Origin of the sequence: Bacillus sp. PSXD-155 (assembly GCF_049310765.1) — a bacterium.
GTDB lineage: Bacteria > Bacillota > Bacilli > Bacillales > Bacillaceae_G > Bacillus_A > Bacillus_A cereus.
The window spans coordinates 1-47,396 of record NZ_JBMOWC010000034.1; the positions used below are offsets into that span (position 1 = coordinate 1).

Genomic DNA, 47,396 nt, shown 5'->3' on the forward strand with positions numbered 1-47,396 from the left:
ACGATGTATCAATTCATTATATTCTAATATATTCCAAATGGGTATTCCACTCACTTTTACATCTATAAAAATCCCAAAAGTAATTTAACCTTGTTAAAATAACTCATAAAAAAAGCATCCTAATTAATAGAATAGGATGCTTTTTCGTAATCATAGTGTTATAGAAGATTTGTATACTTATGCTACGCTGCGATACTCTTCTTCTTGTTCTTTTTTCTGTTTAGGTGCTTGAATTAAAATTGCGATAATGAATGACACGACACATAATACACCGATCACCATGAACGTTGGTTTGAATCCACCTAGAAGTGCACCGATAAAGGAACCTGCAAGCGCCCCAAACCCAAATCCTTGATACACAATTCCGTAGTTCTTACTATGGTTTTTCATACCGAAGAAATCACCAACAATAGCTGGGAAAATAGTGATATTTCCACCAAAGCAAAACGCTACACTTGCTACACATACGAAGTAAATACCATAATTTAAATCTACAAAACTTAGAACTAAGACTGAACTCGCCATAACAACAAAAGTACCAGTAACGATTTTTAAACGTCCAATTTTATCCGATAACGGTCCTAAAATGATACGACCTAATGTATTGAAGATTGCAACCATAGCCACCGCATTAGCTGCTGTTGCTGCGCTAAGCCCTACAAGTTGAACACCAATGTCTTTTACCATACCAATTAAGTATAAGCCACTCATACATGATGTAAATAACATGATAAATAATAAGTATACTTGTTTTGTGCCTAACATTTCTTTCGTTGTGTATTCCTTAGTTTTTGTTTCATGAACTGCTCCTTGATCTGCAGCTTGATGGATTAAACAAGCACCAATTACAATCATAGTTGTAACAATTAAACCCCAGTATATAAATGCTTGCGATACACCAACTGATTCAATCAACTTTGCGTTAACGTATTTAAAGATTAAGCTACCTGAACCATATGCAGAGACAGAAATACCAGCAATTAAACCTTTACGCTCTGGAAACCACTTTATTAAATTTGATAGTGAAGTGATATATGCTGTACCATCTGCATAACCTACAACAACTCCTGCTAGTACATAAAGTAATATTAATGAGGACGCTTGTGAGCTAAGTATTAACCCTAGTCCTAATGCTAATCCAGCTATCATAATAAGTTTACGAAGTCCCCATTTTTCTTGCAATTTACTCGCAAATAAAGTTGAAAATGCTAAAGAAAGACTAGTAATTGAGAAAGTTATCGCAACAGCGTTAAGACTCCAACCGTATTTACTAACTAAAGGCTGATTGAATAAACTCCATGTATATATCGTCCCAAGCCCCATTTGTACTATAACTGTGCCAAGGACAACAAGCCATGGATTAACAGTTGATTTTTTCATACCTTTCCGCCTCCTCTTTCTATTTCAATGCTATTCGCTAAATTTACTTTTTTTATGTTCATTTTGGTCACCTCTTTTGATTTGACACCTTCATTGTATAAGATGTTTTCGCTTATGTAAGCACTTACAAGATAGAGCGTCAAAAACATGGAATCAGTTACAAAAAACGAAGGATGAAATACAAAAAACTACTGATTAAATACAATAGAAAAATTTTTTATACTTCGATTCACCTTATTTTTTATAAAATCACAAATTTTTTTCCAATAAATAAAACTAAATATTCACTAATATATCTATCCGTGGTTTAATATATATAATAAAAAAATATTTCTGTCTTTAATGAGGAGGTACTATGAAAGCAAACGTAGGGGATACTATACTTTTTCAACGAAATAATTTAAAGATTACAGGATCTGTATTAAAACTTTATACTGAATCGGTCTTAGTTGAAATTACAAATGTAAGCGGTGGTACTTTTGAATTTGATCGAACAATTGTAAATCATAAAAACTATAAAGTTTTAAATACAAATACATAAAACAACACAAAATAGCCCCTGCTCAACAGCAGGGGCTATTTTATATAAAAATATTTCACTAGTTTATATACCCTAAAACATTAACAATCTTACTCGCTTTTAAATTGTTAATATGATAATAAATTTCTAAACCTCTTCTCTCTGCTCGTAACACTTTACCCTTCATTTTTGATAAATGTTGTGAAACAGTAGATTGCGGAATATTCAGTAACTCTGTTAATTGTGTTACATTACAAGTTTTTCTCGTACTTAATTCATTTACAATTTGCAGTCTGATTGGATGCGCCATAATTTTTAAAATATCTACATCTTCTTCTGAAACTAAAGTTTTTCTCATTTCACTCGTATATGTTGTCATAAGACATTCCCCTTTTATATGAATTCCATATTCATAAGATCTATTTCCAAATTTTTTAAAACCCTTGATTAAAACTTTCATATAGAAATAAAAGGATTTTAAATTTTTGAAAACAGAACTTACATTCACTTTATTTATTTATTTATTTGGTACATATACATAATACAATGTTAATATGTGCTCTATGTGAAGTTCACATAAATTTGTGATGAAGATTTACTTAGCCACTCGCATCCTACTCATCTAATTACCCACTGCATAAAATCATCAGTTATTTTAACACATTTTAGGCGTTTGTATATACTATTTATAAAACAACTTTTATAAAGGGAGGATTCATATGCCTACAGCGTTACAAGAAGAAGTCGAAGAAGCACGGGAAACATATGTCAGTCGTATCATCTTAGTTGGAGGATCGACTTTATTTTTAGTAGGCGGGGTTATTTCAGCAATTTCAGCTTTTAAAGCTTATAATCGTTTGGAGAATACGCCGCCTTCTACAGATAATTCATAGATATTTTATAAAATAAAACGTCGCCTCCAATATGAAGAGACGACGTTTTATTATTCATACATATGACACTAAAAGTATCGGTAGATTCCCTACTCCATTTTTTAAGCTTACTTCACCACAAACCGCGTCTGACTACACCCATCCTTCTGCTTCGTTACTTCTAATACAGCTGGCATTGCGTTTTTCAGCTCTTGAACGTGTGAAATGACACCGATAAATCGGCCTGATTTTTGTAAGTCAATTAAAGCATCTACTGCTTTCGTTAATGATTCTTCATCTAATGAACCGAACCCTTCATCGATGAACATCGTTTCGATGGAAATACCACCTTCATACGCTTGAATGACGTCTGCCATTCCAAGAGCTAAGCAAAGTGATGCATTAAATTTCTCTCCGCCGGATAGTGTTTTTACATCGCGTGTTTGGCCAGTGTATGCATCGTACACGGAAACCGCTATACAAAAGGCTTTGTGGAGGGCGCTTGATAAGGATTTTTACACAAAGTGTGACCGCTAGTGTGACCGCTAGCACAGTAAAATTTATATAATAAATTGTTACAAGACAAGAGTTTATATCTTCCTTTAACTAGCGTAGGGATTCCTGCGCTTTTTATTTTGATCAACGAAGTTAGCCTACTGTCTCTATCTCTTACACTTCCAACATAAGATTTGAGAATTTTACGTAATAGATTACGATTAACCGTATCATAACATAATTAATCGACCTAATATGTACCGTTCGTTTTAACGAGAGTATTATCAGTAAAATTTAGACTTATAACATATTTCTACCATCCTATTGTGTCAATATCTATCCTATTTTCCGATTATACTTACGCATACGCTCTCTCGCTTGTCTCTTACGCACCCCGTCACGACATCCGTCACAGTATTTAGCTCGATTGCCTTTAGCGATAAAATAATCGTTACACACCTCGCATACCTTACCGCTCCGACCTTCGTTAAAGTACAATGCGTATAATTCTTTATCAGCCGGTAATACGTACGTTTCAAAGTATTCACAGCGTTTGCTTTCGAATTTTACTTCTTTATCGCGATAATACATCGATTGTAGGAACGGGCATTTCGCCTGGTAAACACAATTACCTTCTTTCGGAGTGTAACAAGCGCACGTTTCCCTTACTAATCGTTTGACTTTAGTTTCTGCTCTCATAATATCGCTTCCTTTCATTTGTACCCAAATAAAAAACGACGTGCCCTTCCGTAATGGAAAGACACGCCTTAATAATTACTTAAAGTATTCTTCTAAATTAATTCCATTAAAAACTAGCAATCTACCGCCCTCCTTTAAATACCTCTCTACGTCTTTTAACTGCTTCTTGTTCGCCAGTAATATCGTCAACGAATCTCGCAAATTCTTGCTTACCGAGTTGGACGTTAATATACGCTGGCTGCTTATCTCTAGACGTTTGATTATCGTATTGACTCGGCTTATACATGCTTGGCATTGGTTTAGCTGATTGATACGCACCTAACCCGCTTACTCCTCTCGGTATTGTTGCGCCAGTATCCACCGCTAACATTTCCGGCTTCATCCAGTCAGCCATCTGTTGCGTCGTACGTTGCACCGAACTTTTCATTCCGTCAACACCGTTAATCCAACCCTGCATCATGTTTACGCCGATCATGTCGCGCATCCAACGTGAAGGAGAGTGAATCGAAAATATTCCGGTAAGCTTGTCCTTAATACCGTTACCTATCTCGGTTACCTTGTCCCAAATACGAGATGCCATCGAAGTTATACCATTTAGCATACCTTCCATGATGTTCTTACCGATATCCATTAGGTTAATCCCTTTTAAGAACGAGATTATGTTATCCCATATGTTCGAGATTGTATTAGACATCGCATCTAAGATACTGGAAGTCGCGGAACTAGCTGCATTCCAACCCGCAGAAATGATATTTCCAACCGCTGAAATTACTGATGAAATCACATTACGTATTCCATCGAATATAGATTTGACTACATTCCATACTGCATTTAATACGCTAGAGAAAATTGATTGAACTAAATTCAATCCGTTACGTACGATTACACCTATTAAAGAAATCGCCCCATCAATAATGCTTTTAATCAACGACATTACATTTGACGTAATTCCCTTAACCGCGTCCCACGCACCACTCCAATCGCCTTTCAAAATGGACGTAAATAGTTTGATAATATTCGTGATGATACCGATAACAGATTTAATAACACCCATTACCGCTGGGAATACGGTCTGCACAATTTGTAAAATGAATTGGATTGCTGGAATTAATACACCTTTAATAATCTCGGCTGCACCTTGTAACAATGCTGAAATGATAGGAATTACAGCCTGAATAATTGCTTGAATTACCGGAAAGACTTCTTGCACCGCTTGTAAAATAAGCGGAACTACAGTCGTAGCAACTATCGTTATAATTTCCCCGAACAACTTAATAATTTCTATGATTATAGGAATAGCCGTCTCAATAATCGATTGAATGATAGGAAATACCTCTTGAACAACCGTAAGTATGACCGGTATCATCTCTTGCGCCACAATTACAAGAATTTCACCGAAAGTCTTTATAAGCATTACCCATACACCAACCGATGTTTGAATAACGTTTAATATTGTCGGGAACACTTCTTGTGCCACCTGCGAAAGCATCGGCATTACTTCAGCTGCCAATTCTGCAAACATCTGAGATAACTCCTGAACTACTTGCGTAATTGCAGGCATAATTTCAATCGTTGTATCAGCGAATAGCTTCATTAAATCCGTAACCATAGGCATCATTAGTTGAAGATTTTCACCGAATAACTTAAATAAATCCGTCGCAATTGGTACAACTTGTTTTACGACGTCTCCAAAAAGACTCATAATAGTCGTTCCTAATTCACCAAACGCTGCGCCTAACTCTGCAAATGCTGGCTGTAGCGATGCGAAACTTTCCATGATGACTTGACCGGTCTTTTGAAACTCCGGTGCTAACGGCGCAAATGCATCAATAAAACCTTTCGCTAGCGAAGTAATTATCGGCATGATGACGGAAGCGACCGTGCTAAACACACTTTGAATCGATTCCCACGCTGACATTAACGCTGCTTTTGCCTGATCATTCGTATTCACAAGTTTAAAAATCGTAGCGCCTAATGAAGCGACAATAGCGATAACCCAACCGATAGGACCAGATACACCTAAAAACGATAATCCCAAACGTACGATTAGCGGTGTTAATGTAGCGATTGTGTTACCGATTGATGAGAACGATGCTTTTATAAAATCTACAACTGGTGAAATCGCTGCTCCTATACCTGAAAACTTAGCGATTAATCCTTCAATAGCTGAACCGAAAGCCCCACTTATACTCTGACCGATACCGCTTAACGTAGCGGTTACAGAACTAAAAAAGGCACCTATCGCAACGCCCATCGCTGTAAATTTAGCGGGGATTGTTGCAAGATACGCACCAAATGAGTCAAATGCCGCTTTCATAGATTCTACGGCTGATATAGTTGTAGTTTTAATCGATTCCCAAGCGCTATTTACTGCGTTACGGAACGCTTCGTTGTGTTTGTATAGTTGGACAAGTGCTGTTCCTAGTAGAGAAAGAGCTGCGATTACAATACCAACTGGCCCTAAAAGCGCACCGATTATAGTCCCTAAGATAGTTATTCCTTCAACTAATACGCTGATAAGTGAACCTAACTTACCTATCACTAGAAATAACTTTCCAAATACTAGTAAGGTGGCTCCTATAGCATTTATCATTATCCCAACAACAGTAGCTATTGCTAAAAACGCGGTCATTGCTACCGCTGTTGTTGCAACGACTGTTTTCATCGGTTTAGAGAGGTTTGTAAACCAATTCGCTAAGTCTCTTACCGTGTTTGCGACAAAAATAATTGCGGGTCCCAATGCGTCTACAAAAGCTTTTGATGCAGTATCGACTACTGACAGCATTTCTTTTATTGCGCCCGCCCAACCTTCGTTCATTTTTTTAGCTGCAGCGGCTGCCGCCCCATCACTTTTTACTAAGGCGTCTGTCATCTTATTGATAGCGTCAGGACCTGCAGAAACTAGTGCCATCATACCGGAAACAGCTTCAGTCCCGAAGATGGTAGCTAACGCCGCTCCTTTTTGGGCTTTTGTCATACCTTCCATGCCTTTTTGTAAATCACCTATAATTTGACTTAGGGGACGCATGTTTCCTTGCTGATCTGTAACGGTTACCCCTAGTCGCTTCAACTCGTTTGCAGCGGCTTTTGGTGGCTTAACTAAACGGAGCAATGATGCCCGAAGCGCTGTACCGGCCGTCTCTCCACGAATACCATTATCAGACATAATACCAACAGATGCTGCAAGTTCTTCCATTCCAATCCCCAACTGTGCTGCCGGACCTGCTGCGTACTTAAATGCGTATTGCATATCTAATACGCCCGCTGCCGACTGATTGGCCGCTTGAGCTAAAACGTCAGCTACATGTCCACTCCTATCTGCTTCTAACCCGAATGCGTTAAGCGCACTCGTAACTGTATCTGCTACAAGTCCGAGGTCTTCACCCGATGCAGCAGCTGCAACAAGTACTCCTGGTAATGCTGCTGTTGCTTTTGCTGCGTCAAACCCTTTCGCTCCTAATTCGGCATATGCTTGGGCTACTTGCCCAGTTGAGTACACCGAAGTGGTCGCCATCTCTAAAATATCTTTCTTAACTTTGTTATAACTACCACCCGTTAACATCGCAGCTCTACGAGTCTCAGATTCAAAATTCATAGCATCTTTCACCATACGACCTAGGAAAAATCCTGATGCAGTGGCGGCTGGTGCAAAAGCCGTCGTCATGCTTTGACCGACTGATTGAACTCTGTGCCCCATATTCTGTACTCCGTTACTTACATTTTGAAACGTCCGTTGCCACCCCGACATATCAGGCGGTGGCGGAGGTGCAGGTCTAGGTATCGGTGGTATTGTCGGCATAGTTGGTGCCGGTATGTTTATCGGTTGACGTACAGTTTGATGAAAGTCGCGTACCGCTTGTGTAGCTTGTTGCATTCCACGCTGGAGGTTAGATATATCTGCTAAAAGTTGTACCTCAATTCTGTTCGTGGCCATTTTTATCTACGTCCAACCTTCCGGAACGCTTCAAAGTTCTCTGATAGTCCCTGAGATTCGATAAATTTCCGTAACACTTCTAATTCAGCTAGTTCACTGCTTAACAATTGATTTAATTCTCCAAATCGTTCAGCCTCTTTTCCAAACAATTGTAATAAAAGTCCTAAGCGGTATCGTGTTTCCGGTGACTCAACTGTTTTCATTAAAGTCCTTGCTAGTCTTTCCATTTCTTTCAAATTCTCTATTGTGTTCATATAATCCACTCCTTAATTTTGGATAAAAAAAGAAACCACAGCAAAGTGACTTCTTTTATATTGGCTTTACCAATGTTTCCTTTAAGTTAATAAGACTCGAAACTAAATATCATTATTTATTCCTAACCTTTTATGTTTTGTGCAACACATTACATCCTTCCTCTTCCTTAATCAGAATAGTTTCTTCAGAAGGTAAAATTTCAAAACTACCATCACTATTGTAAATTATAGTTTCTGTTTCCTCCTGAAATTGGTTCCCTATTATTATGTTAGATTTTTCACGATAGATTTCACGTTTCATATAATTCCCTCCGTTTCATTTGAATGTCTATCAGTCGTAGCTCATATTCATTACACACACCAATGATTTCTTGAATCACCTCATTCATTGTTGAGATAATCTCGAAATTATATCGGGCAAAAGCATAATCCCTGATTACTTCTCCACTATCTATATCGATAATTTGCCAAGACACCGTGAGCCCTATTACCGGATGCGTTTTTACATTTACATTTGCCATTACCTCTTTCATTTAATCTCTCCTATCACACTGTTTTTACGGATTAATGCATCGTTTGCTAATAACCGAATCTCGTTTCGTTTGTTACCCAACATAGGGACATGTTTAATAAAAACCTCAGCGCCAGTTAAACTCTCGATTTCTTTTCGGTAATATCTATTGCGAATAAGATGAGGTAAGTCAGAACGAAATATAATTTGTGTAACGCCTTCCGGAACTTCTTTTGACAATCGTTTTAATAACCACTTGATACACTTCCTCATTGAATTCACTTCCGTATCATTGATGTAAAGACTCGCTACCTTGTACGGAATGTAAATACGTTTTGCTTCATCATCGAAGTTTAAAAAGTCTATCGCTGCGCCTGCGATGTATGCTCCGTTTTGAATACGTAAAGCTGCAAAATCTACAATTACGGTATTTGAAATTTTACCAATCACGTGTAAATCACCTTCTCCATCAATTTCAGTTCCTCGATTTTTTCTTCCGTTAAATTGAACGCCTTAATTAGCTTTACTTTCAACGAATCGCTCACTTTTCGATATCCTGTCTCAGCATTTGAAATAGTAGTAACCGCACCTATACCTAGTCGTTCTGCTAGTTGCTCCTGGGTCAGTTCTTCTGATAAACGTAATAAGCGAATCATTTTTCCATCGATCTTCAATTTTCTAATCACCCCTTTTAACAAAACCTATTAATAAATATGATAACTTCACCTAAAAATAAAAAAGAGACTATCAAAACGATAGACTTGAAAATTAAACATACGTATTAAATTAGAAGATAAAGAGAAAAACAATACTTAATAATTAAACCCTTGCGACTTCGTTTCGCTACGCTTCACTCGTCGCCACCCTCATAATTAATTTACCGATAATGTATATATCAGCGATAATAATGATAGATGCAACGACTTTGGAGCGAAGCGGAAAAGTCGATTGCCAGGTCTTATTATTTAGCGATAAGTTAGTGTAATAAAAAAACGACAGTTAAACGAATAACCGTCGTTGAAATACTGCTTAAGTATTAGCGCTAGATACTCAAGCCCACTGCCCCTTCACTATTAGTCCGTTTTCTAACGAATACAGAGGGGGTTACGCAAAAATTTTTTATTTTTTTACAAATTTCTTTTTGGTGGTAAATTCTTTTCTGCTTTAATCGGCAACATCTTTCCTTTAAACGTAAAATTCAAGTTTTCTTCTTTCTTACCTTCGATTAAATTAACTCTAAATATAGAAGTACCTCCGGAATCTCTCATCTCTTCCTTTCGAATCTCTCGTGATAACTCTAATAGTAATTTGCGTTTATGTTTTCCTTCTTTTCCATTCATAAACTGAAGCGGATAATTCCCCTTACTACGCTTACGATAAATTACATGCGTTCTTTTCGTACCACAAACAATATCTTGTGGATCGTTACTAAATTCCGATTTATTATGAATGAGTGCTTCCAGTGTTTCTAAGGTTGGTTCGAATAGTTTTTCGTACTTATAGATACTTATTATTTTGTGATAATCGTGGGTAGAGACCCCGAATCGCTCACGGTTGTAACATGCTCTTGCACGTCTATTACTTACTTCCCTTTCACAACTTGTTACTCTACCTTTCTTAACGATAGACATTCTTGAGCAATATGTTTTCTTACCCCCAGGCATAGCATCGTAAAAAACCTTCCCACAAATGATACATTCTTTAATCTTGTTCGGTTTAATATTCGAAGCAATATGTCGTATTTCTACCGCTCCGTATGTTTCCTGTAATACCGAATCGGGAATATTCGAAGATGCTAATTCAATTAGATATAGCCATTCCTTACGATGAAAACGACGTAGATTTTTTACGCCCTCTTGTAACTCATTGGCTCGATACTGGAAATCGTCGTCAAAATACGCCTGTAAAACGTTTATAATTTGATCTCCGAAAAACGTTAAAAATAGCTGATTCGCTTCCTGTTGCTTTAAAAACTTTGCATCTCTTTCCTCATTTCGTACAACAATTCCTTTTTCTTCTGCGGTAATAATTTCATACATACACATTTACCTCCGATTAAAATAATCGGGCATGTCGAATCGCCCTAGGCACCGACTTTTCAACTTGAAATGTGTATATACATGTTTTTTGTTACAAAATAAACACTACATATTACCTTTCGTTTCAAGGCATAGTACAAGATGCGTGCATAAACTCTCTCTTAACTAATATTCCCATCGACTTAGACAACTACCTATTTACGAAAAGACAATCATCTAATTGGCGCGGAATTCAATAGACTATAAAATAATTAATTTAAACCAAGGAGTGATATACATGTTCCGTCGTCCAACTTGCATGGAGTCTTGTCAATCAAAGGGTCATGATTATGATTATTGCCTTATATCATGTTACCCACCCACTTCAGCTCCTACCTATCCCTACTTAATACCCACCGCTTACCAAACACCTATAGTACCTTATGGCTTAAGTCAAGCAACACCTTACAGTTCAAACCTATATCCGTTTCATACCTATGGTGGTGGAATGAATGACGGTTGGGAATGTTATCGTCGATGTAGAAGAAACGGAGGAAGTGCTGCAAGCTGTTGCTATTACTGCGGAATCTGTTAACAGCTACACCTCCTAATTATGGTGGATACCTTTTGGCACAAATTCTATAACTGACTTCAAATCGCTAAAGGCATCCTCCATAATCTCCTTATTACTAACCCGATAGCTCATTATTTCCTCGAAGCGCCTTGGACTTTCTACGACGAATTTCCAAAGTTCTTCAGTCAATAAATTTTACATATCGAACCTTTATATCAAAATTTCCGAATATGAATTTCTTTGATTTCTGCCGTAACCTTGCTCCTATTTGACTTGATTGATGTAGTAGCGAATACATCACTTCATCAATTGTTTGCTCTCCCTCTGTATACTTGACGATCGCTTCCTTTAGTTGATGTTCCATCTTTTCACGCCCTGTTTCTTCTTGAATTTCTTCCCTTATTTGTTTAGATGCGTTTCTATCCAATTTAGCCGCTCCTTTCAAAAGTAAAAAAATCCCCGCTTTTCCGTAAATTTTTTTGTGACGTTTACCCCTTACACTTTGTATGACGCGAGTGGGTCCCTCACTGCGCACATAAACGTGATAAAATTTCCGATTATGCTTACTAAGTCGCGTAACGTGTTCTTTTCGCACACTTTCCAATTAAATAAACGCAAAAAAAAGAACACCGTTTGCCGTTCGATGTTCTTTCTCGTTAACTATTTTTAACTTACGCAATATAAGATTAAATCGATGACGCTTTTGTTTTTAAACTGACTAATGTCCTTAATAGATAGCGGTCTTTTACTATAAATATGGATTCCGAGAAAGTTATCACTCAAATCCTTCGTATCCAAAAATGTTTGAAAGTCATATACGCCTATATGGTACTCATCTGCCGTTAAAAATAGTTCCTCATTTAACATCATGTCTTCTAACATGCAAGTTTCATAATGATCATCAATTGGAAATTGTCTTTCCATACAAAATACATCGCCTGCTTTTAATTCCACTCTCTTTTTCCCCTTTAATAAATAAGTAGGCCGATGAGCTTGTGCCGAAATGGTACACAATCGTAAGAGGTGCCAGCTACAAACAACTCCATACCATCTCGTGTCATCATTTAAGAGCGCTTGCTCATAACATCCTGCCAACCGACGTATGAACCTCACGCTACACCTGTTCGATTTTTATAAAATATACGCAATTGCCATGTCGATTAAAAATAACGTACCGCCTACACCAAAGACTCCATAGAACCATAATCCGTCTGACTGAGTCTCTATCCCAAAATAATCACTCACTTTTTTAAACATTTTCCACGCCTCCATTAATGCAAATCCTTTGTTAATATTGCAATTTTCAACAAGAATTCGATAGCGTTCATGTTACTAATCTCTTCTAAGTTAAGTCCGTAGTCATCGACTGCACCTTGCAAATCGAGTATCTCTTCATCTAGAACTATGTCGCCTGTTTGATCGTAGTGAAACTTGTTGATAGATACGCCAGCTTCATAAACACTAAGAATTAATGTATCACTGATTTTCAGCCCCTTTTCGGTGAATATAGCGGTACTGCCGTCGTAATTTTCGATAGTTACCTTTACTGATACTTGTTTCATGTTTGATACGTCCATTTTACATTCCCCCTCGTTTTATTCGGTTTACCCGAATGATTTAATTACATTTTATATTCGGTTTAACCGAATGTCAATATTTATTTTACAGTTTAACCGAATACTTTTATAATTAATAGTAACAAACAATAGGGGGCTTTTTATTAATGAGGAAAATCAAAATAAAGTTACAAGAGGTATTAACAGAAAAGAAAACAAGCCAAAACAAACTTGCAGATATATTAGGGGTAAGTCCTTCAACAGTAAATGAACTGTGTAAGGGAGAAATTAAGAGAGTAAATATTGAGACACTCGCTAAAGTAGCTGATCATTTCAAAATAGATGATATTAGAGAATTATTTGAGATTGTAAAAGATGAGGAGAGCGTCAAATAAGACGTTCTTTTTATTTACTTTAAAATGGAAAATAATTAAAAAATATGTAAGATTAGCTCATTTATTTTTGATATACTAAAATCGTATACATATTTTATATTGAAGGGTGCGGACTATTATTATGGCGAAGATTGACAAATTATTATCAGCTGCTAAAGAGCACTTAGAGCCAACTGAGCAAATATTAGCAGTTATTTTAGGTGCTTATGAAACAAAAGTGATGAAAAGTGATTCAGTTCGAAATGGTATTTTCATAGCAACTGAAAAGCGTGTAGTGTTCTATGCAAAGAAAATGTTCGGTTATGATATGGAAGTATTTCCATATACAAACATAAGTTCAATCGAGGTAAGCAAAGGATTTATGGGACACTCCATCAATTTCTTTGCGTCTGGAAATAAAGTTAAAATGAAATGGATTAACGGCGGCGATATTGCCAAATTTATTGAAATAGTGAAAGAAAGTATTCAAAAGAAAGAAACAGGAGCACAAGTTGCTGCGAGCGCAGACAATCATGACGTCGCTGACCAAATCGCAAAACTTGCCTCGTTAAAAGATCAAGGGATACTTACAGAGGAAGAGTTTTCAGCAAAGAAAAAACAATTACTAGGTATATAATCAATAAGGACGCCTATTATGGGTGTCTTTCTTACGATTAGTCAACCTGTATTTTTAGGTTTTTACTGGAGTAAATATCAGAAGGAACAAATACTTGTTATCATGCATACCAAAGATCCCTAATATATACTCGTTTTTTTACTAGGGGTGAGATATGATATGATGAATGAAACTATGATATTAGGGCGTTAACCGATAATCATAGTGTATATCATGTGTAATAAGGTGAAAGAGGAGCTTCAAGAACTTGTTTACACATGCAATGGACGCAACTTTATGACATTTGTTATAGGGTTGCGTTTTTAATTTATCGTAATACTCAACAATGTGATTTTGTCCGTAACGTCGTTGTTTAATCATGTTCTGGATGATGAGGAAAAGGAGCTTCCGCAAATGTTTATTTCCACGTTTATTGATTTTATCTTTAAAAAAGGTTTTACCTGATTGAAAACGGCGTATATCAATACCAGCAAATGCATTGAGTTGCTTGTTATTGTTAAAGCGAGTAATATCTCCTATTTCAGCCATCAAGCGTACTGCAGTATTCGGTCCAATCCCAGGAAGACTGAGAATGATATTGTATTCTGCACGTTGCTCGGCTATATATACCATCTTGTTAATACAGCATTCTTTTTGGTGAAGAAGCTCTTGATAGCGTCTTGCGTATAATTTGAGTTGATCACATAGAACATCGTTCTGAGAAACAGCAGGATAGGAAGTTTTCGCTATTTCAAGTATTTGAATCGCTTTTTTCTCCGCTGTAATATTTGATATTTTTTTATTGGTGTTGGCACGAATACGATTTTTTATAATGGTTTTTGAAAGACCTAAAATACAATCTGGGTGGGGAAATAGTTGAACAAAATTTAAAAACAAATCAGATTTACTGGTAAACATTCTTTCCAACTCAGGAAATGTTAATTGAATTACTTTATGCATACGACCACGAATTATCGATAATTCACTATCCAGTTCACTATATAATCTAGAAAGAGATTTTAGCTGGTAGAATAAATTATCAGTTCCGGTAAATACCCTTCGGGTAGCTGTAAAATGAGTGAGAGCTAATCGGTGTGCGTCGCTCCGATCGGTCTTATGAATCCGTAAGGAATCACATTGTAGCTTGGCTTCTAATGGGTTTAATAAACAATATGTATACTGATTATCTTGCATAAATCGTTCTAGCTGCCTGGAATAGATACCTGTTGCTTCGAATACGATTTTAGGCAATTCACCGGTCTTATCTGTAAGCTCATGAATCTTTTCTTGTAGCTTTTTGAATTCAGGTTTAGAATGCTTGATTTCACTTTCAAATACACATTGTTTCTGTGCATTATAAATTACCATATAACTTTTACCCATACTGATGTCAAACGCAATTACGTGTTTCATAAAGTTCCTCCTTAGGTGGAATTGAAGTCTTCAACTTACACTTATCGATTCTCATTTCTTATACACGATCTCGAAGACCAACATACTAAAAACTGATTCAAATAAGGTAAGTGAAGAAGATCAGTTTTGTATACGGATTCAGGATCCCAAGACACCCACGACCTTCTCTTCACTTCTACTATATAAAAAATAGTAGTGCGAACCAATGCCTTGGTCTGCACTACTAATCTTAGTATGTTTTTTATGTAGAAATGTTGAGACGTCGCACCTTTTAGGTATCATTTTGACAACAGATTTTCTAAATAGGTATTAATTTGGTCCCGCGAAGAAACATGCGGCATACAATGAACCTCTTTGAAGCGTTAAATACAGGTAGGAAAATTTATCCAAAAGTTGTTATAATTAAACTCGTAAGATACTTTAGGGAGGGTTCACTTTGAAAAAGATATTAGTCGTTGGAGCATTATGTTTATCATTAGCTTCTTTAACTGCGTGTAGTAGTGGTGGCGAAAAATCATCCGCTGAGCCGAAGCAAGAAGCAAAAAAAGAAAAGAAAGAAACGAAGGTAACGGTAAATTCTATCATTACTGAGTTTAAAAATACTGGGCTAGAAGCCGAAAATCCTACTGATCTACCACAAAAAGAGTTCGGTAATATGCGTAAAGAAGGGAAACGTATTGTAGTACCGGCACTTGGAGGAGATAAAGGCGGTAGATTATTCGAGATTACTAAAAAAGAAGATTTAGAGAAAGCGAAGAAGTATTACGATGAATTAGGAAACTCAGCTCCTATGCTATTTTCGCATACATACGCAAAAGGTAACTTCCTGTTACAAATGAATGGCGATATGAAAGACGAGGAGTTCAATAAGTATAAAGCCGTAATAGATAAACAAGTAAAATAAACGCAAAAAGACCGCCTATTGCAAGCGGTCTTCTTTCTCTAATCTTGCAGACTACAATCTATTTTTTTCTTCAAGCAATCCAATAAAACTTTTTAAATCACTATAATGATCAGCATTAAAACTAAAACCGTATCCATCACCATGTTGATTTTTACTATTAGCTACCACCTTAATCTGATCGCCGTTTTTAAAGTAAATCTTCATTTCTAAAGAATCTGGCTCTTTTTCTGAATCAATTGGACAATAAGAGAACTTCTTTCTAATCTTTACTATATCAGTTAAATAATATGTTTCACATAAAACATTTAAAGGGTATGACATGTTTTCAGTTCTCCCTAAAGGTTCGAAACTTACCCTTTCTAAAACATTCTCTTTCAAAACTAATACTTTTATCTCATTTACATCTTCATTAACTTCTTCAATACACGTAACTTCATTTCCAAATAGATTGAAAAGAATTGTAGAAAAATTATTTAGATACCTACCGTAAGAACTTATTCTTTCATATACCTCCATTTATTAAACCCTCCCTAATCTACTTTATAATTTTATAATATCTTAAAATCATAATAGAAAGCAAATAAGAAACTTAAACATTTTTTTCGACGCTTGGACCTCTTTATCGTATGATGAACATCGTATAAATTAGATATCCCCGGGGCTTTTTTAATTAGAGTTGAGGATATAAAATTTGCAAGAAAGATACCGAGCTTTGGTGTTTTTATTTTTTGTAGGCCTACCCGCCGGTATAAAAATAAGTCGGTTTTATTTTACCGACTCTTCTTCTTTACGTTTATTTAAATACTTATATATCGTTGCTTTCTTTACGCCTGTTTCCTCCGTTATCTCTGCGATACTATACTGATTACTATCGTACATCTCTAACGCTTTGTTTATCTTCGCTTGATCCGCTGGCTTACGTCCACCTTTGCGTCCTCTTGCTCGTGCTGCCTCTAATCCTGCGGTAGTACGCTCTCTTATCATGTCACGCTCTAACTCGGCCATTACCCCAATCATACCGAACATCGCTCGACCCATTGCGGTAGACGTGTCGATTCGTTCCTTTATACTAACTAACTCTACACCGATTGTATCTAATCTATCTGCTATCTCATACAGTTGTTTTACGCTACGTGCTAGGCGGTCTAGCTTATAGACGACTAGAGTGTCGCCAGGTCTTAGCGTATCTAGGCAACGGTCTAGTTCGATACGATCCCACTTACCACCAGATTCCTTCTCATGGTATATACGCTCTACTCCCGCTTCATTTAACGCGTCCACTTGTAAGTCTAATCGTTGGTCCTTCGTTGATACCCTTGCATATCCTATCTTCATAATTAACGTCCCCTTTTCGTTATCATATCATTAATTAAATAGTATATAAAACATATGGAAACGTCAACTATGTTTTATATACGAGTTTATAGACTACGAATATAGACGATTCTTCATTGTCTATAAATCGATCGTTTTGTAGACTGGCTATAAGCGGAATTTTACTAGATATTTATAGGCCCGAAGTTTTCGGAGGGCGTTTCTGTCAGAGGGTCGAGGCTGGTGAAACCGGAACTGTTCGGAAAGCCGTCAAATGAGTTTCTTCTATAATATAGGCGAAAAATGACTCACTTCCGAAAATTTCAGTCGGGTGTCTATCCGAAGGCGGAGACTGATAAAATGTAAACCGTTGTAAACTGACGAATCCAATCTCTTCTATATATAGCGTTAAATTAGACCGCTTTACATGTACGTTAAAAGTTTCGGAATGGCTGCATATAACAAGCCGAAAGCTTACGAAACGGGAACAATTGGGAAGTCGATAATGTAATTGCTTCTATATACACGAAGAAAAAACGACACTTCCCATCATCAGAGATTACATTAGTTGCGATGCACGGTTTCCGTGCGTGGGAAAGATAATCGATTTTGTTTGTTTTGGTTAACTTTTTCTTTAAAAACACTTGAAAAGTGCGTTAACGCATGTTAGTATATGAATAACAATAAAAAAATGTGCGATAACGCACTTAAAGGAGGGTTAAAATGATTTTAGATAAAGTAATCGGAGTAGAAGAAGCTGCGGTTTTATGGGACTTATCACCTGGATATATAAAAAATCTATGCGCAAAAGGTGATGTACTATCAAAAAAGATAGGTAAAACATGGGTAATCGATGCTACACAAGGACATCCCGCATTACGTTTGTATATAAAGAATATACAAGGAAGCCCATTTCTAAAGGACGTATGCATAAGCGAGGATTCTAAAAACGTCAACATTCAATATGTTAATTCTTTCGAAGAATATGCCGCATTAAATGAAAAAACAGGTAATGATGCTAAATCATACGAAGAGTACTTCGAAACAGGCGACAAGATTAATAAAATATTAACTCAAGAAAGCGCTCGCCTACTACGCCAATTTTCGTTTTTAGATAACGTTTCAATCAGTATTCCTTATAAAGGATTAGTTCATGAAATCGAATTGAATCGGGATAAATTTAACGCTTATTTAGGTTATAAAATAGAGGCTTTAAACGTTCAGGATAGAACGTGGCATCAAGAATTTCTAGAAAGACACGCGTATCCAAAAGAAGGTAGAGCTAAACTTGTAAATGAATTCGTAATAATAAAGTGATTTCTGGAACTAGCATATAACGACTAAAGCCGCTTGAGATAGCGGCTATTTTTTATAAGTGACTTCGTTACACGGTGAACAATTCCGGCAGAACAAGCGCACTGACTCCGTAGTAACACCTGGCTTAATTATGTCCGTTTTCCCCACATAATTTATCTTTTTACTAACGTACAGAAACCGTTTCTTTCTTTTCTTGCTGGTATAAGTATGAACTGATAATAAAAGAAGTGAATGTTTTAGCTGTATTTACCGCTAATTCTGCATGATGTTTAGATGGTTTATATGCCCTAGCATGAGAGTCGCTTGCTTTAGATCTTAATCGCCCTACTCCAATTACTATACTATTTAAGCCCGTTAATATTTGTTTTAATGTCTCATTCAAATCTTTTTGTGCCTGATCAAAATTGATATATTTCTTAACCCGATTATAAATTTCACTTATATCCCCTTTATTTTTACCACGCTCTCCTGTTATTCTTTCTTCTAATGCTAATAATACTTCTTCCACTAAACTCCGAGCATTGGTAATTGCCCCATCATAATCTCCATCTAGTATTTTCTTGTCACACTTTTCAATTTGTTGACTCATAAATTCTGTAGATAGAGTTTCTATTTCTTCTTTTCTTATAATTACTTGGGCAGTGTTTAAATCTTTCAATCTATAGTAATTTTTATCACGGATTAATTCATAGTTATCAAATTTAAGGTATTTGTTCCAATAATCCAAAATAACATCCTGTGTTTCATATTCATTCTCATGGTTTTCAAAATATAAACTTTCATCAAGACAATAGTTAATGAATTCTACAAAGCGATTTTGTCCAATTATCTCAACTAATTTATCTTGAGCGTATATCCATCTAGTGGGAAATCCTTGTCCATAAGAGCTATCAAAGCCAAATTCGTTATAAAAATCAACCAATTGAGGGCCACTTCTATAGAAGGAATACTCGTTATCACCCGCAATAGTTTCCGCAATAACCTTAATTGTTTTTTGACGTAATTTCATGACGTTATCCCCTTCCGCAAATCTCCATATCCCTATTATACATTTTTAAGCAGTATCAAAAAATAGAGTTGCACGCCATTCTCTTCGAATATATGCTTGCATAAGGAGGGAGCTGACTGTTTCTACGCTTTTTGCGACCGGAAAGGACGGTCTAGGGAACGATAGGTGGGCTTCATCCAAACATCTCATCCAACTTATCCGCAACCTCGCGCTGCATCGTCGGCAGCACATGACTATACGTATTAAGCGTCGTCTGTATATCCGTATGCCCCAAACGTTCTGATATCAGCTTTACATTTACGTTTTGCTGAATGAGCATAGTCGCGTGTGTATGTCGTAAATCGTGAAAACGTATCTTTGGTAATCCGAGCTTCTCTGTTAGATGGTAGAACTCTTTACGACAGTTTCGAGGGGTCATTGGTCTTCCGTCACGAGTACAAATTATTAAGTCATAATCGTTGTAATCTCTTTGATAGTATTTCTTCTCTTCGATTATTCGTTTTTGATGCAACTTTAACTCTTCCACCAATTTCACGGGAATATGTACGTTTCGTATACTTGCGTTATTTTTAGCACCTTCCTTAATTCGAGCCGTCTGTGTCAGCGTTTGCCTTACATAAATAACATTATTTTCAAAGTCAATATCTTTCCAACGTAGCCCCATAATTTCGCCTTGCCTCATTCCAGTTAATACTGCCATTACGAAGGAAATGTAACATCTGGTAAGGCGTTTGATTTTCTTTGACTCCTCGATAAAATAATTAACTTCCTCTAACGTCCATACGTTTATATTCGATGTTTTCCTTAACTTAGGTAACGTAATACCTATCGTAGGATTCTCGTCAATTAATTTTAAAACTTTAGCTTTTTTTAAAGAGGCGCTCACTATCCTAAAAATAATATGAACGGTAGCCGGTGAATAGCCTACATCAATAACTAAATCATTAACAAGCTTTTGCATATGTATTGGCTCAATCTCTCCTAGTTGAAAGTGCCCTATCCTTGGTTTGATTACGTTCTCTAAGTACATTTTTTGGATTTCATAAGTAGTCTCCTGTAGATGGAATTTCCGCTCTTTCATCCATTCGTCCACATATGCAGCGTATGATAGTTTCGATAAACCTGTATGCTCTCCAGTCAACATTTCTGCTTTTAATTTTAACAGAGTATCATAAGCCTCTCGTTTTGTCCGGAAACCTCTCCGACGTATCTGCCGCCGCTCCCCTGTTATTGAATCTTTTGCGATATTAAAAACAAAGTCCCATTTTCCTGTATGTCTATTTTTTCTTACTGTACCGTTCGTCTTTCTTTCCTTCACTCGTCATCCCTCCTCTATATTACTTTCGTAGTATTTTATCGTTTTCCTCTTAGAGAAAAGAATACATCCTACTTTCTGCGTAAAATAAAAACGCCTCTATTTAAGAGACGCCGAATAATGCCATATTTTCTATCCTTCTAAATGGCTTATTATATATCGTTGCTTATTTATGTCTTGACGTTTTAATGCCGTCATTAATTCTTGATTAACCTCCGAAACAGGTAACGGTTCACCGTTCGTATCAAATAATCTTATGCCCAACTTACTTAGTATTTTTATATTGTTACGATTCCTACTCACTTGCGTATAACTTATGATAGTACGTAAATTAATCCCAAAACTTATCATACCAACCAACTCTCCCTTTTCAATATAAACAGATATGAACATACTTCTATTTATCTACGGAGAATCCTTTGAAGTTTAATATCCTTATGTATTTCTCAATACATTAGCGGAGTATCTTTTATATAAGTACTTTATCGATAATATATAAGATAGTAATTCTTTTCGTTAGAAAAGGATTACCGGTAAGTACGAACGTTAGTGAATACTTACCGAATAGTACTTATACTCTTATTCTTTTAATCTCTTAATAGTAAATCTTTATAGTAAGTCTATATAGTAAATATATATACGGAGTAAAAAGTACACACTCAATGGGTAAAAATTACTCATTCAACGTGTAATAATTACTCATTGGATTACTCGCACTACAAATACGCTATAATATCGTCACTATTATCCTGATTATCTTCGTATCTAGCCTTTCTTTCATAACGCTCTTTAACGTCTTTCCCCCGTTGTTACTTCCGCTTTCTGACGTTTCTCCAACGCTTGTGGAAACCTCGAATATAATTCACGTTCATCTTCTATCGGCTTAAGTAACGTATAAGTATCGTTTGTACTACCGCCACGTTTACTTACCTCGATAAGTTCAGCTTCCTCTAAAACGTTAATATGTTTACCGACTGTCTTCCTCGACATATTCAACGCTAATCCAATCTGATCATGCGTAGGAAACGCGTATCCATATTGCGGATTATACATAGCGATAATAAAGCCGTACACTAATACGACATTCCCATTAAACCCGGGTAAATACGTATAGTGACGCATTACAGCCGTAGGTATAGCCGTAAACCCTTTCGCTAAATCAAACGGTAGTGCACGTTGCTTGTCGTTTTCCATATTCAATTCCTCCATATAAAATATATTCGATATAAACAAGCTATCTAACGTAAAAAAGCTACCTAGGCCTATTCGCTGCCCAAGTAGCTAGTGCGTCATCTAATTCTGGCGAACTCTTATACTGCCAAAACTTACGTAATGTATTCTCGTTTAATGCCATGCAGATATAACGTATGTTACGCTCTCGTAAGAACACATGCAACGCTGGCGAATAACAGTAAAAGTACCCTTTGTTTTCCATATATAGAACCTCCGATAGATTAAAGTAAAATAAAAAAAGCGGTCGCAATGACCGCCGATTACAATTGCTTACTTATCACTTTCGTTCCCATTGACAGTCTTCATGTAGTAGGATATAAAACAATATAAAAATTAGTAAACTATGGTAATATTAATATAAAAAAGGAGAAAGTTGATGACTACAAGTATATCAATAGATAGATTTAAAGAAACCATAAATAGAGGTAAAACAGCATTTTTATGTGGTAATGGATTTAGTATAAATTTTGATGGAGATTTCGGAAGTATTTTTGAACGTTTATATATAGCCCATAAGCAGTTAATTCATAATTCCTCATACTTATTAAACGGTAATTCATCTTTCACAAAAAAATGTAAACAAAATTTTAAAAGCGTTAAACAGCATCTAAGAATTGCTTCAGAGGATACTTTATACAAAATCTTTGAAGATGCACTAATCTTTGCAAATTCCGTCCAAACTAATCAGGATTTGCTAGATGAAATATTAGAGAATAAATTAGTAAATGAAATGGTATTTGGGAATAGTCAAATAACTATCTTGAATCAAATATGTAAAATAGGGAAGGAGAAGGGTATTAGAAGCGTAAACATTGAATATTGGCCTGTACTGATTCACCTTTATTTTGCAATAAGGAAGCTGAACCCATCCTATTATGCATTCCCGAATTCAAACTCATTTATTAATATCGTTAAAATTGGCGATTCTGTCAAAAGTCGAGTAGCCAATGGTGAGGAAACGTTGTTAGAAGATATTTTGTTAAATGGATTTACCGTTTATTATAGATTACTGTTTTCTATCGCGATTTTTTCTAACGGTAAAGCTATAGATTTGTCTCTTTTGACTAAACTAAAAAACCTTAACATCGGTGCAATAAAGGATTTCTTACAAGATTTTGATACATTAATAACCCTTAATTACGATCATATATTAGAAAATATTACCCAACGGGAAGTTATTCACCTTCATGGAGAGTTTGTAAAAGGAAAACAAGAATATTTGTATTATCAAAGTCTAGGTTTAAACACTAATTATGGACATATTAGTTTCTCTGATATCTTAATTGGTGATTATTTCGCTTTAAAAAATCAATTTAATATAATTTCGACTCTCAATAGTATGAAAACCCCTACTAGTAAACCGGTTACTTATGTATCAAAAAAAATAGAAGATATAGTTTCAAATAATACTGATACTTTTGTTTTATTTGGGTTAAGTATTCTTAATGATCAACATATATTAAGAACTATTATGATGTCGTTTTATGCTGAAAATACTAAAAACCCTAAATTGATTTATTGCTATTTTACCGAAGAAGAACGTGATATTTTCTATGAACAGTATGAAAAGTGTATAACGTTTAGTGATCGAGCTAATGAATACGTTAGAAACATTGAGATTGAATATATTAGAACACAAGAAATACTTGATACGCATTTCCATTTAGTCAAATCTAAAAATACAACATCGATAATTTATGCGTAAAAATAAACCGCCAATTATGGCGGTTTATTTAACTTATTTCCTAATTTACGAACAGCCTTCCAGTCTAGAATACATTATTACTTGTTGAATCTTTGTAAATATTATCCGGACATTCTCCAATTACTGTTTGTTCCACATTTAGTTTTACGTTAATTTGCAAACTATTTATTGCTCTTAATTCGCATGCTTTATTATCCCTCATTTAGTTGAATCTATTTTGTTATAAATACGAAATGTGGACGATAATAGCAGCTTATCCGTTTCATTCGTTTCCCTATTACGTATAGATAAATACGGGGAGAAAAATTAGTACAAGTTAACCAAAGGCCTAAAAAGACTATTGCTTAATCTTATTTCTTTCTTGTTTTCTTTGAATAAAATCATCTAGAAATGTTGTACCAATCTCATCTATAAATTTCTCGAAATTTTCATTAAACAATTTATTATGTTTTAAATGGTATCCATTATCAAAGAAAAAATTCTTAAATCGTTGATACCTATTTACGTTCTTGTATTTATTATCTAAAACCCTAAATATCGGACGTCGCCTTTCCATCAATTGACAAAAACTTTCAAATTCCTCAATATCTAAATGAAAATATCCTTTAATAGGGAATTCCATATAATCCATAATTTCTTTTTCAATCATAGTTTCGAAATATTCTATTGTTGGAAAATGCCCTTGAGTAATAACCATAAGATAGATTTCGTTTACCCCATTTAAAACAGGATGATTTTCTTGTCTTATTTCTTTTAGTCTATCATGTAACTGTTTAATAGGTTTAATTACCATTTTATTCATGTCAGATTTGACACTATCTTTTGTTGCCTTAGTAATTGAAGCCAAAGGTAATTTGTAACTTTTCACTTCAACTGCTAATAACTTATCACCTAATCTAATCATTATATCTGGTGAGTGCTTACTTTTGTCTTTTCCATATCTAAATTCATCTACAAATTGGTATGGTAGTTTAGACTGATTAACCGAATGCTCCGCTAGTTTTTGTGTATAACGCTCAAAAGGTTTCCCATAAAAAGTAAAGAAACTCTCATCTTTTGCTGGATAACAATTCCTAACTTTAAAAAACAAGTTAGTAAATAGTTGTTCGTAGACTAAATTTGTACTAAATGGTAAGAATTTATTTTCATCGACACGTAATAAAGGTTTTTTTGTAAGCTCTATAAAATTCCATGTCGAATCAATTTCTTCTTTCGCCCATTGAGAAATCGAATTAAAGTCGGTCATTAAAGATAGTACTATCTCTTTCGCTGGCTCTTCTATATTGAAATCTTTAAAAAGTTCATCAATATTCCTTAGCCATTCATCGCCTAAATTTTTCGGCTTCCTAAATACCGACATTAAAGCAAAAATCACACTGATATATTCCTTAATTGTGTATCCGTATGAATCTAAGAAATCTTTATTAATATCAAGAAATTCATTAGGTTCGTACAAATCTTTATTCGAAGCAATTTCAGTATATACTAACATTGTGCGACACAATGTATGGTAAATGTGATCCACATTATTAAATATTGCATTGTTATATAGTTCAACGAAAAGCTCTTCGGAAATCTCACCATCTCCTGTATACAAATAGTCATTAATTGACAATGAGAGATATAATGTAGAGTTTACACTTTCCGGCGTACCTTGAAAATCTCCTATTTTGTTCGGATCTCCATATGCCAGTATCCATTTCCATAATTGCAAAATGCTTTGATTCGAAAAAACAACATTTTTCTCTATTATTTCTTCAAACTTGTTAATTAGATTTTGACTAACGCCTTCCATTATCTTTTTGGGATAGCCCTGTTCAGTTAAATTGTTAGAAATCATATTTGTATACATTTCTTTAAATAGCTTTTTCAATGTATCCTCTTCGAAATCGTCAGTAGATATTTGTGATAGTAAAATAAAAGAGGACAGTAATGGCATATTATCTATAAGCTTTATAATATGTTCCTTAGGTAATTTACCTCCAAAAAGTTCACTATATGTTGCTATTACTTTTACATTTCTCAATGAATCAATTCCCTCCATACTAAATTATTTACTGTATAAATTTCGAATATAGCTTCAATTCTATTAGAAATTCATTCCAAATAATAGTTTACCATTTTTGAATATAACAAAAAAGAGAGCCTTATCAACTCTCTTTCAAAAAACAACTTCTTATACCCTGCACCCGCGTAAACTCCCGTTACTTCCGATGACGTTCTTTATTATGCGCTTCGTCCTTCTCCTACCGTCTCTAACCACGAACGCTACTACGAATAACAATATCTATGCTAAAATTACATATATTATAGCGAGGTGATCCAGGTGTTTGAATACCTAATAAATAAGCAAAAGTTTGTTATTTCACTAGGGCAGTTTATAACTTACAATGTAATACACAAAACGCTAAACGATGCATCAGGTCGTTTTTTAGGACGTACATTACGAACTGCAGAAGAAATAAATGAGTTAGATTGTATTCAACTGGCATATGAATTTTATGAAAGCGTATATCCGTACTATTTAGAAGGTGGAATATCAAGAGTGGATATGATAGAGCATATCGTACGCTACATCGATAAGAGAATTCCGCAAACCCACAAAAATGGAATGTTAATTATACGGGTGGAGTAGCACCGTCACAACTAAAAGTAAATATTGTGGACACTGGATTAGTGCATCATTACGGGGAATAGAAATAGCCGCTATAAATAGCGGCTCCATTCATTTTTATCACTAAATTATACGACTAGTACTTCTCAGATAGTTCCTAGAATGCCTTACGTTTCACTTCAACATCTTTCCGCAGAAACAAGCTAAATTTATTGAATTTCTTTTTTAGTGTGAATTTAACTGCGAGTTGCTTTCTCACAGATTCAGATAACAGTAAAGCACACCCATATTAAAGAAAAATAATAAGTTTGTTAGTTTGCCTCTTCTTCTGCAGGACCTATAGTTGATAGTATCAATAAAGTATGAATAATAAGCTGAACTGTAAAACGATTAAAATACGATGGTGATACTAAACCATGAGCCATATTATTCCTTAAATTGTAACCTCGCACATCATTATAAACTAACTTGAAATAAAATATGGCATCTTCTCCCAAAACATCCTTTAATTCACTTGAGGCTAAAATATCCCCTAATAAAATCTTATCAAATCCTCCTTTTTTATTAGGTTTATGTATATTTCCACCTACTACATGAATAATATTACGTAATGTCGCCTCAATATAAGGTATTAACACATGTGATGCACTCAAATAATCTCCCTGTAAATAATGTTTAATTCCAGTCTTAAGTAACTCTTCATTTTGTGGGTCATGAATTGGGGTACTAGATAATAATGCAGTAAATTTATTTTCATTTAATTGATGTAATTCAATGAATTTTGGCAGAACCATAGCCAAGTATTGACTTTTGAGTTGGAAATCAAATGTAATTTCTTTAGCTACTTGATCCTTAGGATTATCCATATCTAGTGTTGCCATAGCTAAACCCGATTCATTAATATGCTTAACATTAAATAATTGTTGTATAACTCCTATACCTGCAGCACTTCTCTCTTGTATACGTCTTTCATATTCATCTATTTTGGGCATAAAGTATAAAACGATTAAATGCTTATCTAAATCAATATCTCCAGTTATAAACTGCGCAATGAATGCAGATATCTTTTCCTCTGAAATTTCTTCCTCATAGCTAAACTTTTTTAAATCTTTCATTCCTTCTTTTGCTACAACTTCAATCTTTTTAATTAGCCGCGATCGTGAACTTTCTGTATGAATCTGTGCAAATTCATACCAATCATATAATTGCTGATATCTATATTCCTTTAGATTTGAATTACAATTACTACGATCTATACTTTCTTCTATCTCCTTCAAAATAGCTGTAACTTTCTCTTTATCATTTTGTCGATGGTATGTTACTAGTTTTTTAGCTGCATATTCTACTGCATACCAAAGTTCTTCATTTTTTTCATTCATCCTCTTCAGAAGTCTCTCAAATCTCTCTTGAATTCCCATAATAATCCCTGAACATTGTTCTTCCGTAATACTAATGCTATTATCTTCTAAAATTAATGCATCAAAGCAAAATCCCCATAATCCAATTTCAGTATCCTGAGAAATACAATTCTCTAAACTCAACATGATTTGCTGAACTTTACTGATATCCTCAGTTTGATTAAGCGATTTAGCTAGTTGTAGAGCTCGTATAATATTAGTTTTCAACTCAAATGGATCATTAATTAACTTCTCTTCTACAATCGAAATATATCCTTGAATTGCGAATTTAGCACATTGAAAACTATTATTCACTTTAATATTCATCTTTCTAGAAAAATTCCAAACTAAATCGCCATATCGGGCCTTCAATATACTATTAGAGGTTTCCGTTGCTCTCTGTTGCCAATAGGATAAAGCTTCAAGTGTAATTGCGCTCTTTTCCGGATAGATTATTTGCTTATAATAAACTGGTGTAAAATAGCTATCTACATCATATGCATAATCTCCCTCTGTCATAAAGCTTAGTGCCATTTTTTCATATTCATAATTAGGTTCATCTTGGTGCGCTTTAATTATTTCTAATAACTCCTCCATGTATTTTATATTTTTTACCGCCTCTAGATTTTGAGTCATTTCATTCAATTTTATCTCTCCTCTTTACAAAAGTGATTAAGTCTCTTAAATTAGAATGTCTACTTTATACGTTTAGTAAATTTTACCACAACATTCATATGATTCAAATTATAACACCCCCCTACGATGGGAATTGCAGGAACTTTCACATTATTTAAAAAGAAATACTGAATACCCTAACCGCTTGCACTCTCGTAAACTCCCGATACACCTTCCGTCTTTCCGCATTTCTAGACTTCGCTTCCCTATCGATTTGCCACGTTTCTTTTCTCGTACGTTTCCTCCTAACTGGAGGCTTGTAGTTGCGGTGGTCGACGCCGTATTCTTCCGCTACTTTCATCGATACTTCTCCGTTGTGTCTACCTAATAATTTTATATTTTTTCCTTTTCCCCGCACGATTTCACTACTTTTTGCAACCTATAAATACGTAAGCAATATAAGAACGGGAATAATAAATAACCACCGCGCCTACCCCGCAATAAATCGTAATAATACCTATAGTTAGATACACGACTGAAAGGGCGAGGCTTTCAAATACTCTACTACGCGTTGCACATCGTCTAAGAAATCCCGCAATGCATTTAACGTACTTTCATACTCGGCCTTAGATCACCTATTTAACGCATGAAACTCGCCTTCATAATGCTTTAAAAATGCGTACTGTTTGATGAAGTCACGTGTGTGCTCCGAAAACTCCATTACCATTCCGGAAATTTCAGTTTCGTTCGTAATCCTGTAAACATTTTTGGATACATCCCATAATGTTCCCGATACAAGCGTAATTGTTCTTCTGATTCGGTGTCTTTTACGTATTCCACTTCCGGTTGTTTATTACGTTCTTCTGTTAGTAGTTGACCGAGTACTTGTTTATCTTGTTCGGCTTGTTTCAACGTCTTTTTTACTTCGCGTAATTCACGGACCGTCATTTCGTCTACTGTTTTAGTTTCGCCAGTTGACGGGATTGTGTGCGATTTATCTCGTTGTTCTTCTGGCATTGTGGAGATAAGGTATAAGGCTTCAAGCCCAATTTGATTCGACGTCGAATCATTTACATCTAACTCTTCGTAGACAGTTATAAACTTTGTCGCTTGATTTCTACTCATACCAATAGAATTGCACCATGAAGCCCATCTACCATGTACCAAATCATTTTCTTTTACGTGTTTCAGGCGCTTTCCTATCTCGAAAATAGCTTCACCCGCTACTCGTTGGTAAGCGTTTATTTCTGCGGTGATTACGTTAATGTCATTAGATAACTTCGCTATTTCATTACTCATTAATAACACCTCCTTAGTATTTAAAACCTGACAACTTCGCTCACGCTCGTTGTATCTCATTATCTATTAGCGGCGTTCTTTTATATAAGTAATTACCGCCGAATATATTAATGATGGAAGGATATTTCGATAGAAATAGACTTCAGGGTTTTAGCTCTTAATCTTTTTCTAGTTAAAAGATAGTTCTTGTTAAAAGATAGTTCTTGTTAGTGTGAACTACAACCATGTGTGGAAGTTACCATATGTGGTCACGCGTCACATGGACTAATAGATTCCGGTTCATTTCCGAATATTGTTAGCTGACTAATCGGTAGGATCGTATATACCGTATTCTCCCACTGTTGTGTACGCTCATGTCTGCGTCTTTCCTTAACGACTAATGGCTTTCCATCCCCAACGATATTCACATAGCTTTTTAATGCGTCTGTTGGCGCTCTCTCGACTTATATTTAATCGTTTCGCAATCATGTCTTGCGTTGGATAACATTCGCCATCTTCGTCCATGAATGATGCTAGTACACAAAGTGTCGTCCATCTTTCCGGACCTAAGTCCGCTATTAAACCGGAGTGTACCGCGTCGACGTACATTTTTAGAAAGATGCGTGTCTCGCGTTTTCCACTCGTAATTGAATATTCCGTTTGGGCTTCGATTGATACCAAGTTGCTATTTTCGTTCACCCGTTTCCACCTCCGTGTAATGCCTTGTGAACTCCTTACATTTACTATGACGCGAGACTTTGTAAACTCGCGCACTTTTCATAAATAAATTTCGGATTTATTTTTCTCATCGCTTATATAAACGTTTAGGCTTTTGAAATTGAGCCAATGTTTTTTACTTTTTTCTACCTTTTATACCCCTATACAATTTGTGACTTTAGTTTTAGAATACAGGTAATGGAAGATATAACCTCTTTCTTGTGACTTTTTAAAGGAGGACATAAGATTGAGTGGTACAGTAAGTAAAAATAAGGATACAGGTAAATGGGATTTTATCTTCGCTATTAAAGATCCAATGACAGGCAAGCGTAAACAGATACGCCGTAGAGGTTTCGCTTCTAAACGAGAAGCAAATGAAGAAATGACGCTCTTAAAGGCTGATTATCTTAACGATGATTTTCTTAAGCTTTCCCATATGTCATACGAAGCATTTATGGAACAGTGGTTTAAAGAAAGGCAAAATCAGCTTCAAAAATGTACCTTTCGAGCAAATTACACGCATTACTTAAATATAATAAAACCTCGTCTCGGACACTTGAGGATTCAAGACATTACAACAATGCACCTACAAAATTACATCAACACGTTAATAGAGGAGAATTATTACTCAAAAGGTACAATAAATTTAGCTTTCAGTTTTATAAGAACGTCTTTGAAAAGAGCTAAAGTACTTAAACTTATAAAAAATAACCCAGCAACCGATGTTGTTTTACCTAGAATAATTAAAACTGAAATGGAAGTATGGACGTTGGATCAGGTAAATTACTTTTTGAGTGGGAATAAGACAATGAAGAACACTACGAGATTTCGTATTAGTTTTTCAATTGCGATATTTACTGGAATGCGTCAAGGTGAGATTTTGGGGCTACGCTGGAAAGATATCGACTTTGAAAACAATAGAATTTTTGTCAGACAAACGTTGTCTGAGCGTGGGGAATTAAAGTATGGAGCGAAGACTAAAACGAGTATACGTACAATTCATATTCCGAAGATTTTAGTAGAAGAATTAAAAACACACCGAAAGTTCGTCGAATATGAAAAAGAAAAAGCCAGTGATAAATACACCGACTTAGACTTAGTTCTCCCCTCGAAATATGGGAAACCTTTAGATTCTCGAAGCATACGAAGATCATTTTACAATGTAACCGAAAAACTCGGCTTACCGAGAATAAGATTCCATGATTTACGACATACTCACGCTACACTATTAATTCAACAAAACGTTAATGTAAAATTAATTTCAGAACGACTAGGTCACGCTGATATAGGTACGACATTAAATACCTACAGTCACGTGTTACCTGATATGCAACGTTCTGTAGCTGAAAAGCTCGACGAAGTCTTCGAAAAGTGTGACCGCTAGTGTGACTCGACCTTCAAATTCCGAAAAAAAACGAGTGGAAAAATCGATGGTTACAGGTGTTACTTCACCACAAACCGCGTCTGACTACACCCATCCTTCTGCTTCGTTACTTCTAATACAGCTGGCATTGCGTTTTTCAGCTCTTGAACGTGTGAAATGACACCGATAAATCGGCCTGATTTTTGTAAGTCAATTAAAGCATCTACTGCTTTCGTTAATGATTCTTCATCTAATGAACCGAACCCTTCATCGATGAACATCGTTTCGATGGAAATACCACCTTCATACGCTTGAATGACGTCTGCCATTCCAAGAGCTAAGCAAAGTGATGCATTAAATTTCTCTCCGCCGGATAGTGTTTTTACATCGCGTGTTTGGCCAGTGTATGCATCGTACACATCTAAGCCTAATCCACTTTGGCGGTTTCTTTTTTCAACTCGTTCACTTCGTTTTAAATAAAATTGTCCATTTGATAATTTACGTAATCGTTCGTTTGCGATTTGAACAATTTGTTCTAAATACTCAATTAAGATGTAACGTTCAAATGATATACGACTTTCGTTATCACCTTTCATTACTTCATATAAATCAACAAGTTCTTGGAAGGCTTTTTCTTCCTCGTGAATTTGTTCGTCAATACGTCTAATGTTTTCATGTAAATCAGAAATATATGTTACCGCATTTTGCGCACGTTGACGTTTTTCTTTAATGATATCGAGATTAATTTCTAGTTCTTTTATGTGTTCACCTAAAGATGTAATATCCATATACTCTTTATCTTTTAATTCTGAGTTTAACTCTTCGATTTGTTTTGCAAGCACTTCAAGCGATGAATAATAACCTTGAATTTCTTTTTGTAACATCTCCATCTCGGCATCGCTTAATTTGGCTTCTTTATACGTGAATTCATCTGTAAACCCACTTTGTTCTAGCTCTTTCATAAAGCGTGCGAAAGTCTCTTCTTTCTTTAATTTTGCACTTTCAAATTGATTAGAAGCACCTTTTTGTTCTGCTTGAATACGTATATTTTCATTTTGCCAATGCTGATACGCTTCCTGGACTTTCTTCCATTCGTCCTCCATTAACCTAAGTTCCTGCATAGCTTGGTCAAACTGTGCTTTCCAAGCTTGTACTGTTTGTAAGTTTTCTGGAATATTTCGTTTATCATGTTCATATGACGTACGAAGTTGCATACACTCCATTTCTGTACGGTGCTGCATTGTTTCCACTTCTCGTTTTTGTTTCTGAAGTTCTTCTATTTTTTCTTCTACGCTTTTCATGTTCGCAGCAATCTGCTTACGTGTTTCTTCACTTGCTTTTAACGTATTAACGTCTGCAGCTAATTGTTTTCCTTTTTGAACAAGTGCACTATATGTTTCAACTAATTTTTCGGAGTTATAGCCACGTTTCACAACTTCTTCTATCACTTGTTCATATTGTAGTCGATAAAAATTCCATTTCTCCTCTACTTGCACATGTAATTTTTCAGCAATGTTCTTCTTATCTCTTAAATCGTTTAACTCTTTTTCATCGATCGCATTACTTTGCTCTGTAGCTTTTTGCGGATGATTCGTACTACCACATACCGGACAAGATGCACCGTCATGTAAATGAAGAGCTAATATACCAGCTTGTTCACTTAACCAACGGCGCTCCATATTTTCATATGCAAGAACTGCCACGTGCATTTTATTATTTGCCACTTCTTTTTCTTGCTCGAATTTTTGTTTTTCTTGCCAAACATCATATGCTTGCTTTAAAACTTTTGCATCTTCTCGCATATTCGTTAGTTCTTCTACTTTAGCTACATATTGCTCAAGTGCTTGTTCTAATTGCTGCAATTCATCAGACATTCTCTGTTTTTGGCTTGTATGCTCTTCTAGTTGTTGATCCAACTTTTGCATACTTTCTTTTAATTTCCCTATTTGAATTTCGGCATTTTGTAAATTCAGCTTTCTCTCAGCTAATGATTCAATGATTGCTTGTAACTCTTCTAATCTTTGAACAAGTTTTTTAGCCTCTTCTCGTTCAGCTTCTTTATTCTTTACTACTTCATACTTCTCCTGAGCAAGTTCAAAGCTGTTCATTATCTGTTCTTGTTTGACGATTATCTGTTTTAACAAACTTTCAGCTTTCTGCTCATTTTGCATCGCTTCTTCATACCATTGTTCAAATGGTAATAAGCGCTTTGCTTGTTCCGCACGTTTAAAGGATTTTTCTTTCCTTTCAATTGCTGCACGGTTCTCTTGTAAAGTGTTATATTTCTCATTCTTTTGTTGTAAATCTATAAATTTCTCATTTACAGATTTTGCTGCATGAAAACGTGTTTCTGCATCCTTTAATTGCTTCGTTTGAACATCTTGTTCTACTTGTAATTGCTCAACCTCTGCCTTATACACTGTTGTTTCTTGTTCTAACGCTTCTACTACTTGATGCGTATTTACATATTCTTGTGCCGCTAATGTCTCTAATAATGCTCCATCACGGATTGGTAATTTAAAAACATTACGAAAATAGAGCTCTCTCTCTTTTTGTTTTTCTTGTAAAACATCTTTCCATTGTTTTCTCTTTTGATCAAGTAACTCACGCATTAATTTATAACGATCCGTTTTAAAAATACGACGTAAAATCTCTTCTTTGTTTTCCGTCTCAGATGTTAATAGTTTTCGGAATTCACCTTGTGGTAACATAACAATTTGACTAAATTGATGTTTACTTAACCCAATTAAATCTTCCACTTTTTTGTTTACGTCTGTTACATGAAAACGATCGACGGCTGGAACGTTTTCTCCATCAATAACTTCATATAATTCTACTGCATGTCCTGTAATGGTCTTATTCCCTTGTTTTTTATGTCCAAGTTGTCTTTTTATTTCATAGCGTTTCCCTTTTAATTGAAAGGTTAGTTCTACACTTGTATAAACATCATCATCAGCAAATTGACTTCGAAGCATGCTCGTATCACTACGTTCTTCTCCACTAGCCTCACCATATAACACATAACAAATCGCATCAAAAATCGTTGTTTTTCCAGCTCCCGTATTCCCAGAAATAGCGAAAATACGATGTTCTCCAAGATATTCAAAATCGATTACTTCTTTCTGTTTATATGGCCCGAATGCTGTCATAATAAGCTGAATCGGTCTCATCCTCGTTCACCTTCCCGTTCTTGCACTGTTTGTAATACATCTATAAATAGGCGTTCTTTCTCTTCTGATAAATCTAACCCTTTCATTTCTTTATAGAAAGCCTTTAAAAGAGATAAATCATCCGTTTTATGTCTTGAAACCGTTACTTCATTTGTATCTGTGAGTTCTCGCCTTTGCATCGCTCTTTCAACGTGCATTGCATTTGGATATACAGATCGTATTTTCTCCATTGGCTGTAAGACAGGGTTTTCATCTAATAATTTTACAAATACGTAATCTTCACTTACTGGGTGCTGTAATAATTCATCTATTTTCGCTTCTACTGTTCGCATTTTACGACGTGGTGAAAGTAACCTTTTTTCAATTGCTACTTCACCAGTTTCATTCAGTTCTACAATGTAATAACCTTTTTTATGTTTCTCTTCAGAAATTGAATAGGCAAGTGGTGAACCTGAATATCTAATGGTCTCATTACGTACGAAATGCGCTTGATGTAAATGTCCAAGCGCTGTGTAATGAAACTTATCAAAATAATGACTATTTACATATTCAGCACCACCAATTGAAAGTGGTCGTTCTGCATCACTTGTATTCTCCTCCGCTTCTCCTGAAGAAGTTACAAATGCATGTCCAACAAATACATGTCTAGCTTCTTTATCCATTGTTTCAGAGAGCTCATTCATAAAAATGCGCATCGCATCATCATGAGAACGTACATCTTCATTTTTCAACACGTGTCTAACTATGCTTGGGTCTGCATACGGTATTAGATGGAAGTGAACCTCTCCATATTCATCATTTAGTACAACAGGTTCATACGGGAATTGAAATTGGCCTGCAATATGTAATCCCTGTTTTTTCATTAAACTACTCCCAAAATGGATACGATCCGGACTATCATGATTACCAGCTACTGCAATAACTGGTGTTTGTAAATCAATAACTATTTTTTGCAGCACATCATTTAATAAGTCTACTGCTTCTGTAGGTGGAATTGCTCGGTCATATAAATCCCCTGCAATAATTACAGCATCTGGTTTTTCTTCTTCAACAGCCTGTACAAACTGATCTAATACAATCTTTTGGTCTTCAGTCATATACACGCCATGAACAAGCTTACCTAAATGCCAATCCGCTGTATGAAATAACTTCATATTTTTCTACTCCTTTTAATTTACTGATTTTAGTGAAACGAGTTGATAGTTTATTGTAGTTTTTCCGTTCTCCCACTCTAGCTTCAATATCGTTGCACTTCCAATTCTTTCTTCATTTGATTTATATAAAGGCAATATTTCTTGAATTGTAAATAAGTGATAACCATCCAATATTAATTGAAATATATTTTCTTCAATATGTAATCTTACTTCTTTTTCATTTGAAATAATTTTTGTGTGCATCTCAAATTTCATGATAGATACAACCCCTTTTTATAATCTCTACATTTTAATAGTATAGTGGCTATGCAAGATTGACAAGTACATACACAGCAAAGTACACACTTTTCTATTGTTATATGTTTTATGTATTTTATATAAAATACGGTATGTGAAATTTTATATTTTCTCCAAAATAAAAATGCCTATTGTGACATCTTTATTTTTGTATAAAGTCTTTCATTACATAATATAAAACGGTAATTAAAACGATTGCGACGAAAAATGAGAACACTGCGACAATGTACCCATCTTTATTTAATAAAATACAGAATGAAATAGATATTATAAAAATCGGAAATACGAGACGTACTTTATCCTTCACTTCTTCTGTCGTATCTGTATGATGAAAATACTGCGTTATCCCTATCATTAAAGAAGACAAAATAATAACCGACAATAGTAAAGGTCCTGGCATTCCGATTTCTCCTTTCTCTATTTCTAATTCAGTGTAAAATTTTTTATTACAATTGTACGATTCATTTTTTCTTCAAACACTCTTTTTAGAATTGATAATGAACAATTCACACCTATATAATAGCGCTTTTATCATTATAACTTCAAATAATTACACTTACAGTAATGTTGTAATATTCCCCCTCAGTCTCTGAAATCCTGCAAAGATAACTCGTCAAAATATGCGGTGACCAAATTAATATTTACCGTCAACTTTTGACAAAATTTATAAAGGACATTTCAGTACATATCAAGAATTAAGAATAAGAAGATATGTAAGGGAGGATGCATTATGACTGAACACGTTTTATTTTCTGTTAGTGAAAACGGCGTTGCAACAATTACTTTAAACCGTCCAAAAGCACTTAATTCTTTATCTTATGACATGTTACAACCTATCGGACAAAAACTTAAAGAGTGGGAACACGATGAGCGTATTGCACTTATCGTGTTAAAAGGAGCTGGCACAAAAGGTTTTTGTGCAGGTGGCGACATTAAAACTCTTTATGAAGCGCGTTCCAATGAAGTGGCATTGCAACATGCAGAACGTTTTTTTGAAGAAGAGTATGAAATTGATACATATATTTATCAATATACAAAACCGATTATTGCTTGTTTAGATGGAATTGTAATGGGCGGTGGTGTCGGTCTTACAAATGGTGCGAAGTATCGCATTGTAACTGAACGTACGAAATGGGCAATGCCAGAGATGAATATCGGCTTCTTCCCAGACGTCGGAGCTGCATATTTCTTAAATAAAGCACCTGGATATACAGGACGCTTCGTTGCTTTAACAGCATCTATTTTAAAAGCTTCTGACGTATTATTTATTAATGCTGCTGATTACTTTATGACATCTGATTCATTACCAGAGTTTCTTACTGAACTTGAAAGTGTAAATTGGCATAAAGAAGTTGATGTACATACTAATTTAAAAGAAGTTATTCGTACATTCGCAACTGCTCCAAACTTAGAAAGCGAGCTGACTCCTTCATTAGAAGTAATTAATTCACATTTTGCTTACGATACAATTGAAGAAATCATCCATTCATTGGAGAAAGATGAAAGCTCCTTTGCTCTAAAAACGAAAGAAACACTGTTATCAAAATCACCTATTTCACTAAAAGTAACATTAAAACAGTTTATTGATGGACAAGATAAATCCGTTGAAGAATGTTTCGCTACGGACCTTATACTTGCTAAAAACTTCATGAGACATGAAGATTTCTTCGAAGGAGTACGCTCCGTTGTCGTTGATAAAGATCAAAATCCGAATTATAAATATAAACAGTTAAGTGACGTTTCAGAAGAAGATGTGAATCGTTTCTTTAATTTACTTAATGCATAAAATGAAACTGTAATGAGTGGGTGTTTTGTTCATCCCCCACCTAACTTCTTTGCTCCAGTTAAATCTTGTGCGGTGGAAATCTTACTACTCGCAGGGATAAAATCGAGGCTATATAGTAGTGTAATTACAGCTACTATATAGCCTTTTTTATTTAATAATTTTTAATAAAATTTAATTTTATTAAATCCATTTTTGTGCTACACTGATTTTAATCAAATATTCTAAAAATAAAAAGGAGGGGCGGCTATGATAGAAAATTATCTTCTTTTCATCATTATGTCTATTTGCCTTATCATTTTACCTGGTCCAGATACAGCAATGGCTACGAAAAACACATTGGTTGCTGGTAAAATCGGTGGAGTGAAAACAGTGTTTGGTACATGTATTGCACTATTAATTCATACTTTAGCTGCTGTAATTGGTCTTTCTGCACTTATTGTAAAGTCAGCTCTTTTATTTTCTATTTTCAAGTACGTTGGGGCTCTCTATTTAATATATATCGGTATTAAAGCCCTTTTAGCAGTAAGAAACAAAGAAAACTTAGATACAAATGATCTATCTTTGAATAATGAAAACGAACATACTTCTTGCTTTCGCCAAGGATTTCTTACAAATTTATTAAATCCTAAAGTTGCAGTCTTCTTTTTAACTTTTTTACCGCAATTTTTAAATCCAAATCATAATACATTTATTCAACTTCTTGTAATGGGCCTTACTTACCTCGTTTTAACAGTCATTTGGTTTGCATTTTATATATTTTTAATTGATAAAATTAGTGCTTTTATGAAAAAACCAAAGACGCAACGTTATATTCAAGGGCTAACAGGAGTCGTCCTAATTGGATTTGGTATTAAACTAGCTTTTGAAAAAAATAATTAACAAGATGAAAACCACCACCACTATTAATAGTGGTGGTGGTTTTCATTTAATAGCTGATTTGGCTGTTTACTCTATATTAAAACCAGCGCTCAGTTACAACTTTTTTACGTGTATAGAATTGAACGCCATCTGTACCATTTGTACCTAAATCACCAAAGAATGAAGCTTTATTTCCTGCAAATGCGAAGAATGCCATTGGTGCTGGAACGTTTACATTTACACCGATCATACCAGCATCGATGTTATCACGGAATGTTTGTGCATGTTTACCATTTGACGTATAAATAACCGCACCGTTTGCAAATTTAGATTGATTTGTTAGTTTAATACCTTCTTCTAAATCTTTAACACGTACAATGCTTAATACTGGAGCAAAAATTTCATCTTGCCAAATTTTCATTTCTTGATTCACGCCATCAAAGATTGTCGCACCTACAAAGTAACCTTCTCCAACTTCTTCATTAATTTTACGGCCATCTACTAATAAAGTTGCCCCATCTGCTACACCGCTATTAATATAGCCTAAAACGCGCTCTTTATGAGATTCACGGATTAATGGTCCAACATAGTTATCTTCGTTAAAGCCATCGCCTACTTTTAATTTTTTCGTTTCTGCTACTAATACATCAATGAATTCATCAGCAATTTCATCCACTACTGCTACTACTGAGCATGCCATACAGCGCTCTCCACTACTTGCAAATGCAGATCCAATTACACCTTGTACTGTTTTCTCAAGATTGCAATCTGGCATTACAATCGCATGGTTTTTCGCACCTGCTAACGCTTGTACACGTTTTCCGTGTTTTGTACCTGTTTCATATACGTAACGAGCTACCGGCTCAGAGCCAACGAACGAAACAGCTTGAATATCTTTATTTTCTAAAATGCTATTTACAACATCTTTTCCGCCTTGTACTAAATTTAATACGCCTTTTGGGAAACCTGCTTCATAGAATAATTCTACAAGTCGCTCCGCTAAAAGTGGCGTTCTTTCCGATGTTTTTAATACGAATGTATTACCGCAAGCAATTGCAAGTGGGAACATCCATAATGGAATCATCATTGGGAAGTTGAACGGTGTAATACCAGCAACAACTCCGATTGGGTAGCGCCAAATTGATCCATCAATTCCGCTAGCAATATTCGGAAGCGCTTGTCCCATCATTAAATTTGGCGTAGATGTTGCAAGTTCTACCGCTTCAATACCACGCTGTACTTCACCTGTTGCATCCGTTAGCGTCTTACCATTTTCTAGCGTAATGATTTTTGCAAGCTCATCTTTGTTTTCTTGTAATAGCTGTAAATATTTATATAAATTTCTTGAACGATTCGGAACTGGTACTTTAGACCATGTTTCGAATGCTGCTTTTGCCGCTTCAACAGCTTTTTCAACATCCTCTTTTGGAGATAGTGGAACGTAAGCGATAATTTTTCCAGTCGCTGGATTTGGAACTGCTTCTACTTCCGTACCTGTCGATTCAACCCACTCACCGTTAATGTGATTTTTCACTCGTTTAATTTCAGTTGTAATCATTGTATTCTCTCCTTTGTATAATTTATTTTTGATTAGAAATTAATTGCTCGCTAACTTTCTTATATAAAGCAGCCATATCGTTTTCACCATATCCAGCTTGACTCGCTTCGTCATATACATTTAATAACATTTCGCTTACCGGTAAATGGAGTTCGCTTTCCTTAGCTAAGTCAACTGCAAACCCTAAATCTTTCTTCAATAAGCTCACAGTAAATCCTGGCTCGTAGTTTTCAGGTGCTATAAAACTTTTAAAATTACGTTCATAAATTCTGCTTTGACCGTAACTTACATTTAAAATATCAAACATTTTATCTAAATCCATATTGTTCTTTTTCGCTAATGTTAAAGCTTCACTTACACCAGCTGTATAAAAACCAATTAATAAGTTATTAATTAACTTAACAGTTGTACCACTATCAATCTGCTCACTAACATGGAAAATGTTCGCGCCTAGAACGCCCATGATAGATTCCGTTTTCTCATATACCTCTTTTGATCCACCAACCATAAACGTTAATGTACGATTTTCGGCTCCAATTACACCGCCGCTCACAGGTGCTGCTAAAAAGTTTACTTTCTTTTCCTTTGCAGCTTCCTCTAATTGTTTGTTTAACTGCGGCGATACCGTACTTGTATCAATGAAAACTACATTCGAGTGACCATTTTCAAATAATCCTTCTGCTCCAAAATATACCGCTTCAACAGCGCGAGGTGAAGGTAAACTTGTAAAAACTACATCACATGTTTCTGCTAGTTTTGAGATTGATAGACCGATAATTCCGCCTTCTTTTTCAAAGGACGCTTCTGCCTCTTTATTTAAGTCCACGCCATATACTGTGTAACCTGATTTAGCTAGATTTTTTGACATCGGAAGACCCATGTTACCTAAACCGATAAAACCAATCTTTTTCATATCGCTTTCCTCCTATTTACACAATATATTTCCCGCGATTTATAATAGCTTTCGCAATTTCTCTCTTCTTCGTAAATACGTTCGTGTATAAAGGTACTAATAATTGACGGATTTCAGCTAAAATCACATGTCTATCTTGTTCTTCTGTGACAGCCGCCGAAAGTACAGAAATCGCTGCTTCTTCTACTTTACGGTATCCTTCTTCACAAATAACATCCGTTATGAGTTGCTTCGTACGTTCTTTTTCCTCACCATTTTTACTTACCGCTTTTCTCGTACGTAAAAACGCTGATTCCATGACGTACACGTCCGTCAACATATTTGAAATTACACGTGAATATTCTTGTTCTTGGTCGATTTTTAGACCTGGAGTTTTAGAGAGCGTTTTCAAAGATTGTTTCAACAATTTTTTCGCTAATAAAATGTAACGATGGTTTCTTTCGACATTTGCTACATCACTTTCTACTTCAGTATCTTCTAATTGTTCGATTTGCTTCATTAACATTTTGGCAACTGTTAATCTATTAATTTCATTCGTTCCTTCAAAAATACGACTAATTCTAGCATCACGATATAATCGTTCTACCTCATACTCTTGCATATAACCGTAACCACCATGAATTTGTACAGCTTCATCTACGATATAAGCAAGTGTTTCAGAAGCGTTCACTTTATTAAGTGCACATTCAATTGCAAATTGGGACATTTTCTTCATAAGATCTTCATCGCTCTCATGAATTGCCTCATCGATTACACCTGCTGTACGATAAGCTGCACTTTCTGCTCCATATGTAGCAATGATCATATTTGCAATTTTCTCTTGAATCATCGTAAAGTCTACTAATTCCGTTTGGAACTGTTTTCGCTCTTTTCCATATTGAACCGACAAACCAATTGCTTGTTTTGCTGTTCCAATATTTCCAAAAGCAAGTTTAAGTCTAGCAAAGTTAAGAATATTAAGGGCTACGTGATGCCCTTTCCCAACTTCCCCTAAAACATTTTCAGCAGGGATGACAACATCTTCTAAAATAAGAGTCGCTGTTGAAGAACCTTTAATCCCCATTTTCTTTTCTTCTAATCCAATAGATACACCTTCACATGTTCTTTCGACAATAAACGCTGTCATTCCTTTATTTGTCTTCGCAAAAACAACGTATACATCTGCCATATGAGCATTTGTAATCCATTGCTTCTCACCATTTAACTTCCAAGCTGTTCCCTCTTCATTCAATACGGCGCTTGTTTTTGCACTTAATGCATCCGAACCAGCATTTGGCTCAGTTAAAGCATAAGCACCAATCCATTCTCCCGATGCGATTTTCGGTAAATATTTTTCTTTCTGTTCTTTCGTTCCATAATATATGTAAGGCAATGTACCGACACCAGCGTGTATATTAAAAGAAACGCTAAACGCACCAGCGTAACCCATTTTCTCTGCTACAAGACCTGAGACAGCCTTTCCTAACTCGAACCCGCCATAATCTTCTGGTACCTCAATGCCTAATAATCCAAGTTCCCCAGCTTTCTCAAATAATTGACGAGAAACTTTATAGTTATGTTGTTCAATATTCTCCATTTGTGGAACAATTTCTTGTTTAACGAATTGTTCTGTCGTTTTTGCGATTAAATCTTCATCACCTGAAAAATCTTCTGGTGTAAAGTAAGTATGATTTATATCTTTATTGAGTGAAAAAAATTCATCCCATGGTAACTTCGTTTTCTCCATATGTATCCCCCTATCATTCGGCTTTCATAGCTTTTTGCTTATGCTCGTCTACGATGAGTGGAATATCTTTTTTGAAAATAGAAGGCGATGATTTTTCACATCAAGCATTTTATTTTGCCAAAGATGTATTTTCATCGCCTTCGCTGCTTGATCTATTGATCTTCTGATAATACTGTTTTTGCAATACCAGTATCTAACTCTTCAAAGTCATGATATGAAATTGTTTCGTATAATTCACTTCTCGTTTGCATATTAGAAAGTGCATCTTTTTGAGAACCTGTTTCTTTAATTAAAGTAAACACATTTTCATACGCTTTCGCTGCAACGCGAAGTGAAGTTACAGGATAAATAACCATTTGGAAGCCCATATTTGCAAATTCCTCTGCACTATAATATGGAGTTTTTCCAAATTCAGTCATATTCGCAAGTAAAGGTGCATTTACCTTACTATTAAATAGACGGAATTCTTCCTCTGATTGAAGCGCTTCAGGGAAAATTGCATCTGCACCTGCTTTTACATATGCATTTGCTCTTTCAATTGCTTCATCTAATCCTTCAACGCCGCGAGCATCAGTACGTGCTACAATGTATAAGCTCGGTGCAACTTCTTTAATCGCTTTAATTTTTTGAACCAATTCTTCTGTAGTAACAAGTTTCTTACCATTTAAATGTCCACATTTTTTTGGTAATTGCTGATCTTCAATTTGGACAGCTGCTACTTTCGCTTCCACCATTTCTACAGCTGTTCTCGCTACATTTAGTACACCACCAAATCCTGTATCAATGTCAACAAGAACAGGTAAGTCTGTAGCTCTTACTAAATCTCTTGCTCTCTCAGCCACTTCAGTAGACGTCACGATACCTAAATCTGGTAAGCCTTTACTTGCAGTATAAGCAGCTCCTGATAAATAAAGAGCTGAAAAACCTGTATTTTTTGCAACTAAAGCCGCCATTGCATCATGAGCACCTGGAATTTGCAAAATTTCATTTGCTTCTACTAAAGCTCGGAATCGATTCGCAAGCTCCTCTTGTGTTGACTGCTTTTTCACAACCCAAGCCATTCTAAATTCCCCCTATTATTAAATTAAGAATAGATCTACAAATTCATTTACATTCATATTTTCTAGCTTTTCTTCATTTAAACAAACTTCATGAATTTGTTCTTGTTGCTTACTAGAATAATGACCTGCCATATTTGCAGTGAATTTTTGAACAACTTTTGGAATTGCTTCGTCTCTACGGAAACGGTGACCAAGTGGATATTCACATTCCACATTTTCTGTTACTGTGCCATCTTTAAAGTGAACTTGAACAGCGTTGGCGATTGAGCGCTTGTTCGGGTCAAGGTAATCTAAACTGTACTGTTTGTTTTCAACAACAACCATCTTATTACGTAATTCGTCTACACGTGGATCGTTTGCTACTGCATCTTCATAATCGTCTGCAACGATATCTCCTTTTAATAAACCAATTGCCGTAATGTATTGTAAGCAATGATCACGATCAGCTGGGTTATTTAATGGACCTTCTTTATCAATAATACGAATTGCTGATTCATGAGTTGTAATTGTAATGCGGTCAATTTCATCCAATCTCTCTTTAATTTCCGGATGCAACTTCACTGCACATTCTGCAGCTGTTTGTGCATGGAATTCTGCTGGATATGACACTTTAAATAATACATTTTCCATTACATATGACTCTAGTGGTCTTGCTAATTTTAATTCTTGTTTATTGAATAATACATCTTGGAATCCCCATCCTGGCGCAGATAATGCTGTTGGATAACCCATTTCACCTTTTAGAGCAGTCATTGCAAGATGAACACCGCGGCTCGTTGCGTCACCTGCAGCCCATGATTTACGTGAGCCCGTATTTGGAGCATGACGATATGTACGAAGACTAGAATTATCAATCCACGCATGTGATAATGCATTAAAGATTTCTTCACGTGTTCCGCCAAGCATTTTCGCAACTACTGCAGTTGTTGCTACTTTTACATATAATACATGGTCAAGACCAACTCTGTTTAAGCTGTTTTCTAAAGCCAGCACGCCTTGAATTTCATGTGCTTTAATCATCATTTCTAATACTTCACGTACTTTTAAAGCTTCTTTTCCTTCTGAAATACGAACACGGCTAATATAATCTGCGACCGCTAAAATTCCGCCTAGGTTATCAGATGGATGTCCCCACTCTGCTGCAAGCCAAGTATCGTTATAGTCTAACCAACGGATCATACATCCGATATTAAATGCACCTTTTACTGGATCTAGTACATAAGACGTACCTGGTACACGTGTACCATTTGGCACGACTGTTCCTGGCACAACTGGTCCTAGTAATTTCGTACATTCTGGATATTGTAATGCTAAAATTCCACATCCAAGTGTATCAAGTAATACGTAACGAGCTGTACTGAATGCTTCTGCACTAGTAACCTCTTTATTTAATACATAATCCGTAATCTCTTCTAATAATGCATCTTTTTGCTTAATTTCATTTGTTTTAATCATGCTATCCTTCCCTTTCTGTCGAAAATTCGTTATTATTAATGATGGGTGTCGGTCAAACACCCATCTGGCGGGCGGTGCTAACAACTCCCCAGTTGTTCTTATTTACTAAGTACATGTCGCTCGCCAATATAATTTACACGCGGACGGAACAAACGATTATTTGCATGTTGCTCAATAACGTGCGCACATAATCCCACTGTTCTAGAGCTAAAGAAGATAGGTGTGTAAAGTTGAATTGGAATACCTAGCATCCAATATACTGGAGCTGCATAATAATCAAGATTTGGATAAATTCCTTTTTCTTTTTCCATAATCTTTTCTCCAGCTTCACACATTTCATATAGTGTATAATCACCTTTTACATCACATAACTGTTTTAAAGCTTCCTTCATCATAAGTGCTCTTGGATCCATCTTCTTCATATAAACACGGTGTCCAAAGCCCATAATTTTTTCTTTGTTATATAATTTCTTCTGTAATAACTCTTCAAATTTCTCAACATTACCAGCTTCTAAAAGCATGTACATAACCGCTTCATTTGCACCGCCATGTAAACTTCCTTTTAAAGATGCAACTGCACCTGTTAAAGCACCGTATAAATCTGATTGTGTTGATGCAATAACGCGAGCTGTAAATGTAGAGTTTGGCATTTCATGCTCACTATATAAAACAAGGGAACGATCAAAGATCTTTTCCTCAAGTTCAGTTGGTTTTTTACCAGTTAACATATAGAAGAAATTCGCACTATAAGATAATTCTTTAAGAGGTTCAATTGGCTCCTCATTATTTAAAATATGATAGCTATTCGCTACAATGTTTGGCACTTTACTTAACAGCTTGTACCCTCGGCTTTTATTCACTTCTAACGAGCGGTTTTCGATATCATTATCGTAACCAGCTAACGCTGACACACCTGTACGTAATCCATCCATGGGATGCGTCTCTTTAGGCAATGCCTTTAGTACGTTGAATACACCTTCTGGTACTGCATATTCTTCTTTTAATTTCTTTTCAAGTGTTGCTTTTTCATCTTCATTCGGTAGGTGTTCCTCCAATAAAAGGTGCACAATGTCTAAATACTCTTTTGTTTTTGAGAGTTCGATTAAGTCATACCCTTGAATTACAATTTCACCTTTTACTGTGTCAAGAAACGAGATTTTCGTCTCCGCTGCCACTATACCATCTAATCCCGGGGAAAATTTTTCTTCAGCTTTCATCATTATTTCCTCCAATCCTAATAGATCTTCGTGCACATAACTGTAAGCCTTTACAATATTGTGAAACTACATTTCTATTTCAATGTATCAGAGTTTTTAGAAGATTTCAATTTATTTTATAATGATAAGTTTCCTACACTTTTCTTACTGTAACAATACAATTTTTTGAAAATAATTCTTATATTTTATAAAGAAAGAATAGAC

48 protein-coding genes and 1 pseudogene are annotated in these 47,396 nt (G+C 35.4%); 11 read left to right on the plus strand and 38 right to left on the minus strand.

Features of this window, described 5'->3' with window-relative positions; translation table 11 throughout:
- Positions 1-177 precede the first annotated feature (177 nt).
- The gene (locus ACO6VI_RS25060) at positions 178-1,380 is read right to left on the minus strand and encodes an L-lactate MFS transporter (protein WP_161520151.1); all 1,203 of its coding nucleotides are present in this window, start codon (positions 1,378-1,380) and stop codon (positions 178-180) included.
- Between the two features lie 355 nt (positions 1,381-1,735).
- Here ACO6VI_RS25060 and ACO6VI_RS25065 point away from each other — a divergent pair, with 355 nt between their 5' ends.
- Complete coding sequence (locus ACO6VI_RS25065; protein ID WP_000646793.1) at positions 1,736-1,921, plus strand: YkvS family protein; 186 nt, start codon at positions 1,736-1,738, stop codon at positions 1,919-1,921.
- A gap of 58 nt (positions 1,922-1,979) precedes the next feature.
- Here ACO6VI_RS25065 and ACO6VI_RS25070 read toward each other — a convergent pair whose 3' ends face one another.
- Positions 1,980-2,279, minus strand: coding sequence for an ArsR/SmtB family transcription factor (locus tag ACO6VI_RS25070; protein ID WP_000214801.1), 300 nt, complete (start codon positions 2,277-2,279; stop codon positions 1,980-1,982).
- A 340-nt stretch (positions 2,280-2,619) separates the two neighbouring features.
- On the opposite strand from ACO6VI_RS25070, the gene ACO6VI_RS25075 reads away from it, so the two are divergent.
- The gene (locus tag ACO6VI_RS25075; protein WP_001141668.1) at positions 2,620-2,793 is read left to right on the plus strand and encodes a hypothetical protein; all 174 of its coding nucleotides are present in this window, start codon (positions 2,620-2,622) and stop codon (positions 2,791-2,793) included.
- A 107-nt stretch (positions 2,794-2,900) separates the two neighbouring features.
- Here the strand turns inward: ACO6VI_RS25075 and ACO6VI_RS25080 are convergent.
- The 13 genes and pseudogenes from ACO6VI_RS25080 to ACO6VI_RS25140 form a co-directional block, all read right to left on the minus strand.
- Positions 2,901-3,251: pseudogene (locus ACO6VI_RS25080) on the minus strand (SbcC/MukB-like Walker B domain-containing protein); the annotation flags it as partial.
- Positions 3,252-3,603: 352 nt separating this feature from the next.
- The gene (locus tag ACO6VI_RS25085; protein ID WP_205730624.1) at positions 3,604-3,966 is read right to left on the minus strand and encodes a cysteine-rich VLP protein; all 363 of its coding nucleotides are present in this window, start codon (positions 3,964-3,966) and stop codon (positions 3,604-3,606) included.
- 121 nt (positions 3,967-4,087) lie between these two features.
- Positions 4,088-7,900 (minus strand): phage tail tape measure protein, encoded by a 3,813-nt coding sequence (locus ACO6VI_RS25090; protein WP_422424340.1) that lies wholly within the window; start codon positions 7,898-7,900, stop codon positions 4,088-4,090.
- 2 nt (positions 7,901-7,902) lie between these two features.
- A complete protein-coding gene (locus ACO6VI_RS25095) occupies positions 7,903-8,154 on the minus strand; it encodes a hypothetical protein (protein ID WP_098234923.1) in 252 nt (83 codons plus the stop codon).
- 130 nt (positions 8,155-8,284) lie between these two features.
- Positions 8,285-8,455 carry a hypothetical protein gene (locus ACO6VI_RS25100; protein ID WP_179874587.1) on the minus strand — a complete coding sequence of 57 codons (171 nt, stop codon included), beginning with the start codon at positions 8,453-8,455 and terminating at the stop codon, positions 8,285-8,287.
- The gene (locus ACO6VI_RS25105) at positions 8,445-8,687 is read right to left on the minus strand and encodes a hypothetical protein (protein ID WP_086423390.1); all 243 of its coding nucleotides are present in this window, start codon (positions 8,685-8,687) and stop codon (positions 8,445-8,447) included. The genes ACO6VI_RS25100 and ACO6VI_RS25105 overlap by 11 nt, the downstream gene beginning before the upstream one ends.
- Positions 8,684-9,115, minus strand: coding sequence for a hypothetical protein (locus tag ACO6VI_RS25110; protein WP_422424343.1), 432 nt, complete (start codon positions 9,113-9,115; stop codon positions 8,684-8,686). The genes ACO6VI_RS25105 and ACO6VI_RS25110 overlap by 4 nt, the downstream gene beginning before the upstream one ends.
- Positions 9,112-9,339, minus strand: coding sequence for a helix-turn-helix transcriptional regulator (locus tag ACO6VI_RS25115; RefSeq protein WP_089148485.1), 228 nt, complete (start codon positions 9,337-9,339; stop codon positions 9,112-9,114). The genes ACO6VI_RS25110 and ACO6VI_RS25115 overlap by 4 nt, the downstream gene beginning before the upstream one ends.
- Before the next feature lie 453 nt (positions 9,340-9,792).
- Positions 9,793-10,704 carry a hypothetical protein gene (locus tag ACO6VI_RS25120; protein ID WP_089148484.1) on the minus strand — a complete coding sequence of 304 codons (912 nt, stop codon included), beginning with the start codon at positions 10,702-10,704 and terminating at the stop codon, positions 9,793-9,795.
- Positions 10,705-11,438: 734 nt separating this feature from the next.
- Entirely contained in the window at positions 11,439-11,684 is a 246-nt protein-coding gene (locus ACO6VI_RS25125) for a hypothetical protein (RefSeq protein WP_422424344.1), read from the minus strand.
- Between the two features lie 239 nt (positions 11,685-11,923).
- A complete protein-coding gene (locus ACO6VI_RS25130; protein ID WP_422424346.1) occupies positions 11,924-12,211 on the minus strand; it encodes a hypothetical protein in 288 nt (95 codons plus the stop codon).
- A gap of 177 nt (positions 12,212-12,388) precedes the next feature.
- Positions 12,389-12,514: a DUF3961 domain-containing protein gene (locus ACO6VI_RS25135; protein ID WP_422424347.1), complete on the minus strand. Its 126-nt coding sequence runs from the start codon at positions 12,512-12,514 to the stop codon at positions 12,389-12,391.
- 14 nt (positions 12,515-12,528) lie between these two features.
- On the minus strand, positions 12,529-12,834 hold the full coding sequence (locus ACO6VI_RS25140) for a hypothetical protein (protein WP_422424349.1): 306 nt from the start codon (positions 12,832-12,834) through the stop codon (positions 12,529-12,531).
- A gap of 146 nt (positions 12,835-12,980) precedes the next feature.
- Here ACO6VI_RS25140 and ACO6VI_RS25145 point away from each other — a divergent pair, with 146 nt between their 5' ends.
- The gene (locus ACO6VI_RS25145; RefSeq protein ID WP_422424351.1) at positions 12,981-13,208 is read left to right on the plus strand and encodes a helix-turn-helix domain-containing protein; all 228 of its coding nucleotides are present in this window, start codon (positions 12,981-12,983) and stop codon (positions 13,206-13,208) included.
- 121 nt (positions 13,209-13,329) lie between these two features.
- Positions 13,330-13,824, plus strand: a complete 495-nt coding sequence (locus ACO6VI_RS25150) for a PH domain-containing protein (protein WP_422424352.1) — start codon at positions 13,330-13,332, stop codon at positions 13,822-13,824.
- Positions 13,825-14,004: 180 nt separating this feature from the next.
- On the opposite strand, the gene ACO6VI_RS25155 is transcribed toward ACO6VI_RS25150, so the two are convergent.
- Positions 14,005-15,216: an IS110 family transposase gene (locus ACO6VI_RS25155; protein WP_422424354.1), complete on the minus strand. Its 1,212-nt coding sequence runs from the start codon at positions 15,214-15,216 to the stop codon at positions 14,005-14,007.
- Between the two features lie 436 nt (positions 15,217-15,652).
- Here ACO6VI_RS25155 and ACO6VI_RS25160 point away from each other — a divergent pair, with 436 nt between their 5' ends.
- Entirely contained in the window at positions 15,653-16,120 is a 468-nt protein-coding gene (locus ACO6VI_RS25160; RefSeq protein WP_422424355.1) for a stress protein, read from the plus strand.
- Between the two features lie 51 nt (positions 16,121-16,171).
- On the opposite strand, the gene ACO6VI_RS25165 is transcribed toward ACO6VI_RS25160, so the two are convergent.
- The gene (locus ACO6VI_RS25165; RefSeq protein WP_422424356.1) at positions 16,172-16,636 is read right to left on the minus strand and encodes a hypothetical protein; all 465 of its coding nucleotides are present in this window, start codon (positions 16,634-16,636) and stop codon (positions 16,172-16,174) included.
- Positions 16,637-16,885: 249 nt separating this feature from the next.
- Positions 16,886-17,455, minus strand: a complete 570-nt coding sequence (locus ACO6VI_RS25170; RefSeq protein ID WP_422424358.1) for a recombinase family protein — start codon at positions 17,453-17,455, stop codon at positions 16,886-16,888.
- A gap of 702 nt (positions 17,456-18,157) precedes the next feature.
- On the opposite strand from ACO6VI_RS25170, the gene ACO6VI_RS25175 reads away from it, so the two are divergent.
- The gene (locus ACO6VI_RS25175; protein ID WP_422424360.1) at positions 18,158-18,751 is read left to right on the plus strand and encodes a hypothetical protein; all 594 of its coding nucleotides are present in this window, start codon (positions 18,158-18,160) and stop codon (positions 18,749-18,751) included.
- A 163-nt stretch (positions 18,752-18,914) separates the two neighbouring features.
- Here ACO6VI_RS25175 and ACO6VI_RS25180 read toward each other — a convergent pair whose 3' ends face one another.
- The 5 genes from ACO6VI_RS25180 to ACO6VI_RS25200 all read right to left on the minus strand — a co-directional run bounded on the left by ACO6VI_RS25180 (position 18,915) and on the right by ACO6VI_RS25200 (position 22,510).
- Positions 18,915-19,760 carry an abortive infection family protein gene (locus tag ACO6VI_RS25180; RefSeq protein ID WP_136804052.1) on the minus strand — a complete coding sequence of 282 codons (846 nt, stop codon included), beginning with the start codon at positions 19,758-19,760 and terminating at the stop codon, positions 18,915-18,917.
- Between the two features lie 172 nt (positions 19,761-19,932).
- Positions 19,933-21,078 carry a tyrosine-type recombinase/integrase gene (locus ACO6VI_RS25185; RefSeq protein ID WP_136804051.1) on the minus strand — a complete coding sequence of 382 codons (1,146 nt, stop codon included), beginning with the start codon at positions 21,076-21,078 and terminating at the stop codon, positions 19,933-19,935.
- 129 nt (positions 21,079-21,207) lie between these two features.
- Positions 21,208-21,426, minus strand: coding sequence for a hypothetical protein (locus ACO6VI_RS25190; protein ID WP_086423377.1), 219 nt, complete (start codon positions 21,424-21,426; stop codon positions 21,208-21,210).
- Between the two features lie 438 nt (positions 21,427-21,864).
- Positions 21,865-22,269, minus strand: coding sequence for a helix-turn-helix domain-containing protein (locus ACO6VI_RS25195; protein WP_240792535.1), 405 nt, complete (start codon positions 22,267-22,269; stop codon positions 21,865-21,867).
- A gap of 58 nt (positions 22,270-22,327) precedes the next feature.
- Complete coding sequence (locus ACO6VI_RS25200; RefSeq protein WP_422424362.1) at positions 22,328-22,510, minus strand: hypothetical protein; 183 nt, start codon at positions 22,508-22,510, stop codon at positions 22,328-22,330.
- Between the two features lie 174 nt (positions 22,511-22,684).
- On the opposite strand from ACO6VI_RS25200, the gene ACO6VI_RS25205 reads away from it, so the two are divergent.
- Positions 22,685-24,013 carry a hypothetical protein gene (locus tag ACO6VI_RS25205; protein ID WP_136804049.1) on the plus strand — a complete coding sequence of 443 codons (1,329 nt, stop codon included), beginning with the start codon at positions 22,685-22,687 and terminating at the stop codon, positions 24,011-24,013.
- Between the two features lie 337 nt (positions 24,014-24,350).
- On the opposite strand, the gene ACO6VI_RS25210 is transcribed toward ACO6VI_RS25205, so the two are convergent.
- Complete coding sequence (locus ACO6VI_RS25210) at positions 24,351-26,039, minus strand: hypothetical protein (protein WP_422424363.1); 1,689 nt, start codon at positions 26,037-26,039, stop codon at positions 24,351-24,353.
- Between the two features lie 300 nt (positions 26,040-26,339).
- Between ACO6VI_RS25210 and ACO6VI_RS25215 the strand changes: the two genes are divergently transcribed.
- Positions 26,340-26,648, plus strand: coding sequence for a hypothetical protein (locus ACO6VI_RS25215; RefSeq protein ID WP_136804047.1), 309 nt, complete (start codon positions 26,340-26,342; stop codon positions 26,646-26,648).
- A gap of 290 nt (positions 26,649-26,938) precedes the next feature.
- Here the strand turns inward: ACO6VI_RS25215 and ACO6VI_RS25220 are convergent, their stop codons facing one another.
- From ACO6VI_RS25220 to ACO6VI_RS25235, 4 genes are all read right to left on the minus strand, one after another.
- On the minus strand, positions 26,939-28,660 hold the full coding sequence (locus ACO6VI_RS25220) for a DUF4209 domain-containing protein (RefSeq protein WP_422424379.1): 1,722 nt from the start codon (positions 28,658-28,660) through the stop codon (positions 26,939-26,941).
- Between the two features lie 154 nt (positions 28,661-28,814).
- Entirely contained in the window at positions 28,815-29,000 is a 186-nt protein-coding gene (locus ACO6VI_RS25225; protein ID WP_422424365.1) for a hypothetical protein, read from the minus strand.
- A gap of 359 nt (positions 29,001-29,359) precedes the next feature.
- A complete protein-coding gene (locus ACO6VI_RS25230) occupies positions 29,360-29,938 on the minus strand; it encodes a DUF3102 domain-containing protein (protein ID WP_422424367.1) in 579 nt (192 codons plus the stop codon).
- Between the two features lie 369 nt (positions 29,939-30,307).
- Positions 30,308-30,616: a helix-turn-helix domain-containing protein gene (locus ACO6VI_RS25235; protein WP_422424368.1), complete on the minus strand. Its 309-nt coding sequence runs from the start codon at positions 30,614-30,616 to the stop codon at positions 30,308-30,310.
- A 265-nt stretch (positions 30,617-30,881) separates the two neighbouring features.
- On the opposite strand from ACO6VI_RS25235, the gene ACO6VI_RS25240 reads away from it, so the two are divergent.
- Positions 30,882-32,018 carry a tyrosine-type recombinase/integrase gene (locus tag ACO6VI_RS25240; RefSeq protein WP_422424370.1) on the plus strand — a complete coding sequence of 379 codons (1,137 nt, stop codon included), beginning with the start codon at positions 30,882-30,884 and terminating at the stop codon, positions 32,016-32,018.
- A 59-nt stretch (positions 32,019-32,077) separates the two neighbouring features.
- Here ACO6VI_RS25240 and ACO6VI_RS25245 read toward each other — a convergent pair whose 3' ends face one another.
- From ACO6VI_RS25245 to ACO6VI_RS25260, 4 genes are all read right to left on the minus strand, one after another.
- Positions 32,078-35,167, minus strand: coding sequence for an AAA family ATPase (locus ACO6VI_RS25245; protein WP_422424372.1), 3,090 nt, complete (start codon positions 35,165-35,167; stop codon positions 32,078-32,080).
- A complete protein-coding gene (locus tag ACO6VI_RS25250; RefSeq protein WP_000765150.1) occupies positions 35,164-36,321 on the minus strand; it encodes an exonuclease SbcCD subunit D in 1,158 nt (385 codons plus the stop codon). The genes ACO6VI_RS25245 and ACO6VI_RS25250 overlap by 4 nt, the downstream gene beginning before the upstream one ends.
- Positions 36,322-36,336: 15 nt before the next feature.
- Positions 36,337-36,576, minus strand: coding sequence for a DUF2584 family protein (locus tag ACO6VI_RS25255; protein WP_000667344.1), 240 nt, complete (start codon positions 36,574-36,576; stop codon positions 36,337-36,339).
- A 184-nt stretch (positions 36,577-36,760) separates the two neighbouring features.
- Positions 36,761-37,018 carry a hypothetical protein gene (locus tag ACO6VI_RS25260; protein WP_001119409.1) on the minus strand — a complete coding sequence of 86 codons (258 nt, stop codon included), beginning with the start codon at positions 37,016-37,018 and terminating at the stop codon, positions 36,761-36,763.
- Between the two features lie 330 nt (positions 37,019-37,348).
- Between ACO6VI_RS25260 and ACO6VI_RS25265 the strand changes: the two genes are divergently transcribed.
- On the plus strand, positions 37,349-38,404 hold the full coding sequence (locus ACO6VI_RS25265) for an enoyl-CoA hydratase/isomerase family protein (protein ID WP_053564566.1): 1,056 nt from the start codon (positions 37,349-37,351) through the stop codon (positions 38,402-38,404).
- Between the two features lie 246 nt (positions 38,405-38,650).
- Positions 38,651-39,283 carry a LysE family translocator gene (locus ACO6VI_RS25270; protein ID WP_000572348.1) on the plus strand — a complete coding sequence of 211 codons (633 nt, stop codon included), beginning with the start codon at positions 38,651-38,653 and terminating at the stop codon, positions 39,281-39,283.
- Positions 39,284-39,359: 76 nt separating this feature from the next.
- Here ACO6VI_RS25270 and ACO6VI_RS25275 read toward each other — a convergent pair whose 3' ends face one another.
- From ACO6VI_RS25275 to mmgD, 6 genes are all read right to left on the minus strand, one after another.
- The gene (locus tag ACO6VI_RS25275; RefSeq protein ID WP_000633344.1) at positions 39,360-40,820 is read right to left on the minus strand and encodes a CoA-acylating methylmalonate-semialdehyde dehydrogenase; all 1,461 of its coding nucleotides are present in this window, start codon (positions 40,818-40,820) and stop codon (positions 39,360-39,362) included.
- Positions 40,821-40,842: 22 nt separating this feature from the next.
- Positions 40,843-41,733 (minus strand): NAD(P)-dependent oxidoreductase, encoded by an 891-nt coding sequence (locus tag ACO6VI_RS25280; protein WP_422424376.1) that lies wholly within the window; start codon positions 41,731-41,733, stop codon positions 40,843-40,845.
- Between the two features lie 16 nt (positions 41,734-41,749).
- On the minus strand, positions 41,750-43,459 hold the full coding sequence (locus ACO6VI_RS25285; protein WP_000415995.1) for an acyl-CoA dehydrogenase family protein: 1,710 nt from the start codon (positions 43,457-43,459) through the stop codon (positions 41,750-41,752).
- Positions 43,460-43,611: 152 nt separating this feature from the next.
- A complete protein-coding gene (gene prpB / locus ACO6VI_RS25290; protein WP_000312640.1) occupies positions 43,612-44,520 on the minus strand; it encodes a methylisocitrate lyase in 909 nt (302 codons plus the stop codon).
- Between the two features lie 18 nt (positions 44,521-44,538).
- Complete coding sequence (gene prpD, locus ACO6VI_RS25295; protein WP_000598139.1) at positions 44,539-45,975, minus strand: 2-methylcitrate dehydratase; 1,437 nt, start codon at positions 45,973-45,975, stop codon at positions 44,539-44,541.
- Positions 45,976-46,073: 98 nt separating this feature from the next.
- Positions 46,074-47,195: a citrate synthase gene (gene mmgD / locus ACO6VI_RS25300; protein ID WP_001987369.1), complete on the minus strand. Its 1,122-nt coding sequence runs from the start codon at positions 47,193-47,195 to the stop codon at positions 46,074-46,076.
- Positions 47,196-47,396: the final 201 nt, after the last annotated feature.

What these genes read in the sequence shown, in the direction of transcription:
- ACO6VI_RS25060 (WP_161520151.1), bottom strand. Translation starts at nt 1,380, where the DNA reads ATGAAAAAATCAACTGTTAATCCATGGCTTGTTGTCCTTGGCACAGTT.
- ACO6VI_RS25065 (WP_000646793.1), top strand. Translation starts at nt 1,736, where the DNA reads ATGAAAGCAAACGTAGGGGATACTATACTTTTTCAACGAAATAATTTA.
- ACO6VI_RS25070 (WP_000214801.1), bottom strand. Translation starts at nt 2,279, where the DNA reads ATGACAACATATACGAGTGAAATGAGAAAAACTTTAGTTTCAGAAGAA.
- ACO6VI_RS25075 (WP_001141668.1), top strand. Translation starts at nt 2,620, where the DNA reads ATGCCTACAGCGTTACAAGAAGAAGTCGAAGAAGCACGGGAAACATAT.
- ACO6VI_RS25085 (WP_205730624.1), bottom strand. Translation starts at nt 3,966, where the DNA reads ATGAGAGCAGAAACTAAAGTCAAACGATTAGTAAGGGAAACGTGCGCT.
- ACO6VI_RS25090 (WP_422424340.1), bottom strand. Translation starts at nt 7,900, where the DNA reads ATGGCCACGAACAGAATTGAGGTACAACTTTTAGCAGATATATCTAAC.
- ACO6VI_RS25095 (WP_098234923.1), bottom strand. Translation starts at nt 8,154, where the DNA reads ATGAACACAATAGAGAATTTGAAAGAAATGGAAAGACTAGCAAGGACT.
- ACO6VI_RS25100 (WP_179874587.1), bottom strand. Translation starts at nt 8,455, where the DNA reads ATGAAACGTGAAATCTATCGTGAAAAATCTAACATAATAATAGGGAAC.
- ACO6VI_RS25105 (WP_086423390.1), bottom strand. Translation starts at nt 8,687, where the DNA reads ATGAAAGAGGTAATGGCAAATGTAAATGTAAAAACGCATCCGGTAATA.
- ACO6VI_RS25120 (WP_089148484.1), bottom strand. Translation starts at nt 10,704, where the DNA reads ATGTATGAAATTATTACCGCAGAAGAAAAAGGAATTGTTGTACGAAAT.
- ACO6VI_RS25135 (WP_422424347.1), bottom strand. Translation starts at nt 12,514, where the DNA reads ATGTTTAAAAAAGTGAGTGATTATTTTGGGATAGAGACTCAGTCAGAC.
- ACO6VI_RS25140 (WP_422424349.1), bottom strand. Translation starts at nt 12,834, where the DNA reads ATGGACGTATCAAACATGAAACAAGTATCAGTAAAGGTAACTATCGAA.
- ACO6VI_RS25145 (WP_422424351.1), top strand. Translation starts at nt 12,981, where the DNA reads ATGAGGAAAATCAAAATAAAGTTACAAGAGGTATTAACAGAAAAGAAA.
- ACO6VI_RS25150 (WP_422424352.1), top strand. Translation starts at nt 13,330, where the DNA reads ATGGCGAAGATTGACAAATTATTATCAGCTGCTAAAGAGCACTTAGAG.
- ACO6VI_RS25155 (WP_422424354.1), bottom strand. Translation starts at nt 15,216, where the DNA reads ATGAAACACGTAATTGCGTTTGACATCAGTATGGGTAAAAGTTATATG.
- ACO6VI_RS25165 (WP_422424356.1), bottom strand. Translation starts at nt 16,636, where the DNA reads ATGGAGGTATATGAAAGAATAAGTTCTTACGGTAGGTATCTAAATAAT.
- ACO6VI_RS25170 (WP_422424358.1), bottom strand. Translation starts at nt 17,455, where the DNA reads ATGAAGATAGGATATGCAAGGGTATCAACGAAGGACCAACGATTAGAC.
- ACO6VI_RS25175 (WP_422424360.1), top strand. Translation starts at nt 18,158, where the DNA reads ATGATTTTAGATAAAGTAATCGGAGTAGAAGAAGCTGCGGTTTTATGG.
- ACO6VI_RS25180 (WP_136804052.1), bottom strand. Translation starts at nt 19,760, where the DNA reads ATGAAATTACGTCAAAAAACAATTAAGGTTATTGCGGAAACTATTGCG.
- ACO6VI_RS25190 (WP_086423377.1), bottom strand. Translation starts at nt 21,426, where the DNA reads ATGATAAGTTTTGGGATTAATTTACGTACTATCATAAGTTATACGCAA.
- ACO6VI_RS25195 (WP_240792535.1), bottom strand. Translation starts at nt 22,269, where the DNA reads ATGGAAAACGACAAGCAACGTGCACTACCGTTTGATTTAGCGAAAGGG.
- ACO6VI_RS25200 (WP_422424362.1), bottom strand. Translation starts at nt 22,510, where the DNA reads ATGGAAAACAAAGGGTACTTTTACTGTTATTCGCCAGCGTTGCATGTG.
- ACO6VI_RS25205 (WP_136804049.1), top strand. Translation starts at nt 22,685, where the DNA reads ATGACTACAAGTATATCAATAGATAGATTTAAAGAAACCATAAATAGA.
- ACO6VI_RS25220 (WP_422424379.1), bottom strand. Translation starts at nt 28,660, where the DNA reads ATGACTCAAAATCTAGAGGCGGTAAAAAATATAAAATACATGGAGGAG.
- ACO6VI_RS25225 (WP_422424365.1), bottom strand. Translation starts at nt 29,000, where the DNA reads ATGAAAGTAGCGGAAGAATACGGCGTCGACCACCGCAACTACAAGCCT.
- ACO6VI_RS25230 (WP_422424367.1), bottom strand. Translation starts at nt 29,938, where the DNA reads ATGAGTAATGAAATAGCGAAGTTATCTAATGACATTAACGTAATCACC.
- ACO6VI_RS25245 (WP_422424372.1), bottom strand. Translation starts at nt 35,167, where the DNA reads ATGAGACCGATTCAGCTTATTATGACAGCATTCGGGCCATATAAACAG.
- ACO6VI_RS25250 (WP_000765150.1), bottom strand. Translation starts at nt 36,321, where the DNA reads ATGAAGTTATTTCATACAGCGGATTGGCATTTAGGTAAGCTTGTTCAT.
- ACO6VI_RS25255 (WP_000667344.1), bottom strand. Translation starts at nt 36,576, where the DNA reads ATGAAATTTGAGATGCACACAAAAATTATTTCAAATGAAAAAGAAGTA.
- ACO6VI_RS25260 (WP_001119409.1), bottom strand. Translation starts at nt 37,018, where the DNA reads ATGCCAGGACCTTTACTATTGTCGGTTATTATTTTGTCTTCTTTAATG.
- ACO6VI_RS25265 (WP_053564566.1), top strand. Translation starts at nt 37,349, where the DNA reads ATGACTGAACACGTTTTATTTTCTGTTAGTGAAAACGGCGTTGCAACA.
- ACO6VI_RS25270 (WP_000572348.1), top strand. Translation starts at nt 38,651, where the DNA reads ATGATAGAAAATTATCTTCTTTTCATCATTATGTCTATTTGCCTTATC.
- ACO6VI_RS25275 (WP_000633344.1), bottom strand. Translation starts at nt 40,820, where the DNA reads ATGATTACAACTGAAATTAAACGAGTGAAAAATCACATTAACGGTGAG.
- ACO6VI_RS25280 (WP_422424376.1), bottom strand. Translation starts at nt 41,733, where the DNA reads ATGAAAAAGATTGGTTTTATCGGTTTAGGTAACATGGGTCTTCCGATG.
- ACO6VI_RS25285 (WP_000415995.1), bottom strand. Translation starts at nt 43,459, where the DNA reads ATGGAGAAAACGAAGTTACCATGGGATGAATTTTTTTCACTCAATAAA.
- prpB (WP_000312640.1), bottom strand. Translation starts at nt 44,520, where the DNA reads ATGGCTTGGGTTGTGAAAAAGCAGTCAACACAAGAGGAGCTTGCGAAT.
- prpD (WP_000598139.1), bottom strand. Translation starts at nt 45,975, where the DNA reads ATGATTAAAACAAATGAAATTAAGCAAAAAGATGCATTATTAGAAGAG.
- mmgD (WP_001987369.1), bottom strand. Translation starts at nt 47,195, where the DNA reads ATGATGAAAGCTGAAGAAAAATTTTCCCCGGGATTAGATGGTATAGTG.